Here is a 54836-nt window from a genome sequence, read left to right as displayed (position 1 = left end):
CTCCATCACGCTCATCTCCTCCGGCACCATGACGACCCGGAAGTCTGTCCGATCGGGGTCCTGAAGGACGGTGCGGAGGCGCTCGATACGGTCCTTCAGCTCGTCGAGGTCCGGCTCCCCCGGGCCGCCCTCGCCCATCCCGAACATACCCTTCACGCCCTCCATCATGCCGGAGAACTGCTGACGGAGCTTCATCAGCCGGCCGACCATCGAGTCCAGCAGCTCCGGGAGCTGGAGCAGTCGGAGCGTGTGGCCCGTCGGCGCGGTGTCGACGACGACGCGGTCGAACCGCGGGTCGTCGAGGTGTTCGAGCAACTGGCGCATCGCGGCCGCCTCGTCGGCGCCGGGCATCGTGCCGCCGAGCATCGCGCCCATCGGCCCGTCCTCCATCGCCTCACCCATCCCACCGAGGCCGCCGAGCGGGTTCCCCCCGGCGGCGTCCGTACCGCCTGCGCCAGCTCTCGCCCCATCGTCTTCGGCACCCATCCCCTCGTCGCCGAACAGCCCGTCCTCCATCGCGGCGTCGGGGTCGATCTCGGCGGCGTACAGGGGAACGTCCTCCCTGATTCGGGACGGCCGTGACAGGATCTCGGTGTCGAGCGTGTCCGACAGCGAGTGGGCCGGATCGGTGGAGACGACGAGCGTCGACGTGCCGCCCGCCGCGCTTGCGAGCGCCGTCGCGGCCGCGCAGGTGGTCTTCCCGACGCCACCCTTCCCGCCGTACAGCACGTACTCGGGGGCGCTTCGCTCGGCGAGGTCGGCCGTGTCGACCGTCGTTCCCATCCCTGCGGGGTCCGCTGGCGGCCTGTTGCCCCCAACGTCCTCGTCCACGTCGTTGACGGGTTCGACGTCGATATCGTTCATGGGGGGAGGAGGGAGGCGGTGCTTGTCTATCCGTTGGTCGCGGTTTCGAACAGGTCGGCCAGAATTCGGAGTTACCGCCCGCGTGTGAAGGTTCAAGTACGAAACCGAACCCAGACCGTCGCGGACGCACCTGGTTCCATGGACGGGCGGGACCGACAGTCCGTGTAGGCCTCACCGGCCCGAGAAGTTCCGGCGAGTCAGTCGAAGTAGTCGGCCAGCCGCGCCGCCGCCTCCTCCACGCGCGGCGTGACGAGCGCGAATCGGAGCCACTCGTCCCGCGCCGAGCCGAAGGTATCGCCCGGCATCCCGGCGACCCCCGCTTCGTCGACGAGGCGCTCCGCGTTCGCCATCGTTCCCGGGAAACCATCGAACCGGGCGAGGACGTAGAACCCCCCGTCGGGGCGGGAGTACTCGGCCCCCGCCGCGTCGAGCGCGTCGGTGAAGGTGTCGACCCGCTCTCGGAGCAGCGACCTGACGGACTCGTAGTACTCCGTCTCCGTCTCGCGGAGTGCGCGCAACACTGCAACCTGCGGCGGCCGCGAGGTCGCGACGTTCACGAGCATGTGGCGGGTCTTCGCCCCGCCGACGAGGCGTTCGGGAAGTATCGCGTAGCCGACGCGGAACCCCGTGATCGCCATCGACTTCGAGTAGCCCGACGTGACGATGGCGCGGTCGGAGTCGAGCGTCAGCGCGGACTCGAACTCCCCGGTGAAGTCGAAGTGGTCGTACACCTCGTCGGAGACGAGCGTCGCGTCCATCTCCTCGGCGAGCGCCGCCAGTTCGCGCATCGTCTCCCGCGAGTACACCGCGCCGGTCGGGTTGTTCGGCGTGTTCACCAGGATGAGCCCGGTCTCCTCGCTGGCCGCCTCGCGAAAGCGCGCCGGGTCGATGGAGCCGTCGCGCTCGGTCGGAACGAGCGTTACCTTCCCGCCGAGCAATTCGGTCTTGCCCGGGTAGTACGGGTACACCGGGTCGGCGAGGAGCACCTCCGAACCCGCATCGCGGTCGAGCGCCGCCGCCATCGCGAGGTAGTTCGCCTCGCCCGTCCCGTTGGTGACGACGATCCGCGAGGGAGCGACGTTCCGGCGCGCGGCGATCTCCTCGCGGAGTTCCAGCAGCCCTTCGCTCGGCGGATACTGGAACTCGTCCGGGTCCGCGTCGGCGTACTCGCGGAGGCCGTCCCGGAGCGCGGCCGGCGGCTCCCAGTCGGGGTTCCCCGACACCATGTCCACCACGTCGTGCTCGGCCGCCTCGGCGTACTGCATCAGGTGAAAGAACTGCGGCCGCTCGTAGTTCACGCCCGTCAGTCGGCTCGCACACCCCTTTACTCCCGCGGTCGCGACAGGCGGGCGTCGACAGTGAGAGACGGCTCGGCGATCGCCTCGTACGGAGCATCCAGCGACGTCCGCCGACTATTTGGCTCGACACCGCCAAGCGAACGTATGCGCGAGTTCGCGGACGACCCGCCGATCGAGGAGCGCGTCGGCGAGGCGCTCCGGGCGGCCGGGGCGTCCGTCGCGACGGCCGAGTCGTGTACGGGCGGGCTCGTCGGGTCGCTGTTGACCGACGTCCCGGGGTCGAGCGACTACTTCGACCGCTCGGTGGTGACGTACTCCTACGACGCGAAACTGACCGAACTGGCCGTCCCGCGCGAGCACCTCGACGGGGAAGGAGCCGTCTCGGAACCGGTCGCCCTGGCGATGGCCCGCGGCATCCGGGACACCGCGGGGACCGACTGGGGACTGTCGACGACTGGCATCGCCGGCCCGGAGGGCGGCACCGCGGAGAAGCCGGTCGGCACGGTGTTCGTCGGCGTCGCTCGACGCGGCGACTGGGGCACCGGCGAGAGCCGTGCCACCGTCTCGCGTCACGAGTTCGACGGCACCCGGACCCAGATCAAGGAGCGGATCGCCCGGCGGGCGCTGGAGTCCCTGCTCGACGCCGTCGAAACCGTCTGAGTCGAGGCCGAATCGGATGGATGCGGGCGGCGGTCAGTAGACGGCGACGTCGTCGAACCGGCCACCGTACGCGATGTGGCGGGGGTGGGTGGGCTCCATCCCCGAGAGGAAGAGGCGGTCGAGTTTCCCGTAGCTGTTCTCGAAGCCGAGGTGGGCGAACTCCACGAGCCGACGGGCGGTCGTCGCGGGGTCCGTCCGTCTCACCACCGTCCGCTCCTCGCGGTTCCGGAGCGCGGCGGTCAGCGCCGCCTCGTCCGTCACGTCGGACTCGAACTCGGTCCACGCGGCGCCGATGCTGCCCCGGAGGTGCGCGTACGACGAGCCGTACCCGGGGATGTCGAACGCCTCGGCGATTCGTCGGCCGCGCGCGTTCTGTCGTTCGAACAGTTTCGCGTTGTACGTCTCGATCGCGTGGATGCGGTCGCGGTAGGCGCTCACCTCCGCGCGGGTGAGGCTCACGTTCAGGAACTCCGGGTGGGGGACGACCACGGCGGCCTCCTGGCGCTCGAACTCGGCGAGTGCGGCCTCGTACGTGATGAAGTCCGGAACCGGATCGTCGAGGCCGATCGCGAGGAGGTGCCGCCGGTTCCGCCAGTCGCCGGTGAACACCTCCCTGGCGGGGACTACCGTCACCTCGTCCGTCGAGAACCGCTCGGCCCGGGTCCGGATCTCCGGGAGGCGGACGAAGTGGGGCGCGTACACGAGTACGTCGACCCCCGCGGCCTCGGCGCGCTCGACGATCCGGTCGTCGAGCACCTTCACGTGGAGGTCGACGCGCGTCGGTGCGTCGCTCACGTGTCCGAAAAAGCTTCCAATCGGGTTATGGATTCCGCTTCCGGAGACGCCGGGAAACGCTTTTGCGGTCGCCGGGCGTGGACGCGGACATGTCGAGGTGGGCCTGCGCGATCGAGGGGTGTGACGACACGTTCGACGCCGTCGAGGACGCCATCGTCCACCAGACGGCCGAACACGAGCGTCACGAGTGCAAAGTGTGCGGGACCGTCGTGCCCGACGGCTACTTCGCCATCCGGCACGCCTTCGACGAGCACACGCGCGCCGAGTTCGTCCGCGCGTACGACGCAGACTCGGACGCCGTCCGACAGCGCGAACAGGTGAAAGACGAGATCGAGTCGGTCGTCGACCTCCAGTCGGTCGTCGAGCGGATCGACGGCGCGGTGTGAGTCCGGAGCGACTGTTCTAGCGGGATCGATCTTCGTTCGCCGGAGAGAGATAATCGGGAGTCTGGGGGCTATCGTTCAGCAGTGTACCCGCGAGACGAAGTGGACGGGAGCGAGTGAGTTCGTCAGCGTTCGTCGCTATCCAGCACGCGGATCTGGTCGCCGCGGACCGTCACGGGGATTGGGACGGTGGCCTCGTACAGTTCGACGGTCACCTGGTCCTTCCCCTCGTCGATGCGCTGGACCTGCGCCTTCTCGCCCTTGAACGGGCCGGCGATGAGTTCGACGATGTCGCCCTCGGCGATACCCTCGACGTCCGGCGTCGGCGAGAGGAAGTGCTCGACCTCGGCCATCGACGACCGGCCGGCCTCGCCGTTCGGACCCTCGACGAGCCCGCGAGCGTGGGGAACCTCCTCCAGCACTCGCCGGATGATCGAGTCGGTGTCCGCCTCGACGAGCACGTAGCTCGTGAGCTGGTCGGGCGCGAGCACGGCGTGGATGTCCGGCATCTCCTTGCTGGCGATCATGTCCGCGACGGTGCGCTCCTGGCTCGCCGTCGTCTTCACCGAGTAGATGGGCAACGCTCAGACACCCCCGGGGAGGAACGACATGATGGCGAAGATGACGAACCCGAGGAAGCCGACGAGGAAGATGCCGGCGCCGGCGATCTTCGCGATCTGGGAGAACTCCCCCCAGGATGGCGTGCTCGCCAGTTTGAGCACCCGCACGTAGCTGGTCAGGTCGTACTTGACGTCCATTGTTGCCGGGGATACTGCGGCGCTCCTTCTATATCTGTTGCATCGGGGGCCGGAGTCCGACGGTGGGAATCGGCGTTCCGTGCGGTCAGGCGCCGTCGAGGGTTCCGAACCCCTCCGGCGGGCGTCGATGGTCGGTCGCGCGCTCGAAGCCGTACGCCAGCTCGAACAGCCGCGGCTCGGCGAACTCCCGTCCGAGGAGTTCGACGCCGACGGGGAGCCCATCGTCGGTGAAGCCGGCCGGGACGACGATGGCGGGCAGTCCCGTGTGTGCGGAGAGTTCGCAGTTCATCTCCGCGAACGGTTGGTGTTCGGGGATTTCGACGGGCGGGACCCTCGACGGCGGATACAGCAGGGCGTCGAGGTCGAGGTCGACCATGCGGGAGAGGGTGGACTCCTTCAGTTCCTGCCGCCGCCGCAGTCGTCGGAGGTACCCGGGGTTCGAGTCCAGCGTCCCGGCGTCGACATCCAGGATGTCGGCCTCCTCGAACCGCGCCGCGATGGAGGGTGCGATCTCCCCCGTCCCGTACACCTCGGCAAGCGAGTCGTACGGCGCCGCCTCGCCCAGCTCCGAGAGGTACCGGTCGAAGTCGCGGGCGAACTCGTACTGGAGCACGCGGGCGCTCGCGAGGCGGTCGAGGTCGACGACCTCGACCGGGTCGAGTATCGTCGCGCCGGCGTCGGACATCTCCGCGACGGCCTCCTCGACGATGGCCGTGACGGCGGCGGCGTCCGCCTCGGACGTGCGCTCCTCGTCCCGGGGCCCGAAGAACTGTCGTGCGACGCCGACGCGTGCGCCGTCGAGCCCGTCGGCGTCGAGGTGCTGGACGTACCCGTCCGCCGGAACCTCGTCCGCGCCGGTCGCCGTAACCGGGTCGTCCGGGTCGTAGCCGGCCATGACCTCGAGCAGCCGGGCGGCGTCGGCGACGGTCCGGGTGATGGGGCCGGCGGTGTCCTGGCTCTCGCTCAGCGGCACGATGCCCGTCCGGCTGACCAGCCCCCTCGTCGGGCGAACGCCCACGAGGTCGTTGAACGCGGGCGGTGACCGGACCGACGAACAGGTGTCGGAGCCCGTCCCGACGGCCGCCAGGTTCGCCGCGATGGCCGCCGCCGTCCCGCCGCTCGACCCGGACGGTCGGCGGTCGAGGTCGTACGCGTTCCGCGTCTCGCCGCCGAGCGAGCTGATGGTGTCGACGCCGAACGACAGCTCCTGCAGGTTCGCCTTCGCGACGACGACGGCACCGGCCTCGCGGAGCCGCTCGACGACGAACGCGTCCCGCGGCGGCCTGGACTCGGCGAGCGCGGTCGACCCCGCCGTGGTCGGCATGTCGTGGGTGTCCTGGTTGTCCTTGAGGAGCAGCGGAACGCCATGAAGCGGTCCCACGAGGCCGTCGCGCTCGAACCGCTCGTCGAGCCGGCGTGCGCGCTCGCGAGCGTTCCCGTTCACCGTGAGGATCGCGTTCAGGTCGTCGTCGTACGCGTCGATGCGGACGAGGTAGCGATCGACGAGGCGTTCGGCGGTGACTCGTCCGTCCTCCATCGCGGCGTGTACGTCGGCGACGGTCGTCTCGAGGAGGTCGAACGAGTCGGGGGGCGATGGGGACATTGGAGGTCGACTCGTGTGGGGTTCCGGGACCGTCGACCTGAATCTGCCGACCGAGGAAATCCGCGGAGCCGTAGCTCGGGGGGCGGTGAACGGTTCGGAGGTACGGGAGTGGGGACCGTGGACTCCATCGCCGGTCGGTACGCCCGTCCTAGCCGACTATTCCACGTAGTCGATGTCCTCGAGTTTCTCCTCCGCCTTCGCCTGCGCCACGTCGTTTCGCCCGTATATCTGGGGCGACTCGACGCCCGTGACGACGATCATCGTCCGCATCGTGCCCTCGAGTTCCTCGTCGATCGAGGTCCCCCAGATGATGCGGGCGTCGGGGTCGATCCGGTCGTAGATCTCCTCAACGACGCCCTCGGCCTCCTCGATGCTCATGTCCGAGCCGCCGGTGACGTTCACCAGCGCGGAGTTCGCGCCGGAGATGTCGACGTCGAGCAGCGGGGAGCGGAGGGCCGACTGGACGGACTCCTGGGCCTTGGTGTCGGAGTCGGACTCGCCGAGGCCGATCATCGCGACGCCGCCCTTCTCCATGACGGTGCGGACGTCGGCGAAGTCGAGGTTCACGAGGCCGGGCTTGGTGATGAGTTCGGTGATGCCCTTCACCGAGCGCATCAGCACCTCGTCGGAGATCTTGAACGCCTGCCGGACGGGGAGCTTTCCGACGGCGTCGAGGAGGCGGTCGTTGGGGACGACGATGACCGTGTCCGCCACGTCGCGGAGTCGCTCGAGGCCTGCTTCCGCGTTCGTGCGCCGGACCTCGCCCTCCGCCGTGAACGGGGTCGTGACGATGGCGATGGTGAGCGCGCCGATCTCGCGGGCCGCCTTCGCGACGACGGGCGCCGAGCCGGTGCCGGTGCCGCCGCCGAGGCCGGCGGTGACGAACACCATGTCGGAGCCGGAGATGGACTCGCGGATCTCCTCCTGGGATTCGATCGCGGCCTCCTCGCCGACCTGGGGGAGCGAGCCCGCGCCGCGGCCCTTCGTCTTGTCCTGCCCCATGAGGATCTTCGTGTCGGCCTCGATGTTCACGAGGTGCTGGACGTCGGTGTTGGCCGCGACGAGCTTCGCGCCGTGGATGCCCTCCTCGGCCATCCGGTTCACCGTGTTACCGCCCGCGCCGCCGCAGCCGACGACGGTGATGTTCGTCTGGAGGTCCTGGAGAACGTCCTCCAGCTGTTCGTCGGTCATCTTGCCCGAGGTGGGAGCGCTGTCGGCGGGTTCCGAGACCCCCGAGGTGGACTCGTCCTGCGACGCCCCCGCGTTGGCGTCGGCGGACTGCCCCTCCCCTTCGGCCTCGTCGATCGCGTCCTCGACGATAGAGTCCATAGGTTATGGCAGGCTTACCCCTCCAAGCGTTATTATCCTTCCCCTCTCGTCTTGCACTTGTCTGACGTTTTCGGGGGCTTTCCGCCCGTTCCTCACTCCCCCTCAGAGCTCGAACCGCTCCTCGCGCTCGCGACGCACGGCCGTGGCTCGAACCGTCTCGCCGTCCACCTCGACGTCGTCGCCTGCCGCGAGCCGTCCGAACTTCGGTCCCTCGGGCACCCCGCGCTCTGCGGCGGCGGCCGGGTCGAACGCCGCGACCCGGGCGATCACGGCGCCCTCGCGCCGCGAAACCTCGTCGTACTTCCGTCTGAGCACCGCGGCGAGGTCGGCCACGAGGTCGTCCCGCGACGCCGCCCCGGGGAGGGCGGCTCGACCGTCCACCCGGGTCCCGTTCTCGCTGGTCTCGAACGCGACGGCGTGCCGCTCGACCGCGGCCCGCGTCGCGTCGGCGTCGATGCCCTGCGCCTCGGCGAGCAGGCCCCCGGGGAGGTCGAACACATCGTAGCCGGTCGCCCGCGGTTCGCCGAACCGGAGGCCGTCGTCGACGGGCCGGAGGTCGGCCTCGAGGCCGGCCACGAGGTCGAGCGGCCGGTCGCCCACCTCGCGCACCCACGTCTCGCTGACGACGCGGACGTCCGGACCGACGCCGTCGCCGGGGGCGCCGCGGCCGTCCACGCCACCCAGGTCGGAGAGCGCGCGCTCTAGCGTCGGGTGGTCGCCGTCGACGAGCGCGAAGCGCGCGTCGCTGGCCGCGAACGCGGCGGCGAGCGTGTCGCGGCTCTCGGCGGGGTGACCGAGTTCGTCCAATTGCCAGTCGGATGCGACGTGGCCGACGCCCCACGCGGTCTCCTCGATCACCCGGGTAAACCGCGGGGCATAGTGCCCGCCGCCGAAGCCGACGAGGTGGCGGGGATCCTCGTCGTCGTCGACGGCGACCGTCACGTCGCGGCCCGGGAGGTCGAGGACGGCCCGCGCGACCGCCTCGGCGCCCGCCGGGTCGTCCCACTCTGCCTCGTCGCTGCCGAGTTCCGCGAACAGCGACGGAACCGCGACGTCGGTCGGGCCGTGGTGGGTGCACTCGACCGCGACGTCGTAGCCGTCCGGTGCGTGCTCCGAGAACCCGGCGACGAGCGCGCGCTGGACGCCGGGACAGGCGGGGGCGAACGCGCCGTCCGCGCCGCCGTACTCGGCGTCGCCGAAGTTGCCCGTGAAGTGGCAGGTGAGGAGCGGCCCGGTGTCGCCCGAGTGCCGCGAGACGAACACGATGTACTCCGGCTGCGCCGAGAACGCCGGTGTCGGGTCGTCCAGGTGGATGTGGAGGTCGTCGAACGAGCGGAGTTCGACGTCGGTGCCGTCGACCGTCGTCCGGTGGTACGTTCCCCCGCCGTCGGCGTCCGGACGGGTTCCGTCCTCGTGAGCGGTCCAGTCGGCGAGCGCGAGCAGGCGCTCGCCGATGTGCTCGGAGGCGCTGTCCGCGCGGGAGACGACGACGGCGATCACGCTCGGTCGAACGGGGGCGGCGTGGAAAACGAGGTCGGTTCCGGTCGAGTTCGAGGCGGGTGTCCCGCCAGGCCGGAGATGGGTTCGCTTGGCGACCTGCTGAGGTGCTGTCAGTCGGCCGAGTGCCCGGAGCCGGTACCCCCCCAGGCCTCGCGCACGGTGTCCCCGGTGATCCGGACGATCTCGCGGAGTTCCTGCCGGCGCCGGGTGAGCAGCCCCAGCGTGGCGACGACGTAGACGGCGGTGTAGGCGAGCAGGAGGTAGATGGAGTACTGCTCGGCGAGTGCCTCGGGGTACGTCCGGATGAAGACGAACTCGATGACGACCTGGGAGAGGAACAGCACGAGCAACACCACCGCCTCGCGGACGGAGATGCGGAAGTTGATGAGGATCGCCAGCGCGAAGAAGCTCTGTGCGGCCGTGAGCCAGATCTCGGCGGCCTGCTTCGGGTCGAACTCCAGCACGCCGTAGCTCCCGAGCGAGATGCTGTACACGACCACGAGCGTCCCGATGAGCAGCGTCCACTGGTTCAGCTTCGAGGAGATGAGCGCGTTGAACGCCGCCGTCGAGCGCGCCTTGTTCACGAGGTAGGCGGTGACGATGAGCTCCGGACTCTCGCTGGCCAGCGGCGCGATCCACTGGATCATGAAGAACTCGGGGATGCCGTACTGGAGCCCGAGTTCCTCGAGGCCGTGGGCGAACGGCTCGACGGCGGTGAAGATGAGGAAGCCCGAGTAGCCGAACAGCAGCAACACCGCGGGGACCCGCACGTTCCTGACCCGCTCCTGGAGGTACGCCGGGACGCCGACCTGCTCCTCGACCTCCTCGACGTCGCCGCGGACGATGACGGCGATGTAGGTGACGTACAACCCGACGAGCACGATGGTGTCGACCGCGCCGATACCGCCTCCGAGGGGGACGAAGAACGCGTAGAGGGTCGCGATGAACAGGAAGAGGATCTCCAGGGCGATGCTGCGGTCGAGACGGACGTAGTCGCCGAGCGCCCCGTCTTTCGTCACGACGTTCGCGTCGTCACTGCCACCGTACGCCCGGTAGATGGAGAACAGCGCGATGCCGGACCAGCCGATGCCGATCAGGATGCGGTTCGCGCCGGTCATGTTGGCGACCGCGAGGTTGCCGGCGGCCGGGTCGCCGGCCCCCGCCTGCCAGGCGTACAGCGCGTCCACGGCGTACTCCGGCGCGACCGCGAGCACCGCGAGCACCGCGATGGCGAACGCCCTAGGCACGTCCTTCTCGGCGGTTTCGGCCCCCCACGCGAGGAGGAACGACGCCCCGAGAACCGCGACGCCGCTCACCGCCACGCGCGTGAGCGTCGGGAGGGCTCCCGCCCCGCCCGTCGCCCAGATGTACACCCACGGAACGGTCAGCATTACCCCCCCGAACAGTGCCATCAGGGGGTGTCGAAGCCGTGACCTCATTACCGGCCAGAGCAGACGCGTTGGCCTTACTCTTGTGCTTTCTCGACGGCGCGATATCGGCGATTTTTGGGCCGAGTGTGAACGGAGCCCCCGGAAACCGGGGAGCCGCGCGGGGGAACCTACAGGAGGAGGTAGAAGAAACAGCAGTAGCCGCCGACGAGCACGGCGCCGTCGACCCTGCTGACCTCCGCCCCGCGCGCCATGATCGCGACGACGCCGAGGGTGAACGCGACGAGCATCGGGAAGTCGAACGACCCCGTGGACGCGGGCACCGTCACCGGCGTGATGATCGCGAGCACGCCCAGCACCGCGAGCACGTTGTAGATGTTCGAGCCGACGACGTTGCCGACGCTGAACTCCGCCTCGCCGCGGACCGCCGAGACGAGCGACGCCGCCAGTTCCGGCAGCGAGGTCCCGAACGCGAGTACGGTCAGGCCGACGAAGCGGTCGGTCGCGCCGAGGTAGTACAGCGTCGTCCGCCCGCCCTCGATGAGCCGCTGTGCGCCGACGAGGAGAAGCGCGAGTCCGACGAGCACGAACGCCACGTCGGCGGGGCGGACGCGCCGTCCGTAGACCGCCACCTCGGTGCCCAGTCGTCCACGGGCGAGGACGCCGCCGCTCGCGCTCCCGCCCCGCTCGGTTCCGCCGTCGGCGGCGATTTCGTCCGCGTCGACGGCGTCGTCGCCGCCGGCGGTGGACAGCAGCACGAATGTGAACGCCGCGAGGACGACGAGGAACGTCACGCCGTCCGCCCGGTCGAGCGTCCCGTCGAGGCCGAGGCCGACCAGGAGGAGCGCGGCGACCGCCATGAAGGGGACGTGCTTGCGGAGCGTCTCGGCGGCGACGTCGAGCGGGCGGACGAGCGCCGAGAGCCCGAGCACCAGCCCGATGTTCGCGACGTTCGAGCCGACGATGGCGCCGAGGCCGAGCGTCGTCCCGTAGTCCAGGCCGCTGAGGACGCCGATCACCAGCTCCGGCGCCGTCGTGGCGAACGCGACGACGGTGACGCCCGCCACCGCCGCGCGCATGCCCAGCCCCACCGAGAGGCTGGAGGCGCCCCGGACGAGCGCCTCGGCTCCCAGGTACAGCAACACCGCGCCGACGAGCACGGTGACCGCCGACTCGCTGGTCGCCGCCGTCCGCAGCCACTCCCAGCCCGTGTTCACGGCGAGTGGCGCGGCCGCGGCTGCGGCCGACAGTTCGTACATGCCAGCAGTGCTCGGAACGAACTACAAAAACGTCCCTCCGCGAGTATCACTTCTGAATCCTCCCGCCGGGTTCGCCGTCGAAGCGGCCTTTATCCCCCTCCCGGCGAACCGTCCGCCATGGACGTGTACGGTCTCATCGGGCGGCCGGTCGAGCACTCGCTGTCCCCGCCGATGCACGAGGCGGGGTTCGAGGCGCTCGGACTCGACGCCCGCTACGTTACCTTCGAACCGGGGGACGCGGTCGACGCCATCAGGGGTGCCGACGCGCTCGGGGTCGCGGGGATGAACGTCACGGTGCCGTTCAAGCAGGACGCCCTCGGGGCCGTCGAACCCGACGACCTCGCCGCCCGCGTCGGCGCGGTCAACACCGTGGACTTCTCCAGCGATCCGCCGACCGGGCACAACACGGACGTCGCGGGCGTCACCCGGGCGCTGGAGCACCACGACGTCTCCCTCGACGGCGCCGCGGCAGTCGTGGTCGGCGCGGGCGGCGCGGCCCGTGCGGCCGCGTTCGCGCTCGCGGAACCGGCCGTCTCGCTGCACGTCGCGAACCGGACGGAGGAGCGCGCCGGGGGGCTCGCGGACGACGTGCGAGCGTCGCTCCCGGACGACCTCGACACCCCGACGACCGTGACCGCGGGCGGGCTGGACACGCTCGCGGATCGCGTCCCGGCAGCCGACCTGCTCGTGAACGCGACCAGCGTCGGGATGGAGTCCGACGAGACGCCCGTCCCGGCCGAGCACCTCCACGGCGACCTCGCGGTGCTTGACGCGGTGTACGCCCCGCTCGACACCCGGCTCCTCCGGGAGGCGCGGGCGGCGGGCGCGACGACCGTCGACGGCGCCTGGATGCTGCTGTATCAGGGTGTCGAGGCGTTCGAGCGGTGGACCGGCGCCGACGCCCCGATCGAGGCGATGAATGCCGCCTTGCGGTCGGAAATGTAAGCCTACCGGCGCTGGTTTTTTAAATAGCGCAGACGTTTTCACCGACGATATGGTGTTACTGCGGAAAATCAAGCGCCTGCTGGGGATTGGGGGCTCGTCCGAGGAGGACGGGGCCGCGGGCGAGGCGTCGGTGACGGTGGAGCGCGAGCGAGGGTCCGGAACCGAACCGGACGCCTCGTCGGAAGCCGCAGTCAAGGGAACCGATAACGTGGCGGCGGACGAGGGCGAGTCCGACGCGGACGACGACGACCGGGCGACGGCGATCGACGAGGACGAGGAGACCGTCGCGGCCGGAACGGACGCGACCGGGTCCACCGAGTCGATCGTCGACGAGGAGGAGGCGACCGAGGACGCCGCGGCACGGGCCGAGCCGGCGGAGGCGGCCGGCCCCGAGTCCGAGGACATAACGACCGACGTGGACGACCTCGAACCGGCGGAGGAAGCGGAGGAGTCGGAAGCCGAGGAGGAGGACGAGGAAGACGTCGACGTCGACGAGGAGGAGACCGCCGCGGCCGGAACGGACGCGACCGGGTCCACCGAGTCGATCGTCGACGAGGAGGAGGCGACCGAGGACGCCGTCACGAAGGCGGAGACGTCCGAGGCGGCCGGCCCCGAGTCCGACGACGTGACGACCGACGTGGACGACCTCGAACCGACGGAGGAAGCGGGGGAATCGGAAACCGAGGAGGGCGTCCCCGTGAAGAAGATCAGGGGCATCGGCCCGGCGTACGCCGATCGCCTCTCCGACATGGGTATCGACACGGTCGCGGACTTGGCCGCGGCCGACCCCGCCGAGGTCGCCGAGGGGACGAACGTCTCCGAATCCCGCGTGTCGCGTTGGATCGACCGCGCCGCGGAGTACGAGCCCTAATCCACCGGACGCGACGCACCCGAACCCCTTTCCTGTCCGGCGTCGTCGCCGGGAGTATGGAGCCGGTCACCGACCGCGAGTCGTACCGTCGGCACGCGGCCCGGGCCCCCGGCGGCGCCCGCGTCCCTGTCGAGGTCCGCCTCGCCGTCGCCGACCCGTTCACCGCCTACCGCCGGGCGCGCGACGGCCCCGGCGGCGTCTTCTGCGAGACGACCGGCGGCCAGCCCGGCTGGGGGCTCTTCGGCGTCGACCCGGTCGACCGGCTGACCGTCGGCCCCGACGCCGACGTGCGCGACCCGGACCACCCGGGCCACGGCGACTACGCGAACCCCTCACCCTCGCTCGCCGCCCTCCAGGGACTGCTCGACGGCGAGACGCTCGTCCGGGGCGACTGCGACGTCCCCTACCCCTGCGGCGCGCTCGGCTGGCTCTCCTACGACGTCGCCCGCGAACTCGAAGACCTCCCGGACGACGCGGTCGACGACCGCGGCCTCCCGCACCTCCAGGTCGCCGTCTTCGAGACGCTGGCGTCCTGGTCGGAGCCACGGGACGGCGAGACGACGCTCCGCGTCACCGCCTGCCCCCGGATTCCAGCCGGCGCCGACCCCGACGACGTCTTCGACCGGGCGCTCGCCGCCGCCCGCGACCTGGCCCAACGAGCCCGCGACGGCGACCCATCGGTCGGCCCCGCCCCCGCCACTGCCGAGTCAGTGACGTTCGAGAGCGACTGCGGCCGGGAGGAGTACGCCGAACGGGTTCGGCGCGTAAAGGGGTACGTCCGGGCCGGCGACACCTTCCAGGCCAACGTGAGCCAGCGCCTCTCGGCGCCCGCGGCGGTCCACCCGGTCGACGCCTACGCCGCGCTCCGCGAGGTGAACCCCGCGCCGTACTCGGGGCTGGTGGAGTTCTCCAGCGTCAACGCCGGCGGCGACAGTGACCGTCCGGCGGGCATCGATCTGGTGAGCGCGAGCCCCGAGTTGCTGCTGCGGCGAGTGCCCGAGTCGGCCGGGAAGACGCCAACGAGGTGGGAACCCACGGACGATGGGAGCGACGGGGGCGCTCGGCTCGAAACCGAACCCATCGCCGGCACCCGACCGCGCGGGGCCGACGGCGAGGAGGACGCCGCGCTCGAGGCGGAACTGACCGGCGACGAGAAGGAGCGCGCGGAACACGCGATGCTGGTCGACCTCGAACGGAACGACCTCGGGAAGGTGAGCGCGTACGGCAGCGTCTCGGTTCCGGAGTACCGCCGGGTCGACCGCTACTCGGAGGTGATGCACCTCGTCTCGCTCGTCGAGGGCGAGGAGCGGTCGGACCGCTCGCTCGCGGACACCGTGGCGGCCGTGTTCCCCGGCGGCACGATCACCGGCGCGCCGAAGCCGCGGACGATGGGGATCATCGACGAACTGGAGGGGACGCGGCGCGGACCCTACACCGGGTCGATGGCCGCGTTCGGCTTCGACGGGCGCGCGACGCTCAACATCGTCATCCGGACGCTCGTCCGGACCGGCGACCGGTACCACCTCCGCGTCGGCGCCGGGATCGTCCACGACTCCGTGCCCGAGGCCGAGTACGAGGAGACGCTGGACAAGGCCCGCGCGCTGGTGAACGCCGTGGACGAGGCGCTGGAGGCCGGGGAGATGGAGGTGGACGGGTGAGCCGGATCCTCGTCGTCGACAACTACGACTCGTTCGCGTACAACCTCGTACAGTACGTCGGTGAACTCGCCGACTCCGTCGTCGTCCGGCGGAACGACCGCGTCGACGTCGACGGGGTCCGCGACCTCGACCCGGATGGCGTCGTCGTCTCGCCCGGCCCCGGAACCCCCGCGGAGGCGGGCGTGTCGATCCCGATCTTCCGCGAACTGTCGTACCCGACGCTCGGGGTCTGTCTCGGTCACCAGGCGCTGTGTGCCGCGAACGGCGCGCCGGTCGTGCGGGCGCCCGAGGTGGTCCACGGGAAACCCTCCTGGGTGACCCACGACGGGCGCGGCGTGTTCGCCGACCTGCCGGACCGGATCGAGGTCGGGCGCTACCACTCGCTGTGCGTCGAGCGGGAGGACGTCCCCGACGTGCTGGCCGAGACCGCCCGGACCGAGGACGAGCGCGAGGTCGTCATGGCCGTCCGGCACCGCGACCGCCCCCACGTCGGCGTCCAGTTCCACCCCGAGAGCATCCTCACCGCGGACGGGAAGGCGATGGTCCGAAGCTTCATCCGACTGTGCAAGGACCGGACGGGCGACGATGACTGACGCGCTCCGCTACCACGTCGACGGCGACCTGGTCCCGGCCGACGAGGCCACGGTGTCGGTTCGCGACCGGGGGTTCCGCTACGGCGACGCGGGCTTCGAGACGATGCGGGCCTACGGCGGCACGGTGTTCCGCTGGGACGCCCACGTCACGCGGCTGTTCGACACGCTGGAGACCCTCGGGATGCCGGCCGAGGCGCTGGGGGTCTCCGCGCTCGACCTCCGGGCCCGCGTCCGCGACACGCTCGCCGCGAACGACCTCCGGGAGGCGTACGTCAGGCTCTCGATCACCCGCGGCGTCGACGACGGCTTCGCGCCGCCGGACGCCGACGACACCGACCCGACCGTCGTGATCGTGGTGAAACCGCTCTCCCGGGGCGGCCGCGAGGACCGCGGCGGCGAGCCGGGGTGGGACAAGCCGGCGACGGTCCAGACCGTGAAGACCCGACGGGTCCCCGACCGCGCGCTGCCGAGCGACGCGAAGACGCACAACTACCTCAACAACGTCCTCGCGCAGCTCGAGACGCGGGTAACCGACGCCGACGCGGCGCTGATGCTCGACGCAGACGGCACGGTTGCGGAGTGCGCGACGGCGAACCTCCTCTTCGTCGCCGACGACGCCATCCGGACGCCCTCGCTCGAGGGGCCGGTCCTGCCCGGCGTCACCCGCGCCGAGGTCCTCGACATCGCGCGGGAGGAGGGGTTCCCGGTCGAGGAGGGCACGTACGTCCCGGACGACGTGCGCGGCGCAGACGAGGCGTTCCTCACGTCCTCAGTTCGGGAGATCCGACCGGTCGAAACGGTCGACGGCGTCGAGGTCGGCGGCGGCCCGGTCACGAGCCTGCTCTCCCGACTGTACGCGGAGCGCGTCGAGCGCGAGTGCTACGCCAGCGATGACGGAGGAAGCGCCGAGGACGACCGCGACGGCCCGACCGCCGACTGACGGCGACAGCCTTCACTTTCGACCGACAACGAAGGCTACAGCACCGACCGGCGACATCCGTCGCGTTCCCGTGTACGCGTCAGAACGCTCGCGGTTGCGCTCGGCTGGAATGGCACGGGGTGGGACTGAAAGGGGCCGCGGCCATCGAGGAAGGCGGACGACGCAAGCACCGCAGGGAGCGAACGGAGTGAGCGACCGAGGAGCGTGGTTCGAAAGGCGCTTCGCGCCTTTCGTCATCACGAGAGAACGAAGCTCTCTCGAACGACAGCGAGGCCCCCGACTCGATGGCCGCGGGGGGCTTTCGCGGTCACGTTCCAACTGATAAGAAGCGATTAGTCGACATCATACCGGTCGAATCGAAACCGAACGAGCCTACATCCCCCGTCTCCTTCGACGACGCAGTGACCGACGAAACCGCCCGTATCGCCGCGCTCGAGGACGTACCGGACGACACGACACTGCTGTTCACCGTCAGCGACGCGGACGGGGAACCGAAGGAGGTCGTCCTCTCGCGGCTCTCCGACGGCGCCGTCGTCGCGTTCCGGAACTACTGCCAGCACTGGACCGACGCGCGCCTCGACGGGGGCGAGGGGGCGCTCGTCCGCAACGGCGAGGTCGTCTGTCAGAAGCACGGCGCCACGTTCCAGCTCGACTCGGGCTACTGCGATTTCGGTCCCTGTGAGGGCTCGATACTGGAGTCGGTCGATGTCGTGGTCGATGAGGGTGCGGTGTACCTGGACGACGCGTACTCGTTCGAGCACCTCGGCGGGAGCGGGGTCGCGTCGGACGGCGACTCCGCCAACCGGATCGACTTCACCGGCTCGTAAGTGTAGTCTGAGGGACTATAACCCGGGAATAGCTTATATATCTGGTGTCCGCTAGGTCCGACCCGGATGGAATCGCGCCGGCGAACGATCGTTGTCGTCCTCCTATTCCTCACGGTCGTCCTGTGGGGGGTCTCCGGGATCCTCGACCCCGCCGCGCAGGGCGCCGGGGACCCCGAGCGAGTCGCGGAGAACCGGCTCGTCCAGCCCGGCGAGAAGGGAAGCGCGCTCTGGCCGTACACGAGCAGCGGCAAGACCGTCACGAAGCGGACCCTCGCGATCAACATCGTCGTCTTCGGGTCGGAGGAGAACGTCCGGCGCACGCTGACGAAGGGGGGAGAACTCAAGTTCGAACCGGTTCCCGCCGACGAGGGCAACGAGAGCGCCGCCGCGAACGACACCGTCCCCGCCAACGGATCCCGAGCCAGCAACGAGTCGGTCCTTCCCAACGGGACTACTGCCAGCAACCGAACCGAGTCCGTCGATGGTAGCGACGGGAACGGGACGGCCGCCGGCGAGGAGACACCCACACCGACTCCGAGCGTGACCGCCGCACCCACCCCTACTCGAACAGCAACTCCCAACGGGACGGCGACCCCCAACGGGACCAACAGGACCTTCGCCGAGAACGAGACGGTGGAGATCAACGGGACCGCGACACCAACGCCCAACGGAACCGCGACCACCGAGACGGCCACGTCCAACGGGACCGCGACCAACGGGACTGTGACCACCGAGACGGTCACGACCACGGAAGCCGACGACGACGGGAACGACAACGTTAGCCAGGTGGTCAAGATCAGGGACACGGGGATCGAGTGGCGGGACGCCCACGGCGCGGTCCGCTACTCGTACGTTGACACCAAGCCGGGCGAGGGCGGTGGACAGTGGATCGAGGAGAGCTACCAGCTCCGCTCGGGCCCCTACCTTGGCTCGCGCCTCCACGTCAGGGCCTACGCGTCACCGACCAACGACTGGACGGCTCTCCAGGTCCACGAGGACTACTGGGACTGGTTCCGCCTCCGACACACGGTTCCCGACACCCGCGAGTCGGCCAACAGGATCGAGTCCGAGTTCATCGGGAAGCCGTACGTGGACGACGTCAGCCGGGAGTACTACGGCATCCACGGCGGACGGAGCGACGGGTGGCTCTCGGTGATCGAACTCTCCTCGGCCGCGATCATCCTCTCGCGGTTCCCCGGCATCGTCGCCCTGACCGCGGGCGGCCTGTTCGGCGTGGTCTCCACGGACACGCGGATGAAGGCCGAGCGCGCCGGTCGGCGCTTCGCGCAGGAGGTGTACGAGCAGCGCGGGGGGATCGCGCTCGCGGCCGTGCTCGGGGGGGTCGTACTCGGCGTCCGCGTCGGGGGCATCGCCATCGAGACGTCGTTCCCCGAGGTGCACCCGAAGCTCATCGTCGCCCTGCTGTACCCCCTTCTGGCGTTCGGGCTGCCGGCGATCGCGGCGATCGGCAGGTTCACGAGGGACATCGACCCGACCGCGGCGTTCGGCTTCGTCGTCGTCGGGGTCGGGACCGCCTTCGTCGTCGACTTCGGCATGATCGGCGTGAACGCGGTCCCCATCGGGCTCGTCCTCCACCGTACCGGGCTGCTCATCGCGCTCGGGCTGATCGCCACCGGGAGCGCCATCTCCGGCGGGGAAGGGCGACAGGTGAGCCTCATCGGAGCCACGGCGTGGATCGTCGGACTCGTCTGGCCGCTGCTTGATTTCCTCTGACGGGCCGATCCTCCGCGATCGCTCGACCCGATCGGTTGTGGTACGGGGCCGATACGGCATCCCCCGGGACGGATCTCTCCCGACATTACCAGTGGACCGCGCCCTCCGTTATGCCGCCCCAACCGCCGTCGGGGGCGCGCTAAGGGGGGAGTAGCTATGCCGCTCGCGCGTCTACGGTGGGGGACATGCAGCGAGGCCAGGTCGCCATCGTCACGGTGGTCGTCGTCGGCGCCGTGCTCGTGGGATCGGCGTTCGCGATCGACAGCACGGCGCCCCCCGGATCGGACTCGCCGCGCGTCGGCGCCGATGCGACGCGGATCGACTCGTGTACGACCATCACTGAGCCGGGCGCGTACGTCCTCACGACGGACGTCGAGAACGACAAGCACACGCGACTCTCGGAGTCATGCATCAGGATCGAATCGGACGACGTGCTCTTCGAGGGCGACGGCCACGTGGTCGACGGCAGGGGGATCAGCGACACGCGGGGCGTGACGGCGAACGGGACGAACGTGACGGTCCGGAACGTCACCGTCTCCGACTGGGACCGGGGGATCTACTACAGGAACGTCTCCGGCGGAACGATCGAGGGCGTCAACGCGACCGAGAACGGGTACGGGATCGACCTCGACTGGTCCCGCGAGGTGACCATCGCGGACAGCGACGTCTCCGGGAACGTGATCGGCGTCGACCTGATGCGGTCGAACGACGACGTCGAACTCGAGGACAACCGCCTGGGCGGGAACCACGTTGCCGACGTCAACCGGAACGAGACGGCGTAGCCCGGCGGTATCCGGGAAAGCGTCCCACCTCACCCTGACGCCGCGCGAATCGGACCCCGAGTACCTGCGCGTCGAACCGCCCTAGCTCAATCGCGCCTGGCCTCGCTCGCCCACTCGGGCCACTCCTTCCGCTCCTCGAGGTGGTCCACGGACGGGTCGCCGGACATGGCCTTGATCGACCGGGCGTCCTCGAGGTCCCAGACGGCGCCGTCCTCGTGGAACATCCCGACGAGGACGCCCTGCTTGCGCTGTGCGACCGTGTACGCCGGCTGGACCATGAGCGTCCAGAAGAAGTTCCCCACGCCGGCGTCGTGGATGAACGGGGCGATCGAGGAGTAGTTCGGCTGCCACTCGTCGCCCTGGACCTTCGAGTTGAACCCGCGGCCGGTGCGGAGCCGCTGCCACTCGGCGAACCAGACCGGCATCGAGGCGGCCTCCTCCATGCTCGTCGCCTGGTGGAGCACGTCCCGGACGATCGCCCGCGTCGAGGGGAAGTTGTAGTGGAACTGCATGGCGTCGAGTTCCCAGTCCAGGTAGTCCGCGTTGTTCGCGAAACTGGTCGAGCCGACCGTGAGCGGGACGTCGCCCCGTTCCTCGCGGAGGGTCTCGAACATCCCGCGGGCGAACCGCTGCTGGATGGTCCACCCGGGCTCGTTCATGATCTCGATCGCCAGCAGCCGCTCGTCGTCGCGGTACCGCTCCATCACCCACCGGACGAACTCGCGGGGGCGATCCCACCGGCCGGGATCGCGGACGACCTGCCCGGAGGGCGAGTAGACGCCGACCGCGTCGACCGGGTTCGTGTTCGTCAGGTTCTCCTCCGTCGGCGGCTCGCCGACGCCCTCGAAGACCCCGAGGAGCACCTCGATCCCCTCGGCGGCGGCGGCGGTCAGGAAGTGTTCGAGCGCCCGCCCGTGTGCCTCGGGGTCCTCGAGCCAGTGCTCGTAGCAGAGCCACGTGCGCACGGCGTTGAGGTTCACCGAGGCGGCGTACCCCAGGTCGCGCTCGATGACCTCCGGGTCGTAGTCGCTCCACATCTGGTAGGTGTTGAACGCCCGCGTGGGGAGGTAGATCGCCCCCCTGACGTCCACCGTCCCCGTGGGCTCGGGTAGCGCCTCCGTCGGCTGGGCCGTCGCCTCGTCGGGACGGCCGGTCGCGTTCCCGCCGCCGGCTTCCGAGCCGCCGGCTGAATCGCCTCGTGATCCGTCGCCACGGCTCCAGCCGAGCGGCTCGGCACAGCCGGCCAGGCCGACCGACGCGGCAGCGGCGAGGAATCGTCGACGGCTGTGATTCGACACGGCCCCATACACGTCGTCGGACGGCATAATTAGTCGGCCGTGAAGCGGAACTCCCCGGCGACGGCGCCTCCCCGCGCTCGCCGGCAGCCGACCTAACCAGCGGCTACTCCGGGACGTGCGCGCCGGTAACTCGACCGGGCGAGAATCGAGCGGGGGAGCCGAACCGACAGCGAACGTCCCGATCCTTGCGTTCGTTGCACTCGCCGGTCACGGTTCACGATACGCCCCGTTCGTCGTTCGGTAGCGACCGCGCGGAGAGGCAGCGGGAGGTAGATTTGAACCACGCCGAGGCGTGCTCGCTCCGCTGCGCGCGCCTCGTCTACTATCAAATCTACCTCGGACACGAACTCCGGCGCACGGTTCACGACTCGCTTCGCTCGTCGTTGTATTGTGCGCCGGAAGTATAGTGGGAGGTAGTATTTGAACTACGGTCGCTCGACTCCCTGTTCCAGATCTACCTCGGACGCCCGACGCGGCGCGCGGCTTACGACTCCCTTCGGTCGTCGTTCGCAGTGCGCGTCGCAGAACATAGCGGGAGGTAGATTTGAACTACCGATCTCCGGGTTATGAGCCCGGCGGAATCTCCTGGCTATCCCATCCCGCTATCGAAGCGAACACGGTCACCGCTTGTAAGGGTTGTGTTTCCAAATCCGCCGCCGTATGCGACTCTCACCCACGAATCAGTCGAGCACGCGCCAGGTGAACAGGCTCTCGGCGACGTAGTTCAGGACCATCCCGACCCCGATGCCGATGACGTTGGCAACGGTGGGCCAGAAGTCCGCGCCGGCGATCACCAACTGGACGTCGGTCCGGGCCGTCAGCAGCCACAGCACGACGAACGCAACCGTGAGCCCGCCGAGCCGAACGAGGTGGGATCGTCCCCAGCGGCGGCCCAGGGCGGCCAGCCCGGCGTCCCCCTCGTCGGCGAACGTGTAGCGGTCGTTCAGGAGAAACATCAGGGAGATGGACGTCTCCGCCCCCAGCGCCTTCGCGGCCAGCGGCGGCGCCGCGAACCCGGCGGTCAACAGGGCGACAATGACCGTCTCCACGGTGGCGCCGGCGACGCCGACCGAGACGAACTGTCCGATCCGGGTCCCGGAGGCGAGTTCGGTGACCGCGCTCTCCGCACCGTCTGCGCTATCCGCGCTCGTTCCGCCCTCGACGACTCCGCCGCCGTCGCCGCCGTCGGTCATCGGGGGTCGCTCCCCGGGTCGGGCTCCTCGCCCGGCCGCTCGACGAGCGCGGTCGCGCCCTCGCGGTCGAGGAGTCGGTGGAGTCGATCGTCGCGGATGAGCCGTGCCCGGTGGCGGGCGACGAGCAGGCCGCGGCCCATGTCGATGGTGTCGCTCACGGGTGAGACGGTCGACCCGGGCTGGTCCTCCCACGTGACCGGGACCTCCACGAGGTCGTACTCCAGCGCCGCGGCGACCGCGACCAGTTCGATGTCCCAGGCGAACCCCGGTTCGTACAGGTGGTCGCGGACGGTCTCCCACGCGCCGGCCGTCATGGCCTTCGCGCCGCACTGGTAGTCGTACAGCTTCGCGTCCAGCAGACGGCGGGCGATCCAGGCGTAGCCGTCGCCGAGGAAGCGCCGGGCGAACGTCTGGTGGGAGCGCACGTCCGCGGCCGGGTGACGTCGGGAGCCGACCGCGAGGTCGGCTCCGCCCTCCGTGACGCCGGAGACGACGTCCGCGAACGAGTCGGCCGGCGTCGCCCCGTCGGCGTCGACGAACGCCAGCACGTCGGTCGAGAGCGCCTCGAACCCGGCGGTGACGGCCGCGCCCTTCCCGCGGCGGCGGCGGGCCACGTTGCAGTCAACGTCGGCCGGGAGGTCGAGCGAGGCGGCCCCCTCGCGGGCCGGCGCGTCGAGTTCGACGCGGAGCTCGTCGGGGTCGAGCACCGCGCGGAGGTCGCGGAGGTACGCGCGCAGCCGCTCGGGGCGGGGATCGTAGGCGGGGACGACGACGCCGACGGTCGGCATGCGCTCCGATACCGGGGGGGCGGGTAAAAGCCGTGCGGAACGGCCGCTGGGTCGATCCGAGTCGTTCGGTCGGTGAACCGATCCGGCGTCGGTCCAAAAGGGACTTACCCGGTCGGCCATCTGTGATAGCCGATGGAATACGGTCTCGTGGCGACGTGGCTCGTCGCCTACGCCGCGCTCGCGGCCCTCGGACTCCCCCTCGCGGCGCGACTGTTCCCGGACTCCGCCTCCCGCGGGGCCGGCTTCGCCCTCCCGCTCTCGCTGCTCGTCATGGGGGTCGTCTCCTTCTGGGTCGGCCACCTCGCGTTCGGCCTCCCGGCGCTCCTCCTCTCGCTGCTCGTCCTCGTCGGCCTCTCCGCGCTCGCCGCGTTCGACCGCGACGCGCTCCGCGCGGGCGAGTTCGAGCCCGCGGTCGCGGTGAACCGGACGGCGATCCGCAACGCGGCCGTCGTCTTCCTCGCGTCGTTCGCGTTCCTCGTCGCGGTCCGCGCCGTCGACCCGGCGGTGGTCGCCGGCGGGGGAGAGAAGTTCCTCGACTTCGGGCTCCTGAACTCGCTGCTCCGGGCCGAGGTGCTGCCGCCCCGCGACATGTGGTTCGCGGGGGAGCCGGTTCGCTACTACTACGGCGGCCACCTGCTGACGGCCCTGCTCGCGATGCTCACCGGGACCTCGGCGGAGTTCGCGTACAACCTCGCGCTCGCCGGCTTCTACGCGATGCTCGTCACCGCGGCGTTCGACCTCGCCGGGAACGTCGCCGCCGCGCGCGGGCTGGACCGCCGGGTCGCCGGGGGGCTCGCCGCCTTCTTCACCGGGCTCGCGGCGAACGTCACGACCGGCGGCTGGGTCCTGTTCAACGCGTTGCCCGCCGGCGTTCAGACGAGCCTCGGCGAGACGCTCGGCTTCGATCCCGCCGAGCACACGACCCGCGAGTTCTCCTACTGGACGGCCAGCCGGGTCATCGAGGGGACCATCAACGAGTTCCCGCTGTTCGCCTGGCTCAACGGCGACCTCCACGCGCACATGACGGACACGCCGTTCCTGCTGCTCGCGGCGGCGCTCGCCTTCGCGCTCTACCGGGCGGGCGCGACGGCCGACGAGGTCGACGGGACCGCCGCCGACGGCAGCGGCGTCGACGCCGACGCGACCGCCGCGGACGCAACCGTGGGCGCCACCGCGGTCGCTGACCCGACCGCCTACTCTGGCGTCACCCGCCGCCGCCTCCTCCTGTTCGGCGTCGTCCCCGTCGTCGGCGGGTTCCAGGCGGTCGTCAACACCTGGAGCTTCCCGAGCGTGTTCGGCGTCGTCTGGCTCGGGCTGACGTTCGCGCACGCACCCCCCTGGACGCTCCTACCCGGCGCCGCGGGGAAGTGGGTCGACCGCGCCACGAACGACTCGCGGCTCGCCGCGGAACTCGCCCGACCGGTCGTCGCCGGCGCGCTCGTCGCCGGCGCGGCCGCCCTCGCGGTCCTCCTCGCCGTCCCGTTCCTGTACGGCATCGCCACCAGCGGGGGCGGCACCCGGACGCTCGAACTGCTCACCCTCGAGATGCGCTCGGGGCTGCCCGGGCTCCTCGGAGTCCACGGCGCCTTCCTCGTCACGTTCGGCGCGTACCTGTTCGGGCGCGTGGGGACCGACCGGCCGCTCGAACTGGCCGCTGCCCTCGTCGGGTTCGTCGCCGTCGCGCTCGCCATCGACTTCCCGGCCCTGGCGCTCCTGCTCCCGCTGCTCGTCGTCGCCTGGGCCGCCCTCCGGACCGACCGTGCGGGGTTCGAGACGGTCCTCGTCGTCGCCGGCGCGGGGCTGGTCCTGCTCGTCGAGGTGGTGTACCTGAACGAGCAGGCGGGGCCGGGCCGGATGAACACCGTGTTCAAGACGTACGCACAGGTGTGGCCGCTGTGGGCGACCGCACTCGGCGTGGTGCTCGCGTCCTTCCTCGGGCCAGTCTCCCGGCCGAGCGTGTGGCCGAGCAGGGAGGCGCGCCGGGACGTCGCCGCCGTGTTCGTCGCCGTGCTGATCGTCACGACGGGGATGTACGCCGCGCTCGCGCTCCCGGCGCACTTCGACGGCGGACCGCCGGACGGCCCGACGCTCGACGCGACGCAGTTCGTCGAGACGTACCACCCCGAGGAGGCGCCGGCGATCGGGTACCTCGACGAGCGCGACGGCCAGCCGGTCATCCTCTCGGCGCCGGCGACGACCGCCTACCCCGGGGCCGACCCGCTGTACGGCCACGGGCCGGGGATGTACCAGTGGGAGGCCAGCCCCGCCGCGAGCCTGACGGGCGTCCAGACCGTCGCCGGGTGGCACCACGAGGTCGGCTACCGCGGCCCGGACGCGTACTTCGACCGGGTGCGCGAGGTGGACGACGCGTACACCGAGCGATCCCGGACGGTCGCGGTGCTCAGGAAGTACGACGTCCGGTACGTGTGGGTCGGCCCCGGCGAGGAGATCCGCTACGGCGACGACGCCGTCGCGTTCGGAGAGATTCCGGGGATCGAGCCCGTGGTCGAGACGCCGAAGGTGACGCTGTACCGGGTGGATCAGGAGCAGTTGCCGGAGTGAGACGCGGCGTTCGACGGGGGAACACGGGGGATCGCTCGTCCCGAGCGGACGTCACGTCGGCCGAGTGGCTCCGCGATCAGACGGCGTAGCCGTACGGCCTGTCCACGGGCACCTCGAAGAGCGCGATGTACGGCGGCCCCGTCCCCTCGTCCGGACACCCCGACGTCGTCTCGACGGGGAACGTCTCGCCGTCGAAATCGGCCCCGTCGAGGTACACGGAGACCGGATACGACCTCGTCCCGTAGCCGAAGACGTGCTCGTTGTATCCGCTCTGCACGTCGACGTGGAGCCGGACCTCGCGTTCGGGTTCGCCCGGTTCCGACGGCGGCGCGAACTCGCTCCAGTTCCCCGCGGCGCACACGCCGTACCTCGGCGTGTCGACGCGCTCGGGGAACGGCGTCGGGTTCGTCACGACGAGCGTGGCGAGCCGCGACTCGCCGCGAGGCTCCTCGACGACCTCCACCTCGCTCTCCGGCCGTAGTTCGTACGCGAGTCCGCCGGTGGCGACGTCGACTACGAGCACGACGGCGGCGAGCGCGGCGAGGACGCCGAACAGGGACGTCGCCTGGGTTCCCGTGAGGAAGCGGTGGTCCTCGCCGAGTCGCGTGCGGAGCCCGAACAGCAGGGCCGCGATCACCAGCAGTCCAAGCGCGGTCAGCGTGTTTCCGGCGTCGAACGTGTTCACCACGTCGAGGAAGAGCGCGACACAGGAGGTGACAATGACCCCATAGCCGAGGACCGTCAACTGGTTGTCGCCGGTTCGTTGCGTGATAAGGAGGATGCCGGCGAGGAACGCCAGCACGAGCGCGACCTTCGAGACCGGGGAGTAGTCGAACTCGACGTTGACGATGAAGATCAGGGCGGCGATGGTCGCCACGATCGCCGCGGCGGCGTTGAAGAGGGTCTCCGAGTTCAACCGGACCATACCGCCACGTCCGAGCCGCCGGATAAATACCCGCCGTTGACACAAAGGGCGGTTTCACGGACGAGGCGACGACTGCGGGGAAGTCGTATCGGCGTCGAAAAGGGGCGCGTGCGGACTCAGACCGCGAGGTCGCCCTTCGCCTTCACGATGTCGAGCGCCTCCGCGTCGATCGTCTCGACGTCGAGCCAGTGCGGGACGTAGTTCCGCTTCTCGAACGTCTCGCGCTCCGCCTCGGTGCCGATGGTGCACCAGAGCTGGGGTTCGTCGGGGCCGTGCCAGTCGCCCTGGCGCTGGAGCCCGAAGACGACCATCTCCTCGCCCCCGTAGTTGATGATGGCCTCCTTCCGGATGCCGGGGTCGCCGTGGACGATGAGCTTCTGCATGCCACGGGCTTTGCGGAGTCCGACACTAAGGGTTTCGATACGGGGCCTCACGACGATCAGGGGGCCTCGCTGTCGGCCTCGTCGGCACCATCGCGGCCGTCCGCGCCATTGGAGTCGTCGCCGTCGACATCGCCGTCCGCGTCGTCGCCACCGTCGTCACCGCTGTTGTCATCACCGTCGCCATCGTCGCCACCTTCGTTCGCGTCGTCGGTCTGCAGGGCCTCCACCGGGCCGTCATCGTCGTCCGCCGCCCCGGGCGTCTCTGTCGTCTCCAGTAGCCCATCGTGGTCCGCGACCGTCCGACCCACGCTCCGCGCGACGTTGCCCGTGGCGGGTGCGGTGGTGTTCGGCGTTCCGAAGCGGCCGACGCCCCGCCGGTCGTCGTCCCGGTCGCGGATCTCGTCGTCCCACTCCTCGAAGAAACCGTGCTCGGTCATCGTCGCCATCCCGGCGATCGCCGCCTGCAGGTTCACGCCGATCAGGGGCACCTCGGCCACGGAGATGACCACGTCCGCCTGGAGGATGACACCCTTCTCCAACAGGACGTCGACGAGGTCGACGACGGCGCCCTCGTCCTTCGTCGGTCTCACTCCTCACCCCCCAGTTCCGGCGCGAAGGAGTAGGGCGGCCACGGCCCGGTGTACTCCACCTCGATGGCCGGGTCGGCGGCCACCTCGTCCAGTTCCGCGCCGACGTCACCCTCGCGTTCGCGGTCGGCCAGCAGCGCCAGCCCGGCGACGCGGTCCCCGCCGGATCCCTCGCCGAGCAAATCGGACCCCTCGACCGACTCCACGGCGGTGACGAGGGGTTCGAGTCGGTCCCGCAGGTCGGCCGCGACGTCCCGGTCGCGCTCGTGTTCGAGTTCGCGGAGCCGTCGCTCGTACTGCTTCTCGAGCAGGAACCCCTCGCCCTCGCCCGCCTCGTCGATGCGGGCGCGGAGGTCCGCGAGGTCCTCGTCGTCCGGCTCGAACTCGCCGGCGGCGGTGAGCGTCACCCGGTACTCCCACTTCCCGGCGAACTCGTCGAGGTGCTCGCGGAGCGTCGCGTGCTCGGCCGTCAGCCACTCCCGGACGGCGTCGTCGTCGCCCCGGTGGATCGTGTCGAAGCGGAACGGGAGCGGCGTCCCGAACGCCTGGCCCGCCTCGTCGACGACGCGCTGGTGGGCGATCAGCCAGCGCTTCACCCGTCGGAGGTCGTCGCTGTCGAACGGCTCGCCCCGCGGCTGGATCACGGCGCCGACGCCGTCCGACTCGACCACGTACGGCTCGCCGCCCTCGATACCCTCGGGTGTGAACTCGCGCCGGCCGGCCTCGCCCTCCGGGCCCTCCCCGGTGGTGTCGACGACGCAGTAGAGGTACCGCCCCTCCTCGAAGCCGACGTCAGTCATCGATCGTCGCCCCGGCCTCGTCCTCGTCGCTCGCCACGTCCTCCCCGGTCCGACCGTCGTCCGTCGTCCGCGCCTCCTCCGCCGTCCGCGGGGGTCCGTCCTCGTCCACCTCCTCGCCGAGCGTCCGGACGGCGTCGCCGACGAGCGAGTCGAGGTCGCCCCGGAGTTGGGCGACCTCGTCCTCGATCCCCTGCGTCTCCTTCATCGCCTCGAGTTCGTCCTCGATCCGGGCGAGCTGGGCGCCGACGCGCTCGATCTCCTCGTCGGTGAGCCTGCCGGACTCCATCCGGCGGAGCGCCTCGTGTTCGAGCGCGTCCACGAGGATCTCGACGACGGCCACGACGAGCGCCGTCACCCCAGAGGCGGCGTCGCCGTCCTCGCCGTCGACGTCAATCCTGGTCATCCGCCTCCGGCACCTCCTCGGGTTCGGCCTCGTCGTCGGCTTCGTCGTCGGCCTCGGACTCTTCGTCGGCCTCGATCTCGACGGCGTCGCCGTCGTTCCCGGACCCGCCCCCGGACGTCGCGGCCTCGATGCCGAGTTCGTCGAGCGTCGCCTGGTCCTCCGGCCTGTCGCGGATGGGCGGGACGCCCGCGGCCGCGGCCACCCGGTCGGTGTCGGTGCCGCTCGGGAACTGGAGGCCGTACTCGGCGGCGGTGTCGAAGGAGGCGATGGCCGCCCGGATCTCGACCGAGAGCAGCCGCGTGTCCCCGACGCTCACCACCACGTCCGCGTTGATGACGACCCCCTTGTCGAGGACGAGCTCCAGCACGTCCGCGAGGTCGCTCTGGTCGCGGGTCGGTCGCGTCTCAGGCATCCTCGGCCTCCTCCGCCTCCTCGGCCACCTCGTCGAGCCGGCGTCCGTAGAGGCGACGCTTGTTCGGCGCCGACGAGTAGCGCGTCTCCTGGGGCACCGTCGAGTACTGGCCGGCAGGGTAGTGGCTCGGCCGCGCGCTGGGCATCGTCGAGACGGCGGTCGGGTTCCGGGAGTGGACCTCGTCCTTGTGGTCCGACATCCGCTTCCGGTTCTCCTCCTGGAGCTCCTTCAGCTCCGAGCGAGCGGCGATCAGGGTCTCCCGGAACTCGTCGACGCCGTCCATCACCGTCGACTGGAGCTGCTTCTCGGAGAGCTCGTCGGCCATCCCATCCGGGATGTCGTCGAGCTCGGCGTCGCCCATGTCGATCCCCGGGATGCCGTCGTCGTCCCCGTCCCCGTCGTCCCCGTCCTCGTCGTCCGCCCCGAGGCCGACGTCCTCGGCCTCGTCCTGGAACTCCTGGATCTCCTTCCAGAGGTCGCGGACGTCGGTCGCGTGCCACAGCCCCTCCAGGTCGAGTATCTCGAGTAGGTCCTTGACACCCAGATCCTCCTCGGAGTCGAGCATCGCCCGGATGTCGTCCGCGTCGATCTCCTCCGTGTCGATGGAGGCCGCGATCGTCTCGGGGTCCGCCTTCCGGACGACGTCCTCGAACTCGTCGATCGCCTCGACGAGTTCGCGGAGCTGTCCGACGGTGCCGCCCTCGTCCTCCGGGAGTTCCTCCCGGAGCCACGAGAGCAGGTCGTCGACCTCGGCGAGGTGCTCGTCCAGGCGGTCCAGTTCGCGTCGGGCCGTCTCGTCGAGGTCGGCGAGCCGGTCCTCGACGGTGGGTTCTGTGGTCATCGGTCTGTGAGGTGGACGGTGAGTACGTCGTTGTTCAGCCAGCTGTCGTCGACCACGTTCGTGCCCTCCAGCGGGACGCGGGTGAGCACCGTGTCGTCGACGGCGACCACGAGCTCGTCGCGCTCCGGGTCGACGCCGACGGTGAGGTCGTCCGGGTCGACGCCGGGGAGGTCGACGGTGACGCGGATCTCGTCTTCGTAGCGGGCGACGCTCGTATGCGCGTCCGGCGCCGACGCGCCGGACGACCTGCTACTGCGACTGGGTCGACGGCGGCGGTGGGGCGCCGCCGGCCCGCGCGGGCCGGTCCGGGCGGTGTAGCCGTAGGAGATCCGCCCGCCGCGATCGCTTCCGGCGGCGGTCCCGGTCTCGAGCAGGTCGACGGCGAACTCGTGGAGTCGCTCCCCGAGCGTCTTCGACCCGTCCCCCCCGTCGTCGTCGAGGGTCCCGGACGGTTCGACGGACAGTTCGTCGGGGCGGTCGGGCGGCGCGTCGGCCCCCTCGTCGGGTTTGCCGTCCCCCTCCCCGGGGGTGTCGTCGGCCCGGCGGGACGGGTCGTCGCCGCCTTCCTCGTCGGCTCCGTCGTCCCCGTCGTCCTCGGCGACCGCGTCGTCTCCGCCGTCGTCGGTGTCCTCCGACGTCCCGTCGGCCTCGGCCGGACGGTCGTCCCCGTCACCGGACGTGTCGGCGTCCGCCTCCCGTCCGTCCGCCTCCCGCTCGTCCGTGGACTCCTCGTCGGGTAGCTCGTCCTCCCGCGAGTCGTCGGTCGACGGCTCGTCGTCGGAGGGGGTCTCGTCTGACGGGGACTCCTCGCGTGGCTCGTCGTCCGTCATCCTCGCACCTCCAGCTGTTTGCTCCGAAGTTGTTCGCGGGCCGCCTCCGCCGCGTCGAGGTCGGCCTCGAGTTCGGCCTTCCGGCGCTCGTACTCCTCCTGTGAACGCTCGCCGAGTTCGTACAGGAGCTGGTTCTCCTTCAGGTCTGCCTGGAGGGCCTCCACGTCGTACAGCTCCTGGACCGCCGTCGCGTGGATTATGTCCAGGATCGACACGAACGGCCGGAAGAGGAGGTCGTCGATGATGAGCGTCATTGCTCCACCCCGATGTGAACGTCGACGAAGCTGTACGGGGCCCACGGCCCGCTGTACTGGACGATCACGTCGTCGCCGAACTCCTCGCGGAACGACTCGACGGCCTCGTCGAACGCGTCCGTGTCCGCGCGGTCGACGAGGTACGACCGGTTGAGGACGAGCCGGTCGCTGAACAGGTCGCCATCGTCGTACTTCTCGCTGACCTCGTCGAACCGCTCGGCGGCCGATCGTACCGCCTCGGGGTCGAGGTCGCCATCCTCGGCGTCGAGGACCTTCAGCCCGAGTTCGACCGATCCCTCGACCTCCCGCAGGGACCGCGTGAGCACGGGGCGCGCCTGCCGGAGGAGGTTCTTGAGGGTGCGGGCGTTCTTGAACGCCATCCCGTACCGCATCGGGACGACGGTCAGTTCCTCGTCGCGCGTGAGGAGTTCGCGAAGCACCTCGTCGTGGGCCTCCACGTCCTCGTCGTTTCGTTCGGGCTCGGTCGTTTCGATGTCGGAGACGACGCCCGAGAGCGGGCCGTGGCTGACGGTCCGGACCTCGGTCGCCCCGCCGACCGCGTCGGTCTCGAACCGCAGGTCGGCCGATTCGATGACGCCGTACAGGTACAGATGGGGACTCGACATGGTGTGGTGCTGGGAGGGCCCGCGTGGGCCGGTGTCGGGGCGGGCCGCGGTCTTCGGCTGACGACGCCGCGGCGGCGTTCGTCGGTCGCTGCCGACGGCCGGCCTGGGGTCCTCGTTCGTCGGTGATCGTCTCGGCGGCCGACACGACGGGTCGGTCGGCCGCGGTCGTTCGAACTCGTCTTCCCCAGTACATCGTACGGGAAGACAGTAAAGTGGTTGGGCTCGCTCGGAGAGTTCAGCACGAAAACATTTAATCATAAAACGAATCCCTGCAATCAATTCGTCACCTACAAGAACGCGAGCGGGGATGATATGGTATGCACGTGGGAACGGGAGGCCACTGTGGAGTTCCTACTTCGGGAACGGGGGGACAGTCGGCAGAACGCGTGAAGTGGTCGCGATGGTAGGTATCTGCGGCCAGCTGGGCGGTGACCACGACGTCGACCCGCTGGCCGAGTGGATCGGCTGGCGCGACGACGAGCGGGCGGGCCGGTACGAGGACGGCGACGTGGCGCTGGCGACGTCGTTCCACGGGTTGCTCGCCGGCGATCAGCCGGTCACGGCCGCCGACGGCGACGTCTCGCTGTGGGTGTGGGGTGACGTCTACGGCCACGGGAGCGGTGACGACTACGCCCCGCGCCGAGGGCCGTCGGACGGGAGCGCGGCCTACTGCGCCGACCTCTACGACGAACACGGGACGTCGTTCGTCGAGGAGCTCAACGGCGACTTCGCGCTCGTGATCCACGACCGGGCGGCGGGGACCGTCTCGTTCGTGACCGACCGGCTGGCGACCAGGCCGATCTACCACGTCCGGGGCCGGGACGGGAGCCTCGTGTTCGCCTCGAACGCGCAGGCGCTCGCCCACCACCCCACCGTGGACGTAGCGTTCGACCTCGACTACCTCCAGGAGTACCTGACGCTCCGGCGCGTTCCCGGCGTGAAGACGCCCCTCGAAGGCGTCGAGGAGTTCCAGCCGGGCGCCGTGACGACCGTCGACCTCGACGACCGCTCGGTGTCGGTCGACCGCTACTGGCGCCCTACCTACCAGCCGGTCGACCGGCCGTTCTCGGAGTACCTCGAGGAGTTCACCGAGACGGTCGACGAGGTGATCTCGGAGTGGACGCGCGACGACCTCGACTACGGCCTGCTGCTGTCGGGCGGGGGCGACTCGCGGCTCGTGCAGGCGGCGCTCGACCAGCCCGTGACCACGTACCACTCCGCGAGCTGGATGAGCCGTGAGGCCCGCACCGCACGGCGGGCGGCCGAGACCCACGGCGACGAGTTCCGCCTCCTCAAGCGCGAGGAGGGGTTCGAACGGAGCGTCCTCGACCGGACCGCCCAGCTGTTGAACTTCAGCAGCTGGTTCGACCAGGCGGGCTTCCAGGCGTTCGAGTCGGAGATAACCGACGACGTCGACGTGCTGGTATCGGGGTTGAACGCCGACACCCTGTTCGCGGGCCATCACCTCCCGACCTGGAGCGTCTCGCTGGGGTCGGTCGGGAAGATCTCGTTCCCCGTCCAGAAGCCGGTCGAGACCCTCCGGGACTACGTCGAGGTGCAGGCCGAGAAGGCGCTCGAACCGGTGCCGTACCTGCGAACGTCCGGATCGATCGCGGATATCCTGGCGGCGAACATCAGCCGCGACGGCGACGGCATCGTCAACCACGGCGTCCGGTTCGGGTCGTTCCAGGACCTCCTCATGTACGGCGACTACGTCCCGATGAGCGCGAAGTCGAGCGCCGTCTTCTCGCGGAGCCTGATGCAACTGGCCCCGTACCGTTCGCCGTTCCTCGACAACCGGCTCCTCGACCTCCAGCAACAGGTTCCGATCCGCTACCAGCTGCGCCGGAACATGGTCAAGCAGGCGGTCGGGGTGTTCGACGAGGAGCTGGCGGACATCCCCCACGCCAGTACCGGCGTCTCGCTGGACCGTCCGTTCCTGGTCGACTTCATGGGGAAGAACCTCAACGGGCTACGCCGCAAACATATCTTCGAGGAGGAACCGCCCGAGTCCCACCTCGACCACGGCCCGTGGCCCGACCGGTCGGAGCTCATTCGGACACGACCGTTCATCCACGACGCCCTCGAGGATGGCGAGGAGCTGCTCGACGCGCTGCCGTTCCTCGACGGCGATGGCGCGATGGAGTGCTACCGCGAGCACCTCGATGGGGAGAACTACGCCCCGCAACTGTACTCGCTCGTGACGTTCCTCGAGATGCCGGTGACCGAACTGATCGCCCGGCGAACGGACGAGAGCGTCGCGACGGAACGGCAATGAGGTCCGGAGTGGAATCCGCGGCGGCCACCAGACCGCCGACTCCCGGGGGTAGCCACATGAACAAGGAGCTGTTCGGGGTGTTCGGCGGCATCGACGCCTTCCGCGCGCTCCGCGACGAGGCGGAGTTCGACGCCGTCCTCGAGGGCGAGGCGGTGACCGTCGGCGTGCGCGACAGCCATCTCGGCTACCCGGGACGGACCGACATCCATCGGGGCGAGAACGGTTTCTGCGTCATCTGGGGCGAGGCCCACGCGACGGCCGACGGCGGTCCGGCCGCGGAGCTCTACGACTCGTACCTCGAGGCGGGACGCGAGGGGCTCGCCGCGGCCAACGGCTCGTACGTCGCGGTGGTCGAACACGACGGGCAGGCGCTCGTGGCGACCGACGCCATCCGCTCGTGGGAGTGTTTCTATACGGACGTCGACGGCGTCCGGCTGTTCGGGACCGACCTCGCGACCGTCGCGAGCGTCCCGGCCGCGCTGCCGCTCGACGACCGGGCGCCGTTCGAGTTCCTCCACCTCGGGACGGTGCTCGGCGAGAAGACGCTGTTCGAGCCGGTTCGACGGATCCCGTTCGACGGCTACCTCGCCGCGGACGACGTGGGCGAACTCAGGCGGTTCGTCTACGAACCCCGGGAGTTCGACTACGCCGGCGAACTGTCCGACCGGCTCTGGCGAGCCATCCAGCGCCGGCGCTCGCTCCCCGACCGGAAGGGGATCCTGCTCTCGGCCGGTCAGGACTCCCGCTCGATGCTGGTCGGCGTGCCGGACATCACCCACAGCTACACCGTCGGCTGGGCGGATTCCCAGGAGGCGGCGGTGGCCCAGCAGCTCGCCACGCAGTACGGGCTCGCCCACGAGGTGCTGGCGCCCGACGCGCGCTATCTCGACGACAGAAAGGTGCTGTACTCGCAGGGGCTGCGCGAGTCGCTGCACATCCACCACGCCGGCTACGACGACGCGATCGACGCCGAGACGATCTACCACGGGCTGCTGTACGACACGCTGTTGAAGGGGTACTTCCTCGAACGTGACGGCGCCGAGCTGTTCGGGACGAAGGTGTCATTCCGGTCCGTCGACCCCGAGGTCGACCCGGTGTCGTCGCTGCTCGACACGCTGGGGTACCTGCCCGAGGGGAGCGCGCAGCTCGTCGACCGCGCGGGCGACCTGCTCAGCACGCGCGGCCTCGACGTCGGCGACGCCCCCGGCGACCCCGGCGAGTTCCTGGCCGACTCCCTCGGGGCCGAGTTCGACGCCAGCATGCGCCGCGCCGACTCGGTCCACAACGCGATGGACCTCCTCGTGTTGCGCAACCAGCCCACGCTCTCGTTCCGGCACCACCTCGCGGACAACTACGTCGAGGCGTTCGTCGCCGCCGACACGGAGATCGTCGACTGGCACTGCCGAACGCCGCCGAGCCACCGCCACCCCGAGACGGTACACGAGGCGCTCTCGAACCTCGACGACGCTATCTTCCGCCACCGGCCACCCAGCCGCCCGCGCCAGTCGAACATCCTGAGCCAGGCCGAACGGTTCGCGAGGCGGAAGCTCCCGCTGGTCCAGTCGGTCGAGCCGTCCTGGCCCGACCGCACGGCGGTCTACGACAAGTACGACCTCGACCGCCGGCTCTTCCCCGACGACGACGCGGTCTGGAAGCTCCCGACGCGATTGAAACTGCGGCTCGACGACCTCAGTTGGTGGCTCTCCATCCGGGAGTAGGCGGACGGGTCGCTCGGACGGACCGAAGGGCGAACGTCTCCGCGTTCAGCCGGTCGAATCGGCCGGCTGGGCCGCCCTCGACGGCGCTCGGCGATTTCCTGTGAGACAGACGGCAATAAGGCCTAAACCCGATGTCGACGAAATACAGCAAGCCCCATGGTAGAAACCGGACCGAACACGTCCAGTCTGGCCGACGTGCTCGACCGCGTACTCGACAAAGGCATCGTTATCGACATCTGGGCCCGCGTGTCCGTCGTCGGTATCGAACTGCTGACCGTCGAGGCGCGCGTCGTCGTCGCCTCCGTCGACACGTTCCTCCAGTACGCGAGTGAGATGGCGAAGATAGAACGCGCGGAGGCCTCCGGGGAACTGGAGGACCTCCAGGAACTCGAGGTCGAGACGTCCAGCGCCTGACGTGGAAGTCCGCGTTCGAACCGAATAATTGACCGACGACCCCGGAGAAAGGACCAATGGCGAACACACAGGATTCGGAGCAGTGTCGCGCCCTCACGGCGAACGGCGAGCGGTGCACCCGTTCCGCCGGCGAGGACGGCTTCTGCTTCCAGCACGACCCCGAGGACGAGACTGCCGACGACGCGGCCGGGAGCGGCGACGGCGCGGACGCCGCCCAGGCCGCGAACGAGCAGGGTGCAACGGCCACTGACGGCGGAACGAGCGCCGAGCAGGCCGAGAGTGAAGGCGACGACGGTGACGAAGGTGACGAGAACGCCGAGGAATCGGATGCCGGGGACGACGAGGAGGAGCAGTCGGACGCCGAGAGCGAGGGGGAAGACGAGGAAGCCGAGCAGGCCGACGACGAAGGCGACGAGGAGGATGAGACCGAGCAGACGGACGCCGAGGGCGACGGAACCGAGGGCGACATCTCGGGCGTGTTGGACGTCCGGACGCTCGCCGAGTCCGTCACCTCCGACGTCGTCGGCGCCCCCCTGGACCGGATCATCGAGATCGAACGGCAGGACGCGGAGGGCGAGGGCGGCTGGCTCGTCGTCGTCGAGGCGCTGGAACGGAAGGCGATCCCGGACACCGAGGACCTGCTCGGCCGGTACGCGATCCAGTTCGAGGAGGACGGCACCGTCGCCGGCTACCGGCTACGGGAGCGGTACCGACGCTCGGCCGAGATCAGCGACGAGTAGCGTCGCCAGGTCCCGACCCGGCCTCTCCGGGGACGTTTCGGATCCGGAACCCATTCGATTCTCGCGCTTGTTACACCCGCTCGTAGAACCGTCAGTGTCGACCTCGGAACTCGAATCTGCAGACTCTCGCGTCAAACCGACCCCGAGGGTCGGTCCGACCGGTTCCCGTTCGGAAAAATCGGCTGATCGCGCGCCGGACGACTACCGCAACCGCTTGCGGAGGTTGTTGAGGCTGACGCCGCCCTGGATGAGGTACGACGCCCCCTTGAAGCGCGGCGCGATCGTCGCGGCCCCGAACAGGAGGGCGGCCTCCTTCTTGTTCCCCTTCCGGAGCGCGTTGCCCGCCTGGACGAGGAGCGACGCCACGTTGAGTTTGGTCAGCGTGCTGCTCCGTTTGGACGGGCCGCCGCCCGATGACTTGCTCATGGACGGCGATTGACGGTCCGGTTGCAAGAACGCGGGGGTTGCCAATACAAGTCGGCCCCCCGTCGGCGACGAGGACCGCCGGGGGCCCCGGGACGTCGGACCCCACCGCTTATCGGTGAGACCGACGCACTCGACCCACGAGGGAACACGAATGCCCACCATCGACGAAAAGCGCGTGTACGACGCCAGGACCGGGACGACGCGGGCGCTCGTCGCCTCGACCATCGGCGTCGTGCGCGTCGAGGTCTCCGACGACATCGTGGGCGAGTTCGGCATCGAACACCGCTGTACCGCCCGCGACCTCGCGACCGCCGGTGACGCGCTCGCGGTCGCGACCGACGAGGACGTGCTGGTCGGCGGGTTCGAGCCGACCGACCACGGCCCGGCCGTCGCGGTCGGCGTCGACGGCGACGCGACGTTCGCGGCAGCCCCGGACGGCACCGTCTCGCGGCTCGTCCGGGGTGCCGACGAGTGGGAGGCGCTCGGCGAGGTCGAGGAACCCCGCCGGATGGCCGGGTCGCTCGTCGCCGCGGCCGACGGCGTCCACCGCGTTCGCGGCGGCGTGGTCGAGTACGTCGGGCTGGACGACGTCCGCGACGTCGCGGCCGGCGGCGTCCCGCTGGCGGTGACCGGGGAGGCGCTGTACACGCTCGGCAACGGCTGGATGCGCGACCTCCAGGGCGACTTCCGCGCGGTAGCGACCGACGCCGCGGGCGAGCGTGCGGTCGCCGCGACCCCGGAGGAGGTGTACGAGCGCGCGGACGACGGGGTCGAGTGGGACGCGCACCCCGAAGCCGGCGTCGTCGACGCCGCGGTCGCGTCGGAGTTGCTCGTCGCCGTCACCGACGGCGGGGAGATCCGGGTCCACGCGGCCGGAGCCGAACCGGGGGACGGGGGCGCCGACGCTGGTAGTCCCTGGCGCGGCCGACACATCGGCGTCCCGGACGGGGCGGCGGTCGTCCTGCCGGGTTCGGGGTCGACCGACGGCGGGGAGTAGGAACCGGTTTGTACCCGGGGACGGATACTCCCGCGTATGTTCGTACCCGGGTCCGCCTCGCAGTCGCTGGCGGCCGCGCTCGCCGACGAGACGGGCCGGCCGCTCGCGACCCCGGAGTACCGGTGGTTCCCCGACGGCGAGGAATGCGCCTCGGTGCCCGAGTTCGCGGGTGGCGAGGCGGTCGTCGTCGCCGCGACCGTCTCGAACGACGCGCTCGTGGAACTGCTCCAGTTGCAGGACGCGGTCCGGGGGGCCGGCGCCGAGGCGGTGACGACGGTGATCCCGTACATGGGGTACGCCCGACAGGACCGGGCGTTCGAACCCGGCGAGCCCGTCTCGGCACGGGCGGTCGCCCGCGCCGTCTCCACCGGGACCGACCGGGTCGTGCTCGTGAACCCCCACGAGGCCGGGGTGGCGGAGTTCTTCGACGTCGAGACGGTCGTCGTCGACGCGGCGGCGCGGCTGGCCGACCCGCTTCCGGACGACCTGGCCGACCCGCTGTTCCTCGGGCCGGACGAGAGCGCCCGGGGCATCGCGGCGACGGCACGGGACGCCTACGGTCGCGGCGCGGTGGACCACTTCGAGAAGGAGCGCGACTACGACACCGGCGAGGTGACCGTCCGGCCGAGCGACGCCGACGCCGCCGGACGGGACGTGGTGGTCGTCGACGACATCATCGCTACCGGGTCGACGATGAGCGAGGCCGTGGCGGCGCTCCACGAGCGCGGCCCCGAGCGGGTGTTCATCGCCTGCGTCCACCCGATGCTGGTCGGGAACGCGCGGACGAAGCTCGCGGCCGCGGGCGTCGAGCGCGTGTTCGGCACCGACACCGTCGAGCGGGAGGCGAGCGCGGTGTCGGTCGCGCCGGCCGTCGCCGACGTGCTGTAAATCGGAGCCACGTCCGGGACGGTTCGGATCCCGATCCGGGTTCGAGACGGGAACCGGTTACTTCGTCAGGTACGCGCGGGTCTTCGGGAGGAACACCTCGTAGCCGCAGAGGTACAGTCCCCAGACGAGCGCGAGTAGCCCGAGAACGAAGTGGACGGCGGCGTACTCCGTGTGGCCCGCGGCGAACTCGACCTGTCCCACGTGCTCGAAGTAGACCCCGAGTCCTGTCAGACCGACGGTGCCGACGGCGGAGAGGAGCCACGCGCCGAAGGCCCAGACGACGTCGAAGAGGTGTTCCGGCATGGCCGTGGGAAGCGCGTGGTTACTTCTGACCCTTTCGGTCGACGCCCGGGCGACCGCCGGACGGTTCCGGACCGAAAAGCACACGGTCGCGTGTCGGTCACCGCCGGTATGGGCCGATACGGCGACATCGATTACGCGCGGCTGACGAAGGGCGGCGTCGCGGTCAGCGTGGCCGCGTTCGCGCTCGCGTTCCTCGTCCAGGCCGGCGCGCACGCGACGGGTGCCGCGCTCCCCGGCTGGGAGGCGACGCTGCTGACGGACGTGGAGTACCTGAGCATCCTGGGCGTCGTCGTCTCCGTGTTCGGCTTCGGTATCCTGCTCCCGCTGACGGAGTGACCGCGACCGGTGCCGTCACCGTGACGTCGCCGACGCGCCGGAGTCGAGGGCGCAGTCCAGACACCGTTCGACCACCGGGTGACCGCGATAGCGGATGCTCCCGCTCCTGGCGTCGTACTCGACGAGTCCCGCCCCGGCCAGCCTCGGGACTGTCGCGTGGTGGAGGCGAACGGCCAGTTGCCCGCGGTCGCGGCCGTCGGGGTCGGCGTCCCGTTCCGCGACGTGCGTCGTGAGCGTCTCGAACGAGACGGCGTCGTCCTCGGACTCCCGGAGGTAGCTCAGCGCGGCGCGGCGGTCGCGGTCCGCCAGCACCTCGAACACCGTATCCGGGGACAAAGTGGGTTCGTAAACGCGTTCGGTCGCCCCGCTCATCTCCCTCGCCTGTCTGTACTCCATGTCGGGACACTACGGTTCTCGGGTATCTCTCAACGGAGTTGTACCACAGAGAGATAATAAGTACTAGTGCGTTCTTATTACTAGTTGAAACCGCGGTGGTTCCCAGTTCGTCCGATTCGCCGACCGTCGACGCGTCCCTGCCGGTGGCATGGATCGGCGTCCCGTCTACGGAGGTGACCGGACACGAACCCATCCGCGCAGTGATTACCCGCCGGCGCCAACGCGAGCACGAACAGATGCGAGCGAAAACCGGACGACGGAGTCGGACGTTGGTCGGTGAACGGCTGTGACGGAGGCACCCGACGATATCCACCACCCCGACCCCGACGACCGCCTGGTCCTCGAACCCGACTGCGGGCGCTGTCCCGCGCTCGTCGAGTCGCGGACGTGCATCTCGTGGGGGAACGGCCCGCGCGACGCGGACGTGCTGGTCGTCGGCGAGGCGCCGGGCGCCGGGGATCCGGACGCCGGAACGTGGAAGGGCGGGAACCACACGGGCTGTGCGTACACGTCGCGCCACTCGGGCCGGCGGATCAGGCGCCTGCTGGCCGACCTGGGGTACGCCGACCGGACGTTCTACACGAACGCGGTGAAGTGCTTTCCAGCGGGCGAGGACGGGAGCAACCGCGAACCGACGGACGCGGAGCTCTCGAACTGCCGGGGCCACCTCGAATCTGAACTCGACGTCGTCGACCCGGCGGTCGTCGTCGCCACCGGGAAGCACGCGACCGAGACGCTCCTGGCGTTCGAGGGTCGGGCACTCGACGGCTTCCTCGACTCGGTCTGCGAGCCCGTCGACCTCCCCGACCTCTGCGTCACGCTCCTCCCCGTCCTCCACCCGAGCTACCAGGAGGTGTGGCTCTCGCGGCTCGACCTGACCGAAGCGGAGTACCGAGAGCGGATCGCCGCCCACCTCCCCTGACGAAAGCCCCCACTGCGACCACCGACGACGGCTGACCATCGCCGCGAACCAGATAGACGGATTCCCGAATACGCGTCCGAATCCCCGAGCCGTGACGACCGTCCGACCACGAGGTGGGAATGGACGGGGCCGCGGTCTGCGCGAACCCCGAGGCCTGTCGGATCGGAACTGCCCGTAGATTCAAGCGCCAGCCGACGCATCGAACCACCATGAGCGAGGACTGCATCTTCTGCAGCATCGTCGCGGGGGACATCCCCGGACGGATCGTCGACGAGAACGACGACGCCATCGCGTTCCTCGACGCGAACCCGATGGCGCCGGGCCACACACTCGTCGTCCCGAAGGCGCACCACGTCCGCGTCGCCGACATGTCCGCCGAGGAGTCCCGCGCGTTGTTCGACCTCGTCCACGAGCTCGCGCCGCGCATCGAGGATGCCGTCGACGCCGACGCCCACACCATCGCCGTCAACGACGGTCCCGACGCGGGCCAGGAGGTCCCGCACGTCCACGTCCACGTTGTCCCGCGGTTCGCCGACGACGGCGGCGGACCTATCCACGGCGTCGCCGGAACTCCGCCGTCGCTCTCGGACGACGAACTCGACGACATCGCCGAGTCGATTTCGGGGTAGGACACCGAAATTTTATCTCGAAAGGGCGGACCAGAGGGGGTATGACCCGAACCATCGCGCTCGTCGGCGTCGCCGGCGGCGTCGGCACCACGCGAACCGCGGTCGAGTGTGCGGCGACGCTGGCGCGCGACGGTCGGGACGTCGCCGTCCTCGACGCCGCCTACGCCACCCAGGGCCTCTCCGAGTTCGTCGCCGGGCGGATCGACCCCGACCTCACGGGGCTGTGTCTCGCGCCCGGGCGGCCGCTGGAGGACGGCCTGTACGACCTCCCGCTCGACGAACCCGGGACCGACGATCCCGAGCGCGACGACCGGGGAACGGCCGTCGCCCCAGGACGCGTCGCGCTGGCGCCCGCGCTCGCCCCGTTCGAGCGCCTGGCGCGCGCGAAGACGATCGAGGCCGCCGAGGCGTTCGAGGACCGCGTCGCCGAGGCCGCGGGGGAGTTCGACCACGTCATCCTCGATACCCCGCCGGTCGCGGCGAACCAGCACCTCGCGGCCGTCGACGCCGCGGACCGGGTCGTACTCGTCGCGTCGGGGTCCGAACACGGCGTGGACGCGCGCCGACGGATGATCGACCGCCTCGCGGACGTGGGTGCCGCCCCCGAACACACGGTGGCAGTTGGCGAACCGATCCCGTCTGGCGACGCGACGCTCCCGCGACTCGACGCCGCTCCGGCCGACGGAGCGCGGTGTCCCCGCGACGAAGCGGTCGGGGCCGACACCGCGGCGGCCGTGGAGGCGCTGTTCGGCGTCGAGCTGGACCTGACGTTCGAACCCGCCGGGGCACTCGACAGACTTCGCGAGGGGGTCGGCGGGATACGCGGTCGTGCGGAGGAGTAGCGTGGGAACCCGGCGGTCACGACCGGACCGGAACCGAAAACGGGGACCGCGGTGGAGGGCCTGCGGTCAGCGGAGGTTAGCGGAGGTCGGCGGCGCCGGTCATCGTCCCCGCGAGCGCGTCGCGCTTGTCGACGCTCGCGTTGCCGGTGGGACGGCGAGCAGACTCGGCGATCTCGACAAGTTCGGGGACCGGTTCGTGTGTCTCGACGTAGGCGGCGAGCGCGAACGATGCGCCCTCGCCGCCCGTCAGTTCCAGCGCGTCGGCGCGTGAGATCTCGCCGGCCAGCCAGTCGCGGACCACGCGACGAGCCGTCGGCGCCAGCGGCGAGACGCCGGGGACGCCACACCGGTGGAGCGCCTTCGCGGCGGTCATCGGAGCGATCCCGGCCTCGCGGGCACACTCGCCCACGCTCACGCCGCGGCCGTGCTGGTCGAGCACCGTCGCGGTCGCGGCAGGCGTACAGGGAAGCGTTTCGGCGTGGTCGGCGAGCCGATCCCGGAGGTCGCCGCCGGTGTCGTCCACGGTGGCGACGCCGCGGTCGCGCTGCTCGAGGGTCACCTCGATCTCCGCGGCGATGTCCGACAGCGCCATACTCGTCCCTTTCCCGTCATCCATTATAAATTCATTCATGGGAGTGGAAAATCAATTTCGCTGACGTGGCGTAACGTACCGATTACCGGTACGTTCTCGCGGCGGTTTCAGGCCCGTTTCCGCCGGTTCGGCCCTGCTTTAAGTAAGGGATCGGGCGCAACTTCCGAGTATGAGCACGCAAACGACTGCCTGTCCCGAGTGCGAGGGACGACTGCGCGTGAACGGCGACGAGACGGTGTGCGGCGACTGCGGCCTGGTCGTCTCCGCGGACCGCCTCGACCGCGGGCCGGAGTGGCGGAGCTTCTCCGACGACGATACCGATCCCCGACGGACCGGCGCCCCGTTGACCAGGTCCCGACACGATCGCGGCCTCTCGACCGAGATCGGGCACACGCGCGTCACGGGTCGTAAGCGGAAACAGTGGGCACGGATGCGTCGCCAGCACACACGGGCGCGCATCTCGACCAAGCGGGAGCGCAACCAGGTGTACGGCTTCACCGAGATCCGGCGGCTGACGAGCGCCCAGTCGCTCGGCGACCGCATCCGCGACCAGGCCTGCACGCTGTTCGGTTCCGCACAGGAGGAGAACCTCCTGCGCGGGCGATCGATCGAGGGGTTCGCGGCCGCGACGGTGTACGCCGCCTGCCGGGTCGCCGGCATCTCGCGGACCCGCGGCGAGCTCCTCGACGACGCGAAGGCGGACGCGGCGGAGCTCCGCGCCGCCTACGACGCGCTCAACCGCGAACTCGGGCTCCCGGTCGGTCCTATCGACCCCGCGGAGTACCTGCCGCGGTTCGCGTCGGAACTCGACCTCGACCCCGTAATCGAACGCGGTGCCAGGGAGTACCTGGAGACCGCTCGCGAGGCGGGGATCACCAACGGACGGAATCCCAGCGGCGTCGCGGCCGCGTGCCTGTACGCCGCGGCTGCGGACGAGGGGGTGAACTGCACGCAGGCCGCCGCGGCCGACGTGGCGGGCGTGACGCCGGTCACCCTCAGGAACAGCTACGGAGACTTGCAGGACTGAACCTCGGCGGCGAGTGCTTCCACGGCCCGGGCGCCCGCGCTGTCCGGCGACGTGTCCACGACCGGCTCCTCGGCCCCGACCGACCGTCCGAGCCGCGGGTCCGCCGGCACCGAAACCACGGGAGCGCCCAGCGTGCGCTCCACGGCGGCGGTCGGCGGGTCGTTGAGGAGGCGGTTGAGCGCGACCGCGACGAGCCCCGCGTCGAGTTCGCGCGCGAGGCCGCGGGCGCGGACGGCGTCCGCCAGCGCCCAGGCGCGCGGCGACGCCACGACGATGCAGGCGTCGGCGACGGCGAGCGGGACGCCCGCGTCGGCGCGAAGCCCCGCCGGACAGTCGACGAGGACGTCGCGGCCCGGTGACCGGACGACCCCCTCGAGCCGGCCGACGTCGGCCGCCCGCGCGCCCGCGAGCGACCGGCCACACGGCAGGAGGTCGACCGGTCCGGGACGGAGCGCCTCCGCCGGGTCGGCTCGACCGGCGAGCACGTCGTGCAGGTCGGGGCCCCGTCCCCACGGCAGGTCCGCCATCGCGAGGTCGGCGTCGACCACGACGGCGTCGAGCGCGGCGCCGAGGTTGTACGCGAGCGTCGACTTCCCGACCCCGCCCTTCCCCCCCGTCACCGCGAGGATCACGCCAGCCTCCGGAGCGCGTCCGCGGGCACATTGGTTGCTTCGGCACGCGAAGCCAGCGTTCCGGCGCGCTCCGACAGGACCCGGAGCGTCTCTGCGTCCTCGTCCACCACCTCGGCGAGGACGTCGGGCGCGACGTCGCACTCGGCGAGCGCGTCCGTCGCCTCGGGGACGGAGGCGTCGGTCAGCCGCTCCGCGAGTTCGATCCGCCGGGTGGCGTGGTCGAGATATGCCGCGACATCGTCCGGAAGTGCCGTATTCCAAGGCCTGCTCGGGGAGTCGGCGGTCGACCCGGTAGAACTCGACTCGCCTATCGGGTCGACCGGCCCGTCGGTCGCCGTACCGAGCGGAACTGCGTCGCGCGGCGGCCGGAAGGGTCCGAGATCGCGCCGGGCGCGCGCCACCGCATCGTCCCGGCGTTCGTCCGGGTCGCCGACCTCCGCGAGTTCGGCGGGCGGGTCGACCGCCTCGCGTCCGCCGAGCGGACACGCGTAGCCGAGCGCCGCGGAGTCCCCGGCGTCGACGATCGCCGTCACGCCGTCGTCGTCCCAGCCGGCCTCGGGGACCCCGTTCCTGCGCGGCGGGAGGACGGGGCCGGCCAGGCGGTTCGCCACCCGGACCCGCCGGGCGACCGGCGTCGGGTTCCGAACGTGGATGGTGACAAGCGCGACGCCGGCGCGGACCTCCGCGTCGGCGACGAGGGCGACGGACATGGGGACTCTGGTCCCGGCTTCGCGGTTAAAGTTGGACGACTGTGACGCCCAGCCGCGTCGTCGCCTCGGCGGGACCGCCGAACCGGGCGGCTCCGGCTCCGAGTACGACGGGAGCATCGCGGTCGGCGACGGCGACTGCCGCGAGGTGACCGGTGACCGCGTCGCCGGCGTACTCGGACGGCCCCGTTCCCGGTCGCGCCTCGCCCGCGAGTGGTCGACGGCGGCGGCGAACGCGGGGTAGATCCGGCGGGCGAGTTCCCGTCCGGCCTCGCTCCGTCGGTTCGACAGTTCGTCGCGGAGCCGGAGCGTCCGCCTGCTCGCTGATCGGCGGGCACGGGCGCGCTCGCTCGCCGCTGCGAGCGCCTGTTCCGCGGCGACGCGGTCCGTCTCCGCCGCGGCGAGCTCCCGCGCAGCGTCCCGGTGTTCCCGCTCGGGCACGGCCGCCTCCCCGCCGGCCTCCCGAACCGCCTGGAGTCGCCCGCGGGCCGTCGCGACCCGCTCGCGGAGGCGTTCGACGTCGGCCGCCGCGTTCGCGGCCCGTTCGCGCGCCGCCGCGAGGTCGGGGACGTCCGGCGCGTCGACCGGGTCGGTCGAAGCCGCGGCGGCGAGTTCTCGCCGGATCGTCGCGATTCGATCGTCCTGTGGCGCGTCGTGGCCGCGGGTTCTGGCGGCGCTCGCGAGTGCTCGGTGGAGCGAGGGCGGCGAGTCGGACACGACCGCGAGCGGGTCGTCCGGGTCGAGGTCGAGCGCACGGCGGACCCGCGTCGGGTCGACGTCCGGGTGGCCCCAGCGAAGGTCGACGGCGCGACTGCGGTAGGTCCGGCCGTCGAGGCGGATCCTCACAGGTCGGTCCCGGCCATCGCGTCCGGGTCGGGGTGGTCAGTCCCCGCGGCGAACTTGGCGTACGGCGTGCTGGCCCGATCGCGACCCTCGTACGCGGTCGCCGCCTCCCTGATCGCGGGGCGGACGGCGGCGAACTCGTTGAACGTGGTCGTCCGCTCGACCTGCACGTCCGCCCCGTGTTTCTCCCTGAGCCGGCAGGCGAGGAAGGCGCCGAGTTCGGTCTCCGCGAGTAGGGCGGCGCGACCGAACCGGTCGCGAACGGCGTCCTCGTGGGTTCGACAGGCGTTCCGGAGGGTCGTCCGCGCCCCGGCGGAGTAGGCGACGACGAGCACCATGCTTACGGCTGTTTCGTGATCGAAAGTAAACCTGTCATCGGCACCGCGCGAACGGGGCGTCGCTACCGGCTACGGACGGTGACGTCGTCGCCGTCGAGTTCGACGACCGCGTCGAACAGGGAGACGATCGTCTCCACCGTCCTGTCGTCGTGGGCCGTGGGGTCCATGTGGAAGTGCGCGAACGCGCCGACGGCGGCGAACCGCCCGGTGAGCACGTGGAGGAACTGGTAGGCCGTCTCCAGTTCGACGTACTGCAGCAACGCGGTGAGCGAGTCGAAGCAGACGACCGTGCGGGCCTCGTTACCCTGCCAGCGCTTGAGGTACTCGGTGATGCGGATGCCGAGGCCGGTGAGGTCGTTGGGGCTCGTGATCGTCTCCCCGACGGCGTCCGGCCCCCCGCCGGTGCCGGTCGTCGCGGCCGCCGAGCGGGCGGCGTCGTCCACGCTGATGATGCCCACGTTCCGCGGTGCGCTCGCGGAGCGGGCGCGGAACCGGCGAACCTGCTTGTCGGGCGACTTGGTGTACGACACCCACAGGGCGTTCTGTCCGTCCGCCTCCTCCGGCAGGAGGAGGTCGGCACACGTCTCGCCCTCGTGGTCCGAGAACGACGGCGAGAGCAGGAGTACCGTGGCTGCATCGCCGAGTTGGCCCGTGACGTCCTGCTCTAGTTCGTGTTCGTTCACTTTCGTAACCTCGCTACTCTGTAACTTACTTGGGAGGGGGTGTGATAAAGCGTTTGCTCCGATTCTCACTCGATCGGAACCACGTCCACGTCCGCCGGTTCCCGGTCCGTGAGTGCCCCGACGCGCTCGCGCGCTTCCGCCGGCGACTCGGCGACAACGACCGTTCCGTCTCCCCGTTCGGTCCCGTCGGTCGCGCGATAGGCCCGCTTCCCGGGCGCCTCGAACTCGGTCGCGAACGTCCGGAGGACGGTGTTCACGCGGCGCTCGGTCTCCGCGAGATCCGCCTCGCCCGCCTCGAACGCCCTGAGGGCGTCCTCGACGTTCCGGATGGCGGAGATGCGGTCCATCTACGTCGTCCTGATGTAACCGTTCTGGGGCTCGTACACCTCCCCCTTGCGGCGGAGGCTCTCGATCTCCTGCTCGGCCTTGTCGGGGTCCATGCCGACCTCGTCGGCCCGTTCGAGGATCTTCTCGACCGGCGCGCCGGGCTCGTCGTCGTACTCGTCGGCGATGGTGGTGATGAGCTCCTTGATGTTCTTGATGCGGTCGCGCTGGGACTTCGAGGTGCCCGTCTCGACCACGTCGGCGTCGAACTGGCCCGTTTCGGGGTCGACACCGATGTCCTGGAGGCACGAGCGGACGATGTCGATGACGCGCTCCGCATCCTCGAGGTCGACCGTGTCCGAGAGCCGGACGCGCGCGCTCGCCTCCGAGAGCCGGACGAGCGCCTCCAGCTTCCGGGCGGTGACCGGGACGGGCGCGTCCTCGTCCGCGCCCTTCGAGCGGAGGTCGACGTAGAAGTCGCGGATGGCCTCCTTCGCCTCGTCGGTCATCGTCGGGTAGCAGTTGCGCTTCGAGAACGCGATGTACTTCCTGAGCACCTCCGCCTCGATGACCGGGGCGACCTCCTCGGTGACGTTCTCGATCTCCTCGGAGGTGTACTCCGAGTTCGTCACCTTCTCGCGCTGGGTGTTCAGTTCGCCCGCGTAGTTCGTGGTGATGATGTGCTCGGCCAGTTTCGCGTCGTGATCGGGGTCGGGCTGGTCGGTAACGGTGAAGATGAGGTCGAACCGGGAGATGAGCGCCGGTTCGAGGTCGATCTGCTCGCCGATGGGCTCGTACTGGTCGAACCGGCCGTACTTGGGGTTCGCCGCGCCGAGCAGCGAACACCGGCTCTTGAGCGTCGCGTTGATGCCGGCCTTGGAGACGGAGATCTGCTGCTGTTCGAGCCCCTCGTGCATCGCGGACCGGTCCTCCGGGCGCATCTTGTCGAGCTCGTCCACCGCCGCGATACCCTTGTCGGCGAGCACGAGCGCGCCGGCCTCGAGCGTCCACTGCTGGCCGTCGCCGAAGTCGTCGCGCACGGCCGCGGCCGTGAGACCGGCCGAGGAGGAACCCTTGCCGGAGGTGTACACCGAGCGCGGGGCGATGTGGCGGATGTACGAGAGCATCTGGGACTTCCCGGTACCGGGGTCCCCGATGAGGAGCATGTGGAGGTCGCCGCGGATGCGCGAGCCGTCCGGGAGGTGCTTCGTGACGCCCGAGAACAGCTGGAGGATCATCGCGAGCTTCTCCTCCTCGTAGCCGTAGATGGAGGGCGCGATGGAGCCGACCATGTCCTCATAGATGGTCTCGCGGTTGGAGAGCTCGTAGATCTCCTTCTTGTCCTCCTCGGTGATGTCCATGTCCTCGAACTCCTCGTCCTCGATGACGATCGAGACGCCGTCCATGTAGAGGTCGAAGATGTTCGTCTTCTCCTGGCCGGAGGTGACCTGCTCGATGTGGAGCACGCCCACGGTGACTACGTGGTCCCCCGGGGTCACCTTCCCGCAGATGTCGTCCTCGAGGTTCACGTCGATGCTCTGGGGCGTCTCGCCCCCGCGCAGCCCCTCGGGCGACTCCTGGATCCGGAGCTTCTGGGAGTCGATGAACTCGGACTGGTCGTGGTTCACCCGGAACGGCCCCTGGCGCTCGCAGCCCTGGCACTCGTGGGGCTCCTGGAATCCGGAGTCGGCCTGCGGGATGTACGTCATCGTCCCGCACCGCTGGCACTCGAACGCCGCCTCGGTCACCTTCGGGCGCACGTCGGTCGCCTTCCGAACGATACCCTGGACGGCGACCATCGAGCCGATGTGGTCATCCTGCACCCGGATGTTCCGGATGTCGATCGTGCGCTCGCGCGGCAGGCCGCGCATCCGGACGTGGGCCTGCCCGAGCGAGATGTCGACCGGGAGGTCGTACGTGCGGAGCGCCTCCTCGGCGACGCGGCTCATGTCCTCGGGGTGCTGGAGGTAGCGCTCGGCGAGGTCGGGGTCGAACGTGTAGAGGTCGTCGAACTCGACGTGGAGCGAGCGTTGCTCCTTCGGGTACCGCTGGGCGAGCGAGGCGATCTCGTCGCCGTAGTACGTGCGGTAGAAACTCAGGAACTGGTCGAGTTCCTGGCGCTCCATCTGACTCATTAGAACGTTGTTACTGGCTCATCAGGTAAGAAGTGTCGCCTTCCACCGGAACTGAAGGGGGGTTCGAGAGCGTCGTTAGCGATCGATTTACGCGGCTCGCGATGGGTTGTAATGGGTCGAAGGAGTGGGACCGCCCGGATTCGAACCGGGGTCACGGGCACCCAAGGCCCGAAGTATACCAAGCTAACCCACGGTCCCGTAGCCGAACCAAGAGCCGAATCGTGGTAAAGCGTTTCGTTCTCACCGGCGGCCGGCGACGCTACAGCCCCAGCCCGAAGAAGAAGTCCACGCCGATCGTCGTCACCACGGCGAAGATCGCCTGCAGCGGGCCGCCGACGCGGATGTAGTCGGTGAACTTGTACCCGCCTGGGCCGTACACGAACAGGTTCGTCTGGTAGCCGACCGGCGTCATGAACGCCGTGCTGGCCGCGAAGGTGACCGCCATCGCGAACGCGAGGGGGTTCGCACCGAGCGTGCCCGCCGCCTCGATGGCGACGGGGATCATCAGCACGACGCTCGCGTTGTTCGAGACGACGTTCGTGAGCAGCGCCGTGACGACGTAGAAGGTGCCGAGCAGGAGCAGCGGCGGGAGCACGTCGCCGGCGGCGACGACCGCGTCCGCGAGCAGGCCCGCCGCGCCCGAGGACTCCATGGCGATGCCGAGCGGGATGACGCCCGCGAGCAGGAAGATGACGTCCCACTGCACGGCGTCGTACACCTCCGGCGGGCGGAGACAGCCGGTGAGCACCATCGCCAGCGCGCCCGCGAGCGCCGAGACGACGATGGGCATCACGCCGAGCGCGGCGAGCGCGACGACGAGGCCGACGATGCCGACCGCGACGGGCGTCTTCGACTCCCGGTAGTCGTGCTGTTCGATCTCTTGGGCGACGATGAAGTTCCGGTTCGCGTCGAGCCGTTCGAGCGACACGGCAGACGCCTGCACGAGCAGCGTGTCGCCGACCCGCAGGGGGACGTCGTCCATCCGCTGGCGGATGAGTTCGCCGCCGCGCCGGAACGCGAGCACCGTCGCGTCGTAGCGCTGGCGGAAGCTCGCGGTCGCGAGCGACTCGCCGACGAGCGAGGAGCCCGGCGCGATGACGACCTCGACGAGGTTCTTGGGCCCCTCGGCGGCCTCGAGTTCGTCCTCGTCGACGGTCGCCTCGGGGACGAGGTCGAGCCCCTCGACGTCGAGCAGTTCGACCAGCGTGTCCCGGTCGGTGCGGACGGCGAACACGTCGCCCGCCTGGATCTCCTTCTGCCCGAGCGGTTCGAGGAACACCCGCTTGTCCCGGATGAGCTGGACGAGGTCGACGTCGAACGGGGTGTCCTCGAGGGCGTTCTCGACGCGCTGGCCGATCAGCGGGGAGTCCGGGCGGACGACGACCTCCGTGAGGTAGTCGGCCATCTCGAACTCCTCGGTCAGGTCGGCGCGGGGCTCGATGCGCGCCGGGGTGAGCCAGCGGCCGATCGTGAGCAGGTAGATCGACCCGATGATCAGCAGGACGGCGCCGAGCGGGAGGAACTCGAACATGCGGAACTCGCGGGCGACCGCCTCGGGCGCCAGCCTCGAGTACAGGTCCGAGGCGAGGATGTTCGTCGAGGTGCCGATGAGCGTGAGCGTCCCGCCGACCATCGAGGCGTACGACAGCGGGAGCAGGAGTTTCGACGGCGAGGTCCGCCCCCGGTCGGCGAGGTCGGTCACCATCGGGAGGAGGATGGCGACCGCGGCGGTGTTGTTGATGAGGCCCGAGATGGGGCCGACGAGGCCGATAGTCGCCCCGAGCTGTTTCGTCTCGTCCCCCTGAGTGATCCTGGAGATGAACGCGCCGAGCCGCTGGACGATTCCGGTCCGACGGACGCCCTCGCTGAGGACGAACATCGCCAGCACGGTCAGCGTCGCCGCGTTCGCGAACCCGGAGAGCCCCTGGTCGACCGAGACGAGTTCGACCGGGCCCGCGAGGAGGCCGGCCCCGACGAGCGTCCGGGAGACGGGCCCGACGAGCAACAGCGTGACCAGCAACCCGAGCGCGGTGATGTCCACCGGAACCGGCTCCGCGGCGAACAGCACCAGCACGGCGACCACGATGGCGAAGACCAGCAGCACTTCGGGGGCGACCGGCACGGTCCCCAGGTCGCCTGCAGCGGTCAAAAGGGTAGGGGATACGGCCGTCGGGCCGAACGGCGGTCGGGACTGGGACGTTCGCCGACGGGGGTGTGGGCGCTACGCTCGGGAGAGTCCGGCACCCATGGCGAGCCCGATCCCGATGCCGACGGCGATGTACTCGGGGTGGCCGTCGTCCGGTTCCCCGTCGTCATCGACCGCATCGTCCGTGCGCACGGGACTACAGCTCCTCGTCCGCCAGTTCCATGTCGGCGACGATGTCGTACGGCGTCGCGTCCCGGCGGATGCCGTCGAGGATGCGGAACGCGTCGTCGGGCGCGAGGAAGTGGCGCGTCACGGCCCGGCCGAGCGGCGTCGGCGAGAGCCCGTCGATGAACTCCCACTCAAGCAGTTTGCCGACCGCGTAGGTCGTCGGCACGTCGCCGAGCATCCGGTCGTTCAGCGCCTTCGCCCGCTTGCCGGCGACGACGATGTTCGCCAGCGTCTCCTCGGCGGCGGTCGACTCGTCGTACACCGTCCGCACGTCCTCCATCTCGCCCTTGAGGAGCGTGAACGCCACCTCGTCCTCGGTCATCTCCATCGAGTTGTGGTAGACGGCGTCCGGCTCGACGAGCGTGTAGACGGTGCCCTCGTCGTGGTAGTCGGGGCGGCCCGCGCGGCCGAGCATCTGCTCGAACTCCTGGACGGAGAGCCACTCGATCCCCATCGCTAGCGTGTCGAAGATCACCTGCGAGGCCGGGAAGTCGACCCCGGCGGCGAGCGCGGCGGTCGTCACCACGGCCGCGAGGTCCTGGTTCCCGAACTTGCGCTCGACCGTCTTGCGGCGCTTGTAGTCCAGGCCGGCGTGGTACGGGGCCGAGGAGTACTCCAGTTTCCGGGAGATCTCGTGGCACCGCCGGCGGGAGTTCGTGAAGATGATGGTCTGCCCGCGGTAGCCCTTCGAGGACTCGCTGTCGAACGCCCGCTTCACGAGGCGGTTCTCGATCCCCAGTTTCTCGCGGGAGTCGGCGAAGGTGACGTGGCGTTCGATGGGCACCGGGCGCTCCTCGAACTCGATGAGCGTCGCGCCGAGGTTCTCCGCGAGCCACTCCGGGTTGCCGACGGTCGCCGAGAGGTACACCCACTGGGCGGGCGAGTTCCGCCGCTCGGTGTAGTGTTTCAGGCGGCTGATCATCCCGTCGAGGCGGTGGCCCCGACCCTCCTCCTTCAGGGTGTGGACCTCGTCGATGACCACGGTGCCGATGTCGCCCATGTCCTTGCCCGTCCGGAGCGCGTGGTCGATTCCCTCGTAGGTGCCGACGATGACGTCCGCGTTCGGGTCGAACCGGTTCCCGTCGTCGTTGATGCGGGAGGCGCCGACGCGGATGGTCACGTCGAGCACGTCGCCGTATCGGTCCTCGAAGTCCTCGTGCTTCTGGTTCGCGAGCGCGACGAGGGGGACCAGGAAGAGCATCTTCCCGTTCCCGTTCAGCGCGTTGTTGACCCCGGCGAGTTCGCCGACCAGGGTCTTGCCCGTCGCCGTCGCGCTCACGACGAGCTGGTCGTCGCCGTCGAACAGGCCGTTGCGCACGGAGAGGCTCTGGACCGGCAGGAGCTCCTCGAACCGGTTCTCCGCCCGGTCCTGCAGCCCGGGGTGGAGGTTCAGCTCGTCCACCCTGACCGGGTCGACCTCGTCGACGGTCGCGGAGATGGTGTCGAACTTCGTTAGATCCGGGTCGAGGTTCCCCTGGAGGAGGTTGGTGATGCGGTCGAGGTCGCCGACCTCGAGCAGGAGCTCCTCCAGCCGGTCCTGCGCGGCGCCGGTGAACTGGCCCTTGTAGGAGAGTTCGCGTTCGAGCTCCTGGGTCGCACAGTCGGGGCAGATGTAGTCGCGGTCGGCCTTCACCGCGGTCTCCTCGGTGATGGGCGAGTAGCGTCCCGCGTTCGCGCAGTAGCGGCAGGTGCGCACCTGCACGGCCTCCAGCTGGTAGGCGTCGAGCATGTCGACGAGCCGGTCGCGGGCGGTCCGGGAGGTCTGCTCGGAGATGCGGATGCGCTCGGCCGAGCGGGCGAGGTCGACGAACTGGTCGGGCTGGCGGGGCTCCTCGCCGCCGCCGCGCTTCACGCGGAAGCGGCGGGGGCGCGGCCCGGCGTCGGTCTCCTTCAGTTCGAGGACGCCGTGGAGCACGCGCTCGCCGTCCTTTCGAACGGCTACGGCGTACTCGTCGTCGCGCTGGTGGAGGAACAGCGTCTCGACCTGGGGGAGTTGTTCGGACACGTGATTGGGGATTGTAGGTGGAAGCGGTATTTCAGGGGTTCGCCTTCTTCTCGGGAGTTCTTTCGTGTATTTCCTGAATTGGTGGGTTTCGTCGTGTTGTCTAGACTCATGGGAACGACTCGAGAGCCGCGGAGGCTTTCGAGGTCAGCGCCGCGCTAGTACCCCCTCCATCGGGCGTACAGAATCACGCCGTCGACC

The 54836-nt window shown here is 70.2% G+C and carries 58 protein-coding genes and 2 tRNA genes (2 of these 60 cut by a window edge); 22 read left to right on the top strand and 38 right to left on the bottom strand.

Annotation, left to right across the window (positions count from 1 at the left end; genetic code table 11):
- Together HUG10_RS14015 and HUG10_RS14010 are read right to left on the bottom strand one after the other, a co-directional pair.
- A protein-coding gene (locus HUG10_RS14015; RefSeq protein ID WP_179170166.1) for an ArsA family ATPase crosses the window boundary here: on the bottom strand, positions 1-864 show its 5' portion. It extends 297 nt beyond the left edge of the window; the window shows 864 of its 1161 coding nt (coding positions 1-864); it begins with the start codon at positions 862-864; its stop codon lies beyond the left edge, outside the window.
- Positions 865-1061: 197 nt separating this feature from the next.
- Entirely contained in the window at positions 1062-2162 is a 1101-nt protein-coding gene (locus HUG10_RS14010) for a pyridoxal phosphate-dependent aminotransferase (RefSeq protein WP_179170165.1), read from the bottom strand.
- A gap of 144 nt (positions 2163-2306) precedes the next feature.
- Here HUG10_RS14010 and HUG10_RS14005 point away from each other — a divergent pair, with 144 nt between their 5' ends.
- On the top strand, positions 2307-2822 hold the full coding sequence (locus HUG10_RS14005; protein ID WP_179170164.1) for a CinA family protein: 516 nt from the start codon (positions 2307-2309) through the stop codon (positions 2820-2822).
- Positions 2823-2855: 33 nt separating this feature from the next.
- Here HUG10_RS14005 and HUG10_RS14000 read toward each other — a convergent pair whose 3' ends face one another.
- Complete coding sequence (locus HUG10_RS14000; RefSeq protein ID WP_179170163.1) at positions 2856-3617, bottom strand: PHP domain-containing protein; 762 nt, start codon at positions 3615-3617, stop codon at positions 2856-2858.
- Positions 3618-3706: 89 nt separating this feature from the next.
- Between HUG10_RS14000 and HUG10_RS13995 the strand changes: the two genes are divergently transcribed.
- Positions 3707-4003 carry a DUF7565 family protein gene (locus tag HUG10_RS13995; RefSeq protein ID WP_179170162.1) on the top strand — a complete coding sequence of 99 codons (297 nt, stop codon included), beginning with the start codon at positions 3707-3709 and terminating at the stop codon, positions 4001-4003.
- A gap of 122 nt (positions 4004-4125) precedes the next feature.
- Here HUG10_RS13995 and HUG10_RS13990 read toward each other — a convergent pair whose 3' ends face one another.
- The 7 genes from HUG10_RS13990 to HUG10_RS13960 form a co-directional block, all read right to left on the bottom strand.
- Positions 4126-4581 (bottom strand): transcription elongation factor Spt5, encoded by a 456-nt coding sequence (locus tag HUG10_RS13990; RefSeq protein ID WP_179170161.1) that lies wholly within the window; start codon positions 4579-4581, stop codon positions 4126-4128.
- 3 nt (positions 4582-4584) lie between these two features.
- Positions 4585-4758, bottom strand: a complete 174-nt coding sequence (locus tag HUG10_RS13985; protein ID WP_179170160.1) for a protein translocase SEC61 complex subunit gamma — start codon at positions 4756-4758, stop codon at positions 4585-4587.
- 85 nt (positions 4759-4843) lie between these two features.
- Complete coding sequence (locus HUG10_RS13980) at positions 4844-6361, bottom strand: amidase (RefSeq protein WP_179170159.1); 1518 nt, start codon at positions 6359-6361, stop codon at positions 4844-4846.
- A 156-nt stretch (positions 6362-6517) separates the two neighbouring features.
- Positions 6518-7690 carry a cell division protein FtsZ gene (gene ftsZ / locus HUG10_RS13975; RefSeq protein WP_179170158.1) on the bottom strand — a complete coding sequence of 391 codons (1173 nt, stop codon included), beginning with the start codon at positions 7688-7690 and terminating at the stop codon, positions 6518-6520.
- A gap of 102 nt (positions 7691-7792) precedes the next feature.
- Complete coding sequence (locus HUG10_RS13970; RefSeq protein ID WP_179170157.1) at positions 7793-9190, bottom strand: D-aminoacyl-tRNA deacylase; 1398 nt, start codon at positions 9188-9190, stop codon at positions 7793-7795.
- A 110-nt stretch (positions 9191-9300) separates the two neighbouring features.
- Positions 9301-10629, bottom strand: coding sequence for a sodium:calcium antiporter (locus HUG10_RS13965; protein WP_179170156.1), 1329 nt, complete (start codon positions 10627-10629; stop codon positions 9301-9303).
- A gap of 119 nt (positions 10630-10748) precedes the next feature.
- Positions 10749-11774: a calcium/sodium antiporter gene (locus HUG10_RS13960; RefSeq protein WP_394354993.1), complete on the bottom strand. Its 1026-nt coding sequence runs from the start codon at positions 11772-11774 to the stop codon at positions 10749-10751.
- A gap of 180 nt (positions 11775-11954) precedes the next feature.
- Here HUG10_RS13960 and aroE point away from each other — a divergent pair, with 180 nt between their 5' ends.
- The 8 genes from aroE to HUG10_RS13920 all read left to right on the top strand — a co-directional run bounded on the left by aroE (position 11955) and on the right by HUG10_RS13920 (position 20187).
- Positions 11955-12782, top strand: coding sequence for a shikimate dehydrogenase (aroE, locus tag HUG10_RS13955; RefSeq protein WP_179170154.1), 828 nt, complete (start codon positions 11955-11957; stop codon positions 12780-12782).
- Between the two features lie 49 nt (positions 12783-12831).
- Positions 12832-13653: a helix-hairpin-helix domain-containing protein gene (locus tag HUG10_RS13950; RefSeq protein ID WP_179170153.1), complete on the top strand. Its 822-nt coding sequence runs from the start codon at positions 12832-12834 to the stop codon at positions 13651-13653.
- Positions 13654-13709: 56 nt separating this feature from the next.
- The gene (locus HUG10_RS13945) at positions 13710-15311 is read left to right on the top strand and encodes an anthranilate synthase component I family protein (RefSeq protein ID WP_179170152.1); all 1602 of its coding nucleotides are present in this window, start codon (positions 13710-13712) and stop codon (positions 15309-15311) included.
- Positions 15308-15904, top strand: a complete 597-nt coding sequence (locus HUG10_RS13940) for an anthranilate synthase component II (protein ID WP_179170151.1) — start codon at positions 15308-15310, stop codon at positions 15902-15904. The genes HUG10_RS13945 and HUG10_RS13940 overlap by 4 nt, the downstream gene beginning before the upstream one ends.
- Complete coding sequence (locus tag HUG10_RS13935; protein ID WP_179170150.1) at positions 15897-16844, top strand: aminotransferase class IV; 948 nt, start codon at positions 15897-15899, stop codon at positions 16842-16844. Before HUG10_RS13940 ends, HUG10_RS13935 begins: the two co-directional genes overlap by 8 nt.
- 401 nt (positions 16845-17245) lie before the next feature.
- On the top strand, positions 17246-17671 hold the full coding sequence (locus tag HUG10_RS13930; protein WP_246310146.1) for a Rieske (2Fe-2S) protein: 426 nt from the start codon (positions 17246-17248) through the stop codon (positions 17669-17671).
- A gap of 66 nt (positions 17672-17737) precedes the next feature.
- Positions 17738-19405, top strand: a complete 1668-nt coding sequence (locus HUG10_RS13925) for a hypothetical protein (RefSeq protein WP_179170148.1) — start codon at positions 17738-17740, stop codon at positions 19403-19405.
- A gap of 185 nt (positions 19406-19590) precedes the next feature.
- Complete coding sequence (locus HUG10_RS13920; RefSeq protein ID WP_179170147.1) at positions 19591-20187, top strand: NosD domain-containing protein; 597 nt, start codon at positions 19591-19593, stop codon at positions 20185-20187.
- Between the two features lie 86 nt (positions 20188-20273).
- On the opposite strand, the gene HUG10_RS13915 is transcribed toward HUG10_RS13920, so the two are convergent.
- The 4 genes from HUG10_RS13915 to HUG10_RS13900 form a co-directional block, all read right to left on the bottom strand.
- Positions 20274-21485, bottom strand: a complete 1212-nt coding sequence (locus tag HUG10_RS13915) for a glycoside hydrolase 5 family protein (protein WP_246310145.1) — start codon at positions 21483-21485, stop codon at positions 20274-20276.
- A gap of 529 nt (positions 21486-22014) precedes the next feature.
- Positions 22015-22089: transfer RNA gene (locus tag HUG10_RS13910), tRNA-Met, on the bottom strand.
- 76 nt (positions 22090-22165) lie between these two features.
- Positions 22166-22678: a GtrA family protein gene (locus tag HUG10_RS13905; protein WP_179170146.1), complete on the bottom strand. Its 513-nt coding sequence runs from the start codon at positions 22676-22678 to the stop codon at positions 22166-22168.
- Positions 22675-23466, bottom strand: coding sequence for a glycosyltransferase (locus tag HUG10_RS13900; RefSeq protein ID WP_179170145.1), 792 nt, complete (start codon positions 23464-23466; stop codon positions 22675-22677). Before HUG10_RS13900 ends, HUG10_RS13905 begins: the two co-directional genes overlap by 4 nt.
- 132 nt (positions 23467-23598) lie before the next feature.
- Here HUG10_RS13900 and HUG10_RS13895 point away from each other — a divergent pair, with 132 nt between their 5' ends.
- A complete protein-coding gene (locus tag HUG10_RS13895) occupies positions 23599-26028 on the top strand; it encodes a DUF2298 domain-containing protein (RefSeq protein WP_179170144.1) in 2430 nt (809 codons plus the stop codon).
- Positions 26029-26104: 76 nt separating this feature from the next.
- On the opposite strand, the gene HUG10_RS13890 is transcribed toward HUG10_RS13895, so the two are convergent.
- The 10 genes from HUG10_RS13890 to HUG10_RS13845 all read right to left on the bottom strand — a co-directional run bounded on the left by HUG10_RS13890 (position 26105) and on the right by HUG10_RS13845 (position 32089).
- A complete protein-coding gene (locus HUG10_RS13890; RefSeq protein WP_179170143.1) occupies positions 26105-26953 on the bottom strand; it encodes a hypothetical protein in 849 nt (282 codons plus the stop codon).
- 116 nt (positions 26954-27069) lie between these two features.
- Positions 27070-27336 (bottom strand): HAH_0734 family protein, encoded by a 267-nt coding sequence (locus HUG10_RS13885; protein WP_179170142.1) that lies wholly within the window; start codon positions 27334-27336, stop codon positions 27070-27072.
- 56 nt (positions 27337-27392) lie between these two features.
- Positions 27393-27926 (bottom strand): gas vesicle protein GvpM, encoded by a 534-nt coding sequence (gvpM, locus tag HUG10_RS22200; protein ID WP_218780597.1) that lies wholly within the window; start codon positions 27924-27926, stop codon positions 27393-27395.
- Positions 27923-28723 carry a gas vesicle protein GvpL gene (gene gvpL, locus HUG10_RS13875; RefSeq protein ID WP_179170141.1) on the bottom strand — a complete coding sequence of 267 codons (801 nt, stop codon included), beginning with the start codon at positions 28721-28723 and terminating at the stop codon, positions 27923-27925. Before gvpL ends, gvpM begins: the two co-directional genes overlap by 4 nt.
- Entirely contained in the window at positions 28716-29126 is a 411-nt protein-coding gene (locus HUG10_RS13870) for a gas vesicle protein K (protein ID WP_179170140.1), read from the bottom strand. The genes gvpL and HUG10_RS13870 overlap by 8 nt, the downstream gene beginning before the upstream one ends.
- Positions 29113-29538, bottom strand: coding sequence for a gas vesicle protein GvpJ (gene gvpJ / locus HUG10_RS22195; RefSeq protein WP_179170139.1), 426 nt, complete (start codon positions 29536-29538; stop codon positions 29113-29115). Before gvpJ ends, HUG10_RS13870 begins: the two co-directional genes overlap by 14 nt.
- Positions 29531-30379 carry a hypothetical protein gene (locus tag HUG10_RS13860; protein ID WP_179170138.1) on the bottom strand — a complete coding sequence of 283 codons (849 nt, stop codon included), beginning with the start codon at positions 30377-30379 and terminating at the stop codon, positions 29531-29533. Before HUG10_RS13860 ends, gvpJ begins: the two co-directional genes overlap by 8 nt.
- The gene (locus HUG10_RS13855) at positions 30376-31209 is read right to left on the bottom strand and encodes an Hsp20/alpha crystallin family protein (protein ID WP_179170137.1); all 834 of its coding nucleotides are present in this window, start codon (positions 31207-31209) and stop codon (positions 30376-30378) included. The genes HUG10_RS13860 and HUG10_RS13855 overlap by 4 nt, the downstream gene beginning before the upstream one ends.
- Positions 31206-31463, bottom strand: coding sequence for a gas vesicle protein GvpG (gene gvpG, locus HUG10_RS13850; RefSeq protein WP_179170136.1), 258 nt, complete (start codon positions 31461-31463; stop codon positions 31206-31208). The genes HUG10_RS13855 and gvpG overlap by 4 nt, the downstream gene beginning before the upstream one ends.
- Positions 31460-32089: a GvpL/GvpF family gas vesicle protein gene (locus HUG10_RS13845; protein ID WP_179170135.1), complete on the bottom strand. Its 630-nt coding sequence runs from the start codon at positions 32087-32089 to the stop codon at positions 31460-31462. Before HUG10_RS13845 ends, gvpG begins: the two co-directional genes overlap by 4 nt.
- Positions 32090-32489: 400 nt before the next feature.
- Between HUG10_RS13845 and HUG10_RS13840 the strand changes: the two genes are divergently transcribed.
- The 4 genes from HUG10_RS13840 to gvpO all read left to right on the top strand — a co-directional run bounded on the left by HUG10_RS13840 (position 32490) and on the right by gvpO (position 37239).
- On the top strand, positions 32490-34367 hold the full coding sequence (locus tag HUG10_RS13840; protein WP_179170134.1) for an asparagine synthase-related protein: 1878 nt from the start codon (positions 32490-32492) through the stop codon (positions 34365-34367).
- Positions 34368-34423: 56 nt separating this feature from the next.
- Positions 34424-36085 carry an asparagine synthetase B family protein gene (locus HUG10_RS13835; protein WP_179170133.1) on the top strand — a complete coding sequence of 554 codons (1662 nt, stop codon included), beginning with the start codon at positions 34424-34426 and terminating at the stop codon, positions 36083-36085.
- A gap of 156 nt (positions 36086-36241) precedes the next feature.
- Complete coding sequence (gene gvpA / locus HUG10_RS13830) at positions 36242-36499, top strand: gas vesicle protein GvpA (protein ID WP_179170132.1); 258 nt, start codon at positions 36242-36244, stop codon at positions 36497-36499.
- 56 nt (positions 36500-36555) lie between these two features.
- A complete protein-coding gene (gene gvpO, locus HUG10_RS13825; RefSeq protein ID WP_179170131.1) occupies positions 36556-37239 on the top strand; it encodes a gas vesicle protein GvpO, halophile-type in 684 nt (227 codons plus the stop codon).
- 201 nt (positions 37240-37440) lie between these two features.
- Here gvpO and HUG10_RS13820 read toward each other — a convergent pair whose 3' ends face one another.
- Entirely contained in the window at positions 37441-37665 is a 225-nt protein-coding gene (locus tag HUG10_RS13820; RefSeq protein WP_179170130.1) for a hypothetical protein, read from the bottom strand.
- A gap of 151 nt (positions 37666-37816) precedes the next feature.
- On the opposite strand from HUG10_RS13820, the gene HUG10_RS13815 reads away from it, so the two are divergent.
- Together HUG10_RS13815 and prs are read left to right on the top strand one after the other, a co-directional pair.
- Positions 37817-38662: an HVO_0234 family beta-propeller protein gene (locus HUG10_RS13815; RefSeq protein ID WP_179170129.1), complete on the top strand. Its 846-nt coding sequence runs from the start codon at positions 37817-37819 to the stop codon at positions 38660-38662.
- A 36-nt stretch (positions 38663-38698) separates the two neighbouring features.
- On the top strand, positions 38699-39550 hold the full coding sequence (prs, locus tag HUG10_RS13810) for a ribose-phosphate diphosphokinase (RefSeq protein ID WP_179170128.1): 852 nt from the start codon (positions 38699-38701) through the stop codon (positions 39548-39550).
- 57 nt (positions 39551-39607) lie between these two features.
- Here prs and HUG10_RS13805 read toward each other — a convergent pair whose 3' ends face one another.
- Entirely contained in the window at positions 39608-39853 is a 246-nt protein-coding gene (locus HUG10_RS13805) for a hypothetical protein (RefSeq protein ID WP_179170127.1), read from the bottom strand.
- A gap of 108 nt (positions 39854-39961) precedes the next feature.
- Here HUG10_RS13805 and HUG10_RS13800 point away from each other — a divergent pair, with 108 nt between their 5' ends.
- Complete coding sequence (locus HUG10_RS13800) at positions 39962-40189, top strand: DUF7860 family protein (RefSeq protein WP_179170126.1); 228 nt, start codon at positions 39962-39964, stop codon at positions 40187-40189.
- Between the two features lie 15 nt (positions 40190-40204).
- Here HUG10_RS13800 and HUG10_RS13795 read toward each other — a convergent pair whose 3' ends face one another.
- The gene (locus tag HUG10_RS13795) at positions 40205-40585 is read right to left on the bottom strand and encodes a DUF7344 domain-containing protein (protein WP_179170125.1); all 381 of its coding nucleotides are present in this window, start codon (positions 40583-40585) and stop codon (positions 40205-40207) included.
- A 286-nt stretch (positions 40586-40871) separates the two neighbouring features.
- On the opposite strand from HUG10_RS13795, the gene HUG10_RS13790 reads away from it, so the two are divergent.
- The 3 genes from HUG10_RS13790 to HUG10_RS13780 all read left to right on the top strand — a co-directional run bounded on the left by HUG10_RS13790 (position 40872) and on the right by HUG10_RS13780 (position 42978).
- Positions 40872-41507 (top strand): uracil-DNA glycosylase family protein, encoded by a 636-nt coding sequence (locus HUG10_RS13790; RefSeq protein WP_246310144.1) that lies wholly within the window; start codon positions 40872-40874, stop codon positions 41505-41507.
- A gap of 209 nt (positions 41508-41716) precedes the next feature.
- Positions 41717-42136: an HIT family protein gene (locus HUG10_RS13785; protein WP_179170124.1), complete on the top strand. Its 420-nt coding sequence runs from the start codon at positions 41717-41719 to the stop codon at positions 42134-42136.
- 41 nt (positions 42137-42177) lie between these two features.
- On the top strand, positions 42178-42978 hold the full coding sequence (locus HUG10_RS13780) for an AAA family ATPase (protein ID WP_179170123.1): 801 nt from the start codon (positions 42178-42180) through the stop codon (positions 42976-42978).
- A 76-nt stretch (positions 42979-43054) separates the two neighbouring features.
- Here the strand turns inward: HUG10_RS13780 and HUG10_RS13775 are convergent, their stop codons facing one another.
- Positions 43055-43570 carry a DUF7858 family protein gene (locus tag HUG10_RS13775; RefSeq protein ID WP_179171087.1) on the bottom strand — a complete coding sequence of 172 codons (516 nt, stop codon included), beginning with the start codon at positions 43568-43570 and terminating at the stop codon, positions 43055-43057.
- 169 nt (positions 43571-43739) lie between these two features.
- Between HUG10_RS13775 and HUG10_RS13770 the strand changes: the two genes are divergently transcribed.
- Positions 43740-44597 (top strand): transcription initiation factor IIB, encoded by an 858-nt coding sequence (locus HUG10_RS13770; protein WP_179170122.1) that lies wholly within the window; start codon positions 43740-43742, stop codon positions 44595-44597.
- Here HUG10_RS13770 and HUG10_RS13765 read toward each other — a convergent pair.
- The 10 genes from HUG10_RS13765 to HUG10_RS13720 form a co-directional block, all read right to left on the bottom strand.
- The gene (locus HUG10_RS13765) at positions 44576-45229 is read right to left on the bottom strand and encodes a nucleotide-binding protein (protein WP_179170121.1); all 654 of its coding nucleotides are present in this window, start codon (positions 45227-45229) and stop codon (positions 44576-44578) included. The two genes, HUG10_RS13770 and HUG10_RS13765, sit on opposite strands and share 22 nt — an antisense overlap.
- Complete coding sequence (locus HUG10_RS21805) at positions 45226-46782, bottom strand: DUF7856 family protein (RefSeq protein WP_246310143.1); 1557 nt, start codon at positions 46780-46782, stop codon at positions 45226-45228. Before HUG10_RS21805 ends, HUG10_RS13765 begins: the two co-directional genes overlap by 4 nt.
- Positions 46779-47117, bottom strand: coding sequence for a DUF7855 family protein (locus HUG10_RS13755; protein WP_179170120.1), 339 nt, complete (start codon positions 47115-47117; stop codon positions 46779-46781). The genes HUG10_RS21805 and HUG10_RS13755 overlap by 4 nt, the downstream gene beginning before the upstream one ends.
- Positions 47118-47179: 62 nt before the next feature.
- Positions 47180-47800, bottom strand: a complete 621-nt coding sequence (locus HUG10_RS13750; protein WP_179170119.1) for a DUF7504 family protein — start codon at positions 47798-47800, stop codon at positions 47180-47182.
- 65 nt (positions 47801-47865) lie between these two features.
- Entirely contained in the window at positions 47866-48147 is a 282-nt protein-coding gene (locus tag HUG10_RS13745; RefSeq protein ID WP_179170118.1) for a DUF7854 family protein, read from the bottom strand.
- Positions 48148-50259 carry a minichromosome maintenance protein MCM gene (locus HUG10_RS13740; protein ID WP_179170117.1) on the bottom strand — a complete coding sequence of 704 codons (2112 nt, stop codon included), beginning with the start codon at positions 50257-50259 and terminating at the stop codon, positions 48148-48150. It abuts the gene before it with no gap.
- 125 nt (positions 50260-50384) lie between these two features.
- A tRNA-Pro gene (locus HUG10_RS13735) sits at positions 50385-50457 on the bottom strand.
- 61 nt (positions 50458-50518) lie between these two features.
- On the bottom strand, positions 50519-52381 hold the full coding sequence (locus HUG10_RS13730; protein ID WP_246310142.1) for an SLC13 family permease: 1863 nt from the start codon (positions 52379-52381) through the stop codon (positions 50519-50521).
- 220 nt (positions 52382-52601) lie between these two features.
- The gene (locus HUG10_RS13725; RefSeq protein WP_179170116.1) at positions 52602-54638 is read right to left on the bottom strand and encodes a DEAD/DEAH box helicase; all 2037 of its coding nucleotides are present in this window, start codon (positions 54636-54638) and stop codon (positions 52602-52604) included.
- 184 nt (positions 54639-54822) lie between these two features.
- On the bottom strand, positions 54823-54836 hold the 3' portion of the coding sequence (locus tag HUG10_RS13720; protein WP_179170115.1) for a hypothetical protein. Its footprint extends 541 nt past the window's final position; 14 of the gene's 555 nt are visible here — the last part of the coding sequence; the start codon falls outside the window, past its right edge — the gene reads right to left on this strand; its stop codon occupies positions 54823-54825.

The sequence above is a fragment of the Halorarum halophilum genome, assembly GCF_013401515.1.
Taxonomy (GTDB): Archaea; Halobacteriota; Halobacteria; order Halobacteriales; family Haloferacaceae; genus Halorarum; species Halorarum halophilum.
This window is presented reverse-complemented; position numbering and strand designations above follow the sequence as displayed.

Excerpts from the sequence above, each read along its gene's own strand:
- HUG10_RS14005 (WP_179170164.1), top strand. The coding sequence starts at position 2,307 with ATGCGCGAGTTCGCGGACGACCCGCCGATCGAGGAGCGCGTCGGCGAG.
- HUG10_RS13995 (WP_179170162.1), top strand. The coding sequence starts at position 3,707 with ATGTCGAGGTGGGCCTGCGCGATCGAGGGGTGTGACGACACGTTCGAC.
- HUG10_RS13985 (WP_179170160.1), bottom strand. The coding sequence starts at position 4,758 with ATGGACGTCAAGTACGACCTGACCAGCTACGTGCGGGTGCTCAAACTG.
- HUG10_RS13980 (WP_179170159.1), bottom strand. The coding sequence starts at position 6,361 with ATGTCCCCATCGCCCCCCGACTCGTTCGACCTCCTCGAGACGACCGTC.
- ftsZ (WP_179170158.1), bottom strand. The coding sequence starts at position 7,690 with ATGGACTCTATCGTCGAGGACGCGATCGACGAGGCCGAAGGGGAGGGG.
- HUG10_RS13965 (WP_179170156.1), bottom strand. The coding sequence starts at position 10,629 with ATGAGGTCACGGCTTCGACACCCCCTGATGGCACTGTTCGGGGGGGTA.
- aroE (WP_179170154.1), top strand. The coding sequence starts at position 11,955 with ATGGACGTGTACGGTCTCATCGGGCGGCCGGTCGAGCACTCGCTGTCC.
- HUG10_RS13950 (WP_179170153.1), top strand. The coding sequence starts at position 12,832 with ATGGTGTTACTGCGGAAAATCAAGCGCCTGCTGGGGATTGGGGGCTCG.
- HUG10_RS13945 (WP_179170152.1), top strand. The coding sequence starts at position 13,710 with ATGGAGCCGGTCACCGACCGCGAGTCGTACCGTCGGCACGCGGCCCGG.
- HUG10_RS13935 (WP_179170150.1), top strand. The coding sequence starts at position 15,897 with ATGACTGACGCGCTCCGCTACCACGTCGACGGCGACCTGGTCCCGGCC.
- HUG10_RS13925 (WP_179170148.1), top strand. The coding sequence starts at position 17,738 with ATGGAATCGCGCCGGCGAACGATCGTTGTCGTCCTCCTATTCCTCACG.
- HUG10_RS13920 (WP_179170147.1), top strand. The coding sequence starts at position 19,591 with ATGCAGCGAGGCCAGGTCGCCATCGTCACGGTGGTCGTCGTCGGCGCC.
- HUG10_RS13905 (WP_179170146.1), bottom strand. The coding sequence starts at position 22,678 with ATGACCGACGGCGGCGACGGCGGCGGAGTCGTCGAGGGCGGAACGAGC.
- HUG10_RS13900 (WP_179170145.1), bottom strand. The coding sequence starts at position 23,466 with ATGCCGACCGTCGGCGTCGTCGTCCCCGCCTACGATCCCCGCCCCGAG.
- HUG10_RS13895 (WP_179170144.1), top strand. The coding sequence starts at position 23,599 with ATGGAATACGGTCTCGTGGCGACGTGGCTCGTCGCCTACGCCGCGCTC.
- HUG10_RS13890 (WP_179170143.1), bottom strand. The coding sequence starts at position 26,953 with ATGGTCCGGTTGAACTCGGAGACCCTCTTCAACGCCGCCGCGGCGATC.
- HUG10_RS13885 (WP_179170142.1), bottom strand. The coding sequence starts at position 27,336 with ATGCAGAAGCTCATCGTCCACGGCGACCCCGGCATCCGGAAGGAGGCC.
- gvpL (WP_179170141.1), bottom strand. The coding sequence starts at position 28,723 with ATGACTGACGTCGGCTTCGAGGAGGGGCGGTACCTCTACTGCGTCGTC.
- HUG10_RS13870 (WP_179170140.1), bottom strand. The coding sequence starts at position 29,126 with ATGACCAGGATTGACGTCGACGGCGAGGACGGCGACGCCGCCTCTGGG.
- gvpJ (WP_179170139.1), bottom strand. The coding sequence starts at position 29,538 with ATGCCTGAGACGCGACCGACCCGCGACCAGAGCGACCTCGCGGACGTG.
- HUG10_RS13860 (WP_179170138.1), bottom strand. The coding sequence starts at position 30,379 with ATGACCACAGAACCCACCGTCGAGGACCGGCTCGCCGACCTCGACGAG.
- HUG10_RS13855 (WP_179170137.1), bottom strand. The coding sequence starts at position 31,209 with ATGACGGACGACGAGCCACGCGAGGAGTCCCCGTCAGACGAGACCCCC.
- gvpG (WP_179170136.1), bottom strand. The coding sequence starts at position 31,463 with ATGACGCTCATCATCGACGACCTCCTCTTCCGGCCGTTCGTGTCGATC.
- HUG10_RS13845 (WP_179170135.1), bottom strand. The coding sequence starts at position 32,089 with ATGTCGAGTCCCCATCTGTACCTGTACGGCGTCATCGAATCGGCCGAC.
- HUG10_RS13840 (WP_179170134.1), top strand. The coding sequence starts at position 32,490 with ATGGTAGGTATCTGCGGCCAGCTGGGCGGTGACCACGACGTCGACCCG.
- HUG10_RS13835 (WP_179170133.1), top strand. The coding sequence starts at position 34,424 with ATGAACAAGGAGCTGTTCGGGGTGTTCGGCGGCATCGACGCCTTCCGC.
- gvpA (WP_179170132.1), top strand. The coding sequence starts at position 36,242 with ATGGTAGAAACCGGACCGAACACGTCCAGTCTGGCCGACGTGCTCGAC.
- gvpO (WP_179170131.1), top strand. The coding sequence starts at position 36,556 with ATGGCGAACACACAGGATTCGGAGCAGTGTCGCGCCCTCACGGCGAAC.
- HUG10_RS13820 (WP_179170130.1), bottom strand. The coding sequence starts at position 37,665 with ATGAGCAAGTCATCGGGCGGCGGCCCGTCCAAACGGAGCAGCACGCTG.
- HUG10_RS13815 (WP_179170129.1), top strand. The coding sequence starts at position 37,817 with ATGCCCACCATCGACGAAAAGCGCGTGTACGACGCCAGGACCGGGACG.
- prs (WP_179170128.1), top strand. The coding sequence starts at position 38,699 with ATGTTCGTACCCGGGTCCGCCTCGCAGTCGCTGGCGGCCGCGCTCGCC.
- HUG10_RS13805 (WP_179170127.1), bottom strand. The coding sequence starts at position 39,853 with ATGCCGGAACACCTCTTCGACGTCGTCTGGGCCTTCGGCGCGTGGCTC.
- HUG10_RS13800 (WP_179170126.1), top strand. The coding sequence starts at position 39,962 with ATGGGCCGATACGGCGACATCGATTACGCGCGGCTGACGAAGGGCGGC.
- HUG10_RS13795 (WP_179170125.1), bottom strand. The coding sequence starts at position 40,585 with ATGGAGTACAGACAGGCGAGGGAGATGAGCGGGGCGACCGAACGCGTT.
- HUG10_RS13785 (WP_179170124.1), top strand. The coding sequence starts at position 41,717 with ATGAGCGAGGACTGCATCTTCTGCAGCATCGTCGCGGGGGACATCCCC.
- HUG10_RS13780 (WP_179170123.1), top strand. The coding sequence starts at position 42,178 with ATGACCCGAACCATCGCGCTCGTCGGCGTCGCCGGCGGCGTCGGCACC.
- HUG10_RS13775 (WP_179171087.1), bottom strand. The coding sequence starts at position 43,570 with ATGGCGCTGTCGGACATCGCCGCGGAGATCGAGGTGACCCTCGAGCAG.
- HUG10_RS13770 (WP_179170122.1), top strand. The coding sequence starts at position 43,740 with ATGAGCACGCAAACGACTGCCTGTCCCGAGTGCGAGGGACGACTGCGC.
- HUG10_RS13755 (WP_179170120.1), bottom strand. The coding sequence starts at position 47,117 with ATGGTGCTCGTCGTCGCCTACTCCGCCGGGGCGCGGACGACCCTCCGG.
- HUG10_RS13745 (WP_179170118.1), bottom strand. The coding sequence starts at position 48,147 with ATGGACCGCATCTCCGCCATCCGGAACGTCGAGGACGCCCTCAGGGCG.
- HUG10_RS13740 (WP_179170117.1), bottom strand. The coding sequence starts at position 50,259 with ATGAGTCAGATGGAGCGCCAGGAACTCGACCAGTTCCTGAGTTTCTAC.